The following is a 55,024-nucleotide window of genomic DNA, read 5'->3' as shown; positions in this document are numbered from 1 at the left end:
GGCTGAGCGGGTGCCCTGGGCGAACATGTACGAGTTCGCGATGACGGGAACCCTGCTAATCGTGTCGGTGTTCTTGATCGTGCTGACCCGAGCCGACCTGCGCTTCCTCGGCACCTTCGTCACCGGAATGGTGCTCGTGCTGCTCGGCATCGCGGCACTACGCTTCTACGTCGAGGTCGCGCCCCTGCCGCCGGCGCTGCAGTCGGCTTGGCTGGTCATCCACGTTTTCGTGGCCTCGCTGGGCACGGGCTTCTTCGCGCTCGGGTTCGCCCTCTCCACCGTGCAGCTCCTCCAGTTCCGGCGGGAGTCGCTCCTCGCGTCCGCGAAGAGCGGGCGGCTGCGGTTCCTGGCCACCCTGCCGTCGGCGGCCACGCTGGAGAACCTCGCCTACCGGGTCACTATCATCGGCTTCATCCTCTGGACCTTCACCCTCATGGCCGGTTCGATCTGGGCCGAGCAGGCCTGGGGCCGGTACTGGGGCTGGGACACGAAGGAGGTCTGGACGTTCATCATCTGGACCCTCTACGCGGGCTACATCCACGCCCGCGCGACCCGCGGCTGGCGCGGCTCACGGTCGGCCTGGCTGTCGATCATCGGCTTCGGCGCCGTCATGTTCAACTTCGGAATCGTCAATGTCTTCTTCAAGGGCTTGCACGCCTATTCCGGCCTCTAGCCGAACGCTCTGCCGCCTGACGAATTCGACGGAGATTTTCCCCAAACCGGGCCAAAAGGGGCCGAAGAGCTGCCGTGAGCCCACAATCTCCGTCGAATTCGTTCGGGGCGTGACGGCGGTCCCGGCCGTGGGGCGGCCGTGGCACGGGTGAGGCAGTAGCCGGTGGACGGCGCTAGTCGGTCAGCAGCGCGTAGCAGCGGGTCAGTCGGGCCAGCCACCAGTCACGTCGGTCGTCTGCTGCCGCGTAGCGGTCGAGCAGCTCGGGGTCAGGGGTGACCCGGCGAACCGGGATGCCGCCGTCGATCGGCAGCAGCGGGTCGGCGGTGATGTCGGCGCCGAGGAGCGAGGCCGTGCCGAGCCCGCAGTCGAAGTTCAGTTCCGGGATCGCGCCGGCCAGGTGGGCACCCATCGAGATGCCGACCGAGGTGTCGAGGGCGCTGGATACCACGGCGGGCAGCCCGGTCTGGTTGATCAGCGCCAGTGCGGCGTGGATTCCGCCGAGCGGCGCCGCCTTGATCACGAGGATGTCCGCGGAGCCCGTGCGGGCGACCAGCAGCGGGTCCTCCGCGCGGCGCACGCTCTCGTCGGCGGCGACGCCGACGTCGAGGTAGCCGGTCCGGCGGCGGATCTCGGCGAGTTCCTCGATGGTGGCGCACGGCTGCTCCACGTACTCGAGATCGAACTCGTTGAGGGCGTGGATGGCGTGCTCCGCCTCATCGACGTTCCAGAGGCCGTTCGCATCCACACGGATGCGCCCCTCCGGCCCGAGGACGCGGCGCACCATACGGACGCGGGCCACGTCGTCCGCCAGCGTCTGGCCGGGGTCGGCGACCTTCACCTTGGCGGTTCGGCAGCCGGGGAACCGGGCGAGCACGCCGGGTACCTCCTCGGCGGTGACCGCCGGCACCGTGGCGTTGACGGGGATGCGCTCCCGTAGCAGAGGGGGCGTGACCTGCCAGCCGAAATCCAGGGCGGCCCGCAGCCAGGTGACCGCCTCCGCGTCGTCGTATTCGGCGAACGGTGAGAACTCCGCCCAGCCTTCCGGTCCCTTCAGAAGCAGCGCCTCGCGGGTGTCCAGTCCGCGGAACCGCGTGACCAACGGCAAGGCGACGACGCGGGCAGATCCGAGCAACTCAGACAGTGTTGGCAGCATACGTCCAGTGTGCCAGCCGAGGGCCTTCCCGGGGAACGCCCGCAGGTCTGGGGCGTCCGACCGCGGTGATCTCCGACGGATCAGAGCACGTCATGGTTGAACGCCCCGTCCACCTCGAGATCGATGTCCGTGCCGTTGTTCGGCTTGAAGTTGAGAATCGCGAAGGGGACACCCGGCACGATCAGCAGGTAGGCGTCTTCAAAGCGCCCACCGCCGCTGTTCACCCGCAGCCAGTAGGGCTTCCCCGACCCGAGCGCGGCCTCGACCTCGTTTTGGATGGACTCGACCGACCGGCCGCCGAGCGAGTACTGCGCCCCGCCGTAGACAATGTCGACTCGGTTCACGATTCGTCCTTCACCAGTACTGTCGCAGGTCGGTGTGGCTCCGGCACGAGCTGCAGGCCGCCGGAGGAATTGGCGGAGAGCATGAGGGCTTCGATCCATTCGCGGTTGAGGCTGGGGGAGCGCCCGCCGAAATACTTGTAGGCCAGGGGGATCGCGGGATGCAGCCAGATCGTGCTGCGACCGTCGCCGCCCTGGGGGTCGTCTCGCCAGGTAAAATAGAAGCACTCACCGCGGCGTAACTTCGCCCCGATGACGACCTGGATGTGGGCGAGGACCCGGTCGTCGAAATCTGCTGTCAAGGACGAGTTGTACGTGAGCTTGCCCATATCTCCCCCGATGACAAAGTTAGAGCTGACCATAGCGCGAACGGGCGCGCGTCACCAAGCTCATTTCGGGGGATATTGCCCGGATCAGTCCCGCAGGTACCGCTCGAGTCGGGGCACGTGCAGCAGGGCGAGTGCGCGCTTCTCGATCTGGCGCACCCGTTCCCGGGTCACGCCCTGTACGACCGCGATCTGGTCCAGCGTGCACGGCGCGCTGCCGTCCAGGCCGAACCGGGCTGTCAGAATGGACCGTTCCCGTGGCGGAAGCGCATCGAGATAGAAGCTGATATCGGCTGCGCGCAGAGTCACCGTCGCATACTCGTCGGGCTGGGGCAGGTCGTCGTCGATGATCAGCTCGGAGATGTCGCCGATGCCGTCGCCGACCGGGGAGTGCAGGGAAATGGGCTCGTTGTCGTACTGCAGCAGCCGGGACACGTCCCGGGCCGGGATTTGGGAGGCGTCGGCGAGTTCTCGCAGCGTGGGTTCGCGGTCGAGGGTGCTGGTGAGGTCGCGGCGGATGCGCTTGATCTTGTTGAGTTTCTCCGCGGTGTGTACGGGGATGCGGATCATGCGGGATTTGTCGGCCATGCCGCGGTGGATGGCTTGGCGGATCCACCAGGTGGCGTAGGTGGAGAATTTGTAGCCGGTCATGAAGTCGTATTTCTCGACGGCGCGGACGAGGCCGATGTTGCCGTCTTGGACGAGGTCCATGATGGGCATGCCTCGGCCGGAGTAGTGCTTGGCGATGCTGACCACCAGGCGCAGATTCGCTTCAATGAAGTGGTTCTTGGCCCGGCGGCCGTCGTGGGCCAGCCAGGCCAGCTCGCGGGCCAGTGACGGGTCGTCGACTCCGTGGGACAGCTTCTCCGCGGCGAAGAGCCCGACTTCGATGCGCTGGGCGAGGGTCACCTCGTCGACGGCGGAGAGCAGGGGGCCCTTGCCGATGTGGCGCAGGTAGTCGCCGAAGGCATCCGTCGACGCGCTGTAGGGTGCGGGAGCGGGCGAGGGCTGGGTCTGTTGCGTGACCGTGCTCATCGCACTGCCGCCCCGGTGGGTGCCGGACGGACGGCGAGACTGGCCGTTGCCCGGTCGAAGGAGGAGAAGTACGACCGCTCCCGAGGGCGGCCGAAGTCCGTCACCTCGAATGCGTCGTCCACGCGCTGGATGAATCCGACGAGAGCCGCCGGATCGCCGTCGGCGATCATCCGGTCACTGATGCGCCATTCCGTGGGGGAGAGTTCGCTGATTCCGATGTCTCTCGCGGGGGCGGTCGAATTCTGTGTGAGAGGAGTCCGAGTGCGCTGAGTCCGTGTGAACTGGGTCTGTCGCCCGTCTTCGCGGATCGTTTTTCGTGTGCCATTGCCGGCCATCACTACCTCCGAGTATTTCTCAATAGTTCAGTACACAGGGTGAACACGGAGGCCTCAAGGGGCTTGACTTTGCCACTCGAAGGGGGGTGTATACCTGCTCCGGAGCGGCTCGTGGCCGGCCGCAATCCGCCGCCGTGGGCCCGCGTAGGCTGGGGTGCATGATCGAACAGGTTTCCGAAATCTTCGACCCGAGCCAGTGGCAGGAGGTCGCGGGCTTCGACCGCCTCACCGACGTCACCTACCACCACGACGTGACCGGGCGGATCGCCCGGGTGGCGTTCAACCGGCCCGAGGTGCGGAACGCGTTCCGCCCGCACACCGTCGACGAGCTGCACGCCGCCCTGGAAGACGCACGCGTCAACCCGCGCATCGGGGTGGTGCTCCTGACCGGCAACGGACCGAGCCCGAAGGACGGCGGCTGGGCGTTCTGCTCCGGTGGGGACCAGCGCATCCGTGGCCGGGACGGTTACAAGTACGCCGAGGGCGAGACCGCATCGGGGATCGACAAGGCCAGGGGCGGCCGGTTGCACATCCTCGAGGTGCAGCGGCTGATCCGGTTCATGCCCAAGGTCGTCATCGCGGTCATCCCCGGCTGGGCGGCCGGCGGCGGCCACTCCCTGCACGTGGTCTGCGACCTCAGTATCGCCAGCGCCGAGCACGGCAAGTTCAAGCAGACGGATGCCGACGTCGGCTCCTTCGACGCCGGCTACGGCAGCGCCTACTTCGCTCGCCAGGTGGGGCAGAAGGCCGCCAGGGAGGTGTTCTTCCTGGCCCGCGAGTATTCCGCCCAGCGCGCCTTCGAGATGGGGGCCGTGAACGCCGTCGTGCCGCACTCCGAACTCGAGGTGGAGGCGCTGGACTGGGCCCGGACGATCCTGACCAAGTCGCCCACCGCCATCCGGATGCTGAAATTCGCCTTCAACGCCGTGGACGACGGCCTGGTCGGCCAGCAGGTGTTCGCCGGGGAGGCCACCCGCCTCGCCTACGGCACCGACGAGGCGGTCGAGGGGCGCGACGCGTTCCTGGAGAAGCGCGACCCCGACTGGGGTCCCTACGACTGGCAGTTCTAGGCGATCATGACCCGGCGGCTGAGGGTGGTGCCGGTCGGTCACCCGCTCGACCTGATGGGCCCGTTGCGCCTGGCGCTGGCCAACACCGGCGACGCCGTGCTGCCGGTGCCGCGGGGGCAGGAGGCCGCAGCTCGGCCCGGCCTGGGCCGGTTGCCCCGGCAGGTGGCCGTGGTGATCGAGACGTCCGGATCGACGGATGCGCCCAAGCGCGTGATGCTCAGCACCGACGCCCTGCTGAGCAGCGCCGCCGCGTCCAGCGTGCGCCTCGGTGGCACCGGTCAGTGGCTGCTGGCGCTGCCCGTGCACTACATCGCCGGGGTGCAGGTTCTCGTGCGTTCGATCGCGGCCGACACCGTCCCCGTCGTGCTGCCGCCCGGCCACTTCGACCCGGGCGTGTTCGCCGCCTCGGCCGAGCTCCTCACCGAGCCGCTGCGATTCACCGCCCTAGTGCCGGTGCAGCTGGCCCGGCTGGTCGCTGCGGCCGCGGACGACCGTCACCTGCTGGCCGTGCTGCGCCGCTTCGACGGCATCCTGGTCGGCGGCCAGGCACTGCCCCCGCAGCTCGCCGAACGGGCCTTCGACCTCGGCCTGCACGTGTTCGCCACCTACGGCTCGTCGGAAACCTCCGGCGGCTGTGTCTACAACGGCACGCCCATCGGCAGCACCGCGGTGCGCGTCGTCGACGGGCAGCTGGAGCTCAGGGGCTCCCTGCTCGCCGAGGGGTATCTGGATGACCCCGGTCGCACGAGCGACCGCTTCATCGAGGTGCACGGGCAACGCTGGTACCGCACCGGCGACCTGGGCGAGGTGGATGCCGCGACCGGGATCGTGCGCGTGCTCGGCCGCGTCGACAACGTGATCATCTCCGGCGGCGAGAAGGTATCGCTCGACGCGGTCGAGCGGGTCGTTCGGTCGCTGCCGGGCCTCGGCGAGGCCGTGGCGGTGGGGCGGCCCGACGCCACGTGGGGCCAGGTTCCGGTGCTGGTTGTGCCGGATGGCGCCGGGGAGGCACCCGGAGAGGCCGTCCTCCCCGAAGACTCCCTGGAGCGGATCGGGGAAGCCGTGGCATCCGTGCTGGGCAAGGCGGCGAGGCCCGCGCGCCTTGTGCGGGTCGCGTCGATTCCGCAGCTTCCCACCGGCAAACCCGACCGCCGGCAGCTGAGCCGGATGCTCGCCGATCTTTGAGCCGCCGAGAGACCGTGCCACCGAGAGACCGGGAGACCGAGAGACCGAGCCACAGGGACGCCGGGACACCGAGCCACCGGGACACCGAGCCACCGGCACGTACTATGAAGTCGTGGCACACGGAGCGCGGCCGGTCAGGCCCTCACAACAGCGATTGAACCCCACGGCAGCGACGAAGTCGGCGGCCCGGAACGGAAAGTCGGGCAACCCGGCGCGGCGCAACGGCCCCGCCGGACGCGGCCCGTCTCAGGCTGCCCCCGCCACCGCGGGCGACTGGATCTCCGGAGCGCGCCTGCGGACCCTCCCGCTAGCGATCGCCCCGGTGGCCCTCGGCACCGGAGCGGCGATCGTCGCGAGCGGCCCCGGCATCTTTCACCCGGTGCGCGCGGTACTCGCCCTGATCGTGGCCCTGTGCCTGCAGATCGGCGTGAACTACGCCAACGACTACTCCGACGGTATCCGCGGCACCGACGCCAACCGGATCGGCCCAGCCCGGCTGACCGGCAGCGGGGCCGCCCGGCCCCGAGCCGTGCTCACGGTCGCCGCCGCGTTCTTCGCGCTCGCCGCGCTGGCCGGCCTGACCCTGGTCGTGCTGACCGGCCAGTGGTGGCTGTTGCTGGTGGGAGCCGCCGCCATCGTCGCGGCCTGGTTCTACACCGGCGGCCGCAAGCCGTACGGCTACTTCGGGCTCGGCGAGGTCTTCGTCTTCGTGTTCTTCGGCCTCGTGGCCACCACCGGCACGACCTACGTGCAGGTCGGCACCGTGAACACCGAAAGCTGGCTGAGCGGCGTCGGCATCGGCCTGATCGCCATGGCCGTGCTCATGGTCAACAACCTGCGAGACCTGGAGCCGGACCGCGCCTCCGGCAAGCGCACCCTCGCGGTGCTGATCGGGAACACGGCGTCGCGGGTCGTCTTCTGCCTGTTCCTGCTGCTGGCGTTCGTGATCGTCGCCTTCTTCGCGATCTACTACCCGCTGGCCTGGCTGACGTTCTTCGTGCTGCTGCTCGCGGTGCCGGCCGGGTTGATCACGGTGACGGCGAAGACCGCCGCGGAACTGGTGCTGGCCCTCAAGCTGACCAGCTTCGCGGGTCTGGCCTACGGGCTGCTACTCGCCTTTGCCTTCGCGCTGTAGGTCGGTTTCGACCGCCCGCGCGGCGGCGCGGTCAAGGGCCGCGTCCTCGGATTCGGCGTCCGGGTGCACCGGTTCCTTGTCGGGGTGCCGTGCCTGGTACAGACCCAGAGCGACCTTCTCGCGAGGCTTCCGCAGGAAGATGAAGGAGAGCGAGGCGCCGATCAACGCGCTGGCGATCGCGGCGATCCACCACTCGATCCGGAGAGCGAGCATCACGGCGAGCGGAACGGCGAACAGGAGCACGCGGAAGACCGAATAGGACACCCAGGCGGGAACAGCTTTCATGGGCCCAGTTTAGATTGCCGGGCTGTGCGATCACTCACCGATCTCACGGGTGGGAGCCATACACTATGGGGATGGTCCGCCTGTGGTTCGCTCTTGGAGTCGTCGTCGTCGTCCTCACCGTCTATACGCTGGTGGATTGCGCGCTTCTGCAACGACCCCGGGTGCGCGGGCTTCCGCGGTGGGTGTGGATGTTCGTGATCGTGCTCATCCCCGTGATCGGGCCGGTGCTGTGGCTGGTGATCGGTCGCGGCCGCGCCAGCACGGGAAAGATCGTGCGTTCATTGGCCCCCGACGACGACATCGACTTCCTCAAGGGTCTGGACCGGGCCAAGTCCGACCAGGAACGGCTTCGTGCCCTCGAGCAGGAGCTTGCCGACCTCGACGCTCCGGATCCCCGGGACCTCGGTACCACAGGCGCCTCCGGCACGACCGGTACGACCGGCCTGACCGGCCAGGGCAACCAGTCCGGCCAGGACGACCCGGCCGGGGTCGAGCCGAAGAAAGCCGAGCCGGGCGAAGGCGATCTGCCTGGCCGGCGGGATGCCTGACATCACGCCCAGCGGTAGCCCGGCCACAGACTTCAGCGTCTCTCTCCTGGGTGAATTCGTGCGTCTCGGCGTGCGCGACGTGGTGCTCAGCCCGGGCGCGCGGTCGCAGGCCCTCGCCCTGGCCTCGGCCGAACTGGAGCGGATCGGTCTGATCCGGCTGCACGTGCGCCTGGATGAGCGCGGTGCGGGGTTCCTCGCTCTGGGCCTCGCGGTCGAGTCCGGCCGGCCGGCGCTGGTCGTCTGCACCTCGGGCACGGCCGTGGCCAACCTCCACCCCGCGGTGCTCGAAGCGCATCACTCCGGGGTGCCCATGATCCTGCTTACGGCCGACCGGCCGAGCGAGCTCCGTGGCATCCGTTCGAACCAGACCACCCTGCAACCCGGCCTGTTCGGCGTGGCGACGCGGCTGTGCGTCGATGTGCCCGCACCGGAGGGCGCGGCCGCCGAGCACGCCGACGCCATCACTCTGGCCCGCCGGGCGACGGATGCCGCCACCGGCGCCACCTCGCTCGATCCGGGCCCGGTGCAGCTCAACCTGGCGTTCCGGGAGCCGTTGTCGGCGCCGGTGGCGCTCACCGCCGACGCCATCTCGGGCCCGGCCGTCGTTGCAGAGTCGGCCGCGCTGCTCGACGCGTCCGTCGTGTCCGCCGCCACCGAACCGGTCTTCCTGGTCACGGGCGGCCCGCGCACCGTGGTCATCGCCGGTGCGGGCGCCGGCGCCGAGGCCGAGGAGTTCGCGCGCGCCGGCGGCTGGCCGCTGCTGGCGGAGGTGTGCAGCGGTGCACGGTTCGGCCCGAACCTCGTGTCCGCCTACCGCGAGCTGCTGCTGGCCTCCGACCTGGGCGGCCGGGTCGAGCGCGTGGTCGTGTTCGGTCATCCGACGCTCAGCCGCGAGGTGCCGGCCATGATCCTGCGCGAGGGCGTGGAGACCATCGTGGTGGCTCCCTCCGGCATCGAATGGTTCAACCCCGGACACCGGGTGCGCGTCTTCGCCCGTGCCGCCGCCCCGGATGCGGCGGCAATCGAAGCGGCCGGCACCTCCGAGGGGCGGGAATGGCTGGGACGCTGGGTGATGTCCAGCCGCCACCTGCTGGCCGCGGGGGCCGCCCGGGAGTCGATCCCGATGAGCGACCGCGGGATCACCCGCGAAGAACTGGCCGCGATGCGCGCGCCGGTCACCCGACCCATGCTCGTGGACGCCGTCTGGCGCGCCTCCTGGCCGCACGACCGCCTGGTTTTCGGTGCCTCCCGGCTGGTGCGGGTGGCCGACCGCCGCGTTCCCGGCAAGAAGATCTCCGTGCACTCCAACCGGGGCCTGGCCGGTATCGACGGCACGATCGCCACGAGCGTCGGCATCGCGCTGGCCAGCCAGACCGGGCCGACCCCGCAGTCCACCGGGCTCACCCGGCTGGTGGTCGGCGACCTCACCCTGCTGCACGATGTCGGATCGCTCCTGCTCACCCCGGGGGAGGCGCTCCCGCGGCTGCAGATCATCGTCGGCAACGACGGCGGCGGCACCATTTTCGATGGCCTCGAGGTGGCGGCATCCGCCCGCGCCGACGCCGTCAACCGGGTTCTTTTCACCCCGCAGCAGGCCGACCTGGCCCATCTCGCCGCGGCCTACGGCTGGTCCTACGGTCTCGCGGCCACGCGGAGCGACCTCGAGCGGAGCCTGACAGCACCGCACGCGGGGCCGAGCATCCTCGAGGTTCCGCTGGTTCGCTAGGTTTGCCGGGACACCCGCGGGACACTGGTCTGCAACGAAAGGCGCACCATGACTGAACACAGTGAGCAGGAATTCTGGGCCGGCGAACCGAGGGCGTTGCTGCGGGTGACGCCGGGGTTCCGGCTCGCGGACGTGGATCCCGGCTCCACGCCCGGCTTCGACGGGGTGGAGAAGGACAACGCGGACGAGGCGCTCGCCGCCGGTGTCGGCGTGCTGTCGGAGCTGCAGGAGATGCTCTTCGCGAACAGCCGGTCCGGCGACCCGCGCCGGGTGCTCCTCGTGCTGCAGGCCATGGACACGGCCGGCAAAGGCGGTATCGTGCGCCACGTCGTCGGCGCTGTCGACCCGCAGGGCATCCGTTTGCACGCGTTCAAGGCGCCCACCGACGAGGAACGGGCCCACGACTTCCTCTGGCGGGTGCGCACGCGGCTGCCCGACGCCGGCCTGATCGGGGTCTTCGACCGGTCGCACTACGAGGACGTGCTGGTCGGCCGGGTGCGCGCGCTGGCCCCGGCTGCAGAGATCGAGGAGCGCTACGGGGTGATCCGCGACTTCGAGCAGGGGCTCGTCGACCAGGGCACCACCATCGTCAAGGTCATGCTGCACATCGGCTCCGACGACCAGAAGGAACGCCTGGCCGAGCGGCTGGAGCGCCCGGACAAGCACTGGAAGTACCACCCGGGGGACATCGACGAACGGATGCTGTGGCCCGCCTACCAGGAGGCGTACCAGATCGCCCTCGAACGCACCTCGACCGACGACGCGCCGTGGTTCGTGGTGCCGGCCGAGAAGAAGTGGTACGCCCGCCTGGCCGTCCAGCACCTGCTGATCGACGCCTTGCAGCGCCTGGACCTGACTTGGCCGTCGGCGGCCTTCGACGTCGAGGTCGAGAAGGCCCGCCTCGCCGCGACTTGAGAGTGCCCGTTCCGGTCGGGAGTGACCCGCGGAACGGACACTCTCGACCGGAACGGGCACCCGTGCGACGGCCGTTCAGTCGATAGGCAAAGCGGGACGGAGGTCAGCCGAAGGCTTCGACGACGGGGCGGAACTTCATGCGGGTCTCGGCGAGCTCGCGCTCGGGCTCGGAGTCCAGCACGATGCCGCAGCCGGCATAGGCCGTGACGCCGCCGGCCGGGCTGACTTGGGCGCAACGCAGGGCGATCGCCCACTCGCCGTCGCCGTCGGCGCCGACCCAGCCCACCGGGCCCGCGTAACGGCCCCGGTCGAACGGCTCCAGTTCGCGGATCAGGGCGAGAGCCGTCTCGGTGGGAGTGCCGGCGACCGCGGCCGTCGGGTGCAGCGCGGCGATCAGGTCGAGGGAGTTCGATCCGTCGCTCAGGGTGCCCTCGACATCCGTCGCCAGGTGCCAGAGATTCGGCAGTTTCACGGTGAACGGGATCTCGCTGGTCGTGAGGTGCGAGGTGTGCGGGCGGAGCGAGGCGAGGACGCTCTGCACGGCGAACTCGTGCTCGTCGCCGTCCTTGGTGGACGTGGCCAGCTGGAGGGCGGCCTCCAGGTCGGAGGCGGCGTCCGCGCCCCGCGACATGGTGCCGGCCAGCACGCGGGCGTTGACCTCGCCGCGGTCGGCGCGGATAAGGGTCTCCGGGCTGGAGCCGACGAGGCCATCGACAGCGTAGGTCCAGCAGTCGGGGTAGCCCAGCGCCAGCTCGCTGACGGCGCGACGCAGGTCGGATTCGGCCGGCAGCCGGCCGACCAGGTCACGGGCCAGGACGACCTTGTTGAGATCGCCGGAGGCGATGCGGGACACGGCCTCGCCGACCGCATCGCGGTAGCCGGCCGGAGGCAGCGCGCCCGGCAGCAGGGAGATGCGGTACTCCGTGCCGAGGGGGCGCAGAGCCAGGGGGATCTCCGGCGGTGTGGTGCCGGTCGGCCAGATGCGGGTCACCCAGCACCGGCCGTTGTCGCGCCCGATGATGACCTGCGGCACGATCAGCACGCTGGTCTGGGCCGAGGAGGCGTCGAACGCGAAGGCTCCGAAGGCGAGCAGGCCGGTGCCGGTGCGGGCGATCGGGTCGGACACGGTGGCGGCGGCCGCGATCTCCCGCCAGGCGGTGGCGGCATCCGTGAACCGGGTCGCGCCGGAGAATTCGAGCCTCAGCGCCGTGCCGATGCCGGCCAGACCCTGGTTGCGGCGCATCCACAGCAGTGGTTCGCGGGTGTCGAGCAGAAGAATCAGTTGGCGGATGTCGGCGATGGGGGTGGTTTCAACCGTTAGAGCCTGAGCATTCACCTGCACAGCCTATGCCAGCGGCTGTGGAGAGCCCCGCGTGTCCGTGGGCAATCTAGACTGAGTAAGTGAGTAGAGCAGACCTCAATAAGCAGCCCGAGCAGGTCGCAGCCATGTTCGATCAGGTCTCCACCCATTACGACCGCACGAACGCCGTGCTCTCGGTTGGAAACGCAGCCCTGTGGCGGATGGCCGCGACCCGCGCCGTGAACCCCCGGCGCGGAGAACGCATCCTCGACATCGCCGCCGGAACGGGCACCTCCAGTGTCGCGCTGACGAAGACGGGCGCGCACGTCGTGGCCGCCGACTTCTCCGAGGGCATGATCAACGTGGGCCGTGCACGCCACGCGGACAACCCGCAGGTCGAGTTCGTGCAGGCCGACGCCACCGCACTGCCCTTCGCCGACAACGAGTTCGACGCCGTGACCATCTCGTTCGGCCTGCGCAACGTGGTCCAGCCCAAGAAGGCCCTGGCCGAGTTCTACCGGGTGACCAAGCCGGGCGGGCGCGTCGTGATCTGCGAGTTCTCCACGCCCCCGTTCGCCCCGATCCGGTTGGGCTACTTCGCCTACCTCACTCGGGTGATGCCGATGATCGTGAAGCTGGCGTCGTCGAACGCGGAGGCGTACGACTACCTGGGCGAGTCGATCGTGGCCTGGCCGAACCAGCAGACCCTCAGCGCCTGGCTGCGGAATGCCGGCTACGACGCCGTCGCCTACCGCAACCTGACTCTGGGCATCGTGGCCCTGCATCGCGGCGTCAAGCCGGCGGATGCGTCCGACGCGCCGTCCTGAATCCTCCCAGATCCGATCGTTAGGCTGACAGAGTGAAACCGAGCATGCCCCTGTTCCGTCGCGGTGCTTCCGTGACGAGCCAGCTCGGCCTCAGCGATCGCATTTTCTCCACAGCCCAGGACCGCGGCCTCGCCGCGGGGATCGACGCGGGAATCGTTCAGGTCGAGGCCAGCCTGCTGGCCGAGGTCACTTTCGCCGATGAGATTGCGAACGTCACCAGCAGGTACCTGCTCAACGCCGGCGGCAAGCGCGTGCGCCCCATGCTGGCGCTGCTGACCGCCCACCTCGGCCGCGGTAACCTGTCCGACGTGATCACCGCGGCCACGGCGATCGAGATCACCCACCTGGCCTCGCTCTACCACGACGATGTGATGGATGACTCGGACAAGCGTCGCGGGGTGCCGAGCGCCCAGACCGTGTGGGGAAACTCGGTGGCGATTCTGACCGGGGATCTGCTCTTCGCCCGCGCCAACCAGCTGATGGCACGGCTGGGTGAGCGGGCCATCCGTTTGCAGGCCGATACCTTCGAGCGCCTCGTGCTCGGACAGCTGCACGAGACGGTCGGCGCTCAGCCCGGCCAGGACCCGGTGGAGCACTACATCCAGGTGCTCGCTGACAAGACCGGGTCGCTGATCGCCGCGGCCGCCCAGGCCGGCATCATCTTCTCCGACGCCCCCTCCGAGTTCGAGAAGCCCGTGATCGCGTTCGGTGAGAAGATTGGCGTCGCCTTCCAGCTCATCGACGATGTGCTCGACCTCTCCCCGCAACCGGAGGAGACCGGCAAGGTGCCCGGCACCGACCTGCGCGCCGGGGTGGCCACCCTGCCGCTGCTGCGTCTGCGCGAGCGTGCCCCGCACGACCCTACCGCTTCCGCCCTGCTCGAACGCCTCGAACGCGACGTGATGGCCAGCAACGGCGTCGCGACCGCGGAAGCCGACTCGGCGATCACCGAGCTGCGCGAGCACGACGTGACCGGGCAGACCCTCGCCGAGGCGCACGGCTGGGCGCACGACGCGGTCGAGGCTCTCGCCCCGCTGCCGGACGGCTCGGTCAAGAAGGCCCTCACCCGCTTCGCCGACACGATCGTTGAACGATCAAGCTAGAAAGGCTTCCATGACCAAGTTGCGATTGGCCATTGTCGGCGCGGGACCTGCGGGAATCTATGCCGCCGACATCCTGCTCAAGGCGGAACGGAATTTCGAGGTTTCGATCGACCTGTTCGACCACCTGCCGGCACCATACGGTCTCGTGCGCTACGGCGTCGCGCCAGACCACCCACGGATCAAGGGCATCATCACGGCCCTGCGTGATGTGCTCGACCGCGGCGACATCCGCGTCTTCGGCAATGTGCGGTTCGGCATCGACATCACCCTCGACGACCTCAAGAAGCACTACAACGCCGTCATCTTCGCGACTGGAGCAGTGCACGACGCCGACCTAGACATCCCGGGCATCGATCTGGACGGCTCCTACGGGGCGGCCCGCTTCGTGAGCTGGTTCGACGGCCACCCAGACGTGCCGCGCACCTGGCCGCTGGACGCGCGGGAGGTGGCCGTCATCGGAAACGGCAACGTGGCGTTGGATGTCGCCCGGATGCTGGCCAAGCACGCCGATGACCTGCTGAGCACGGAGATCCCAGTGAACGTCTACGAGGGGCTCAAGGCGTCGCCGGTGACGGATGTGCACGTGTTCGGCCGCCGCGGGCCGACCTCCGTGAAGTTCACCCCGCTCGAGCTGCGGGAACTCGGCGACCTGCCCGACGTGGACATCGTCCTCTACGACGAGGACTTCGAGTACGACGCCGCCGCGCGGGACGCGGTGTCCAGCAACAAGCAGGTCTTCGTGATCGACAAGGTTCTGAACAAGTGGCGGGAGCGCCCGGCCGGGACGGCCAGTCGCCGCCTGCACCTGCACTTCTTCGCCAAGCCCCTCGAAATCGTCGACGACGGCACCGGCCGGGTCGGCGGCATCCGTTACGAACGCACCACCCCGGACGGGCAGGGCGGCGTCGTCGGCACCGGTGAGATCCGCGAGCTGCCGATTCAGGCCGTCTACCGCGCGGTCGGCTATTTCGGCTCACCGCTGCCGGGCGTTCCGTTCGACAAAAAGCGTGGCGTGATCCCCAACCGGGAGGGACAGGTGCTCTGGAAGGGTGACCCCTCGTTCGGGTCGAAGGGCGCCAACACGCAGATGTACGGCGTCTACGCGACAGGGTGGATCAAGCGTGGGCCGGTCGGGCTGATCGGGCACACGAAGTCGGACGCCATGGAGACCGTGCGGCACCTGATCAACGACCTCGGCAACTGGTGGCGCCCGGAGTCCCCGTCGGAGCAGAGCATCCTGGACCTGCTCGACGCACGCGGGGTGCACTACACGAACCTGGACGGCTGGCACCGGCTCGACCAGCACGAACTGGCGCTCGGCTCCGACGTGGGCCGCATTCGGGTCAAGGTCGTGCCTCGCGACGAGATGGTCGAGATCTCCCGGGCCGAGCGCTGACCTGCTCCTGACGAATTCGACGGAGATTTTGCCGGACAACCCGCTTTTCGGCCGGAATGCCGGCCGAATCGGCAAAATCTCCGTCGCATTGGTGAGGACTTGGGGCGTGCCAGCCCGGCCGTCGGCGCGACGCATCGGCCGCCGGGGCGGGACTAACGGAAGTTGACGAACTGCAGGGCGACGTCGAGGTCCTTGCCCTTGAGCAGGGACATGGTGGCCTGCAGGTCGTCGCGGCTCTTCGAGCTGACCCGCAGCTCGTCGCCCTGGATCTGGCTCTTGACGCCCTTGGGCCCCTCGTCCCGAATGATCTTGTTGATCTTCTTCGCGTTTTCCTGGTCGATTCCGGCCTTCATCGAGGCCTCGATCCGGAATTCCTTGCCCGAGGCGAAGGGATCGCCCGCATCCAGGCTGCGCAGGGAGATGCCGCGCTTGATCAGCTTCGATTCGAAGACTTCGAGGATCGCCTTGACGCGCTCCTCGGAGTTCGCCTTCATGAGCACCTTTTCGCCGCTCATCTCGATCGAGGCGCCGACATTCTTGAAGTCGTAGCGCTGGGCGACCTCTTTGTGGGCCTGGTTGAGGGCGTTGTCGACCTCCATCGGGTCAACCTTGCTGACGATGTCGAACGTTGAGTCTGCCATGCCTGCAATAGTACCCAGTGGGTGGCTATTCGCCGGGCCGGGCGGTGCTGGAGCGCACGAGGAGCTCGAAGGGCATCGGGGTGTTCAGAGAGGAGAGCTGGTTCTGGCCGGGGCGCAGCCGGTCCAGCAGGATCTCGACGGCTTTCTCGCCCTGCCCCTGCGGGAACTGGGCGATCGTGGTGAGGCCGAAGAAATCCGCGAGTTCGTGGTCATCGATTCCGATCACGGATACGTCCCGTGGCACGACGAGGCCGAGGTCCCGTGCCGCAAGGATGACTCCGATCGCCATCTCGTCTGAGCCGGCGAATACGGCGCTCGGCCGACCGCGCGGGTTGCCAAGAAGTTGTATGGCCGCTTGGTAGCCGCTCTTCATCGTGAAGTCCGCAGGCCTGAACAATTCGGCAGCCGGAGTGATTCCAGCTGCCGTCAGGGCTAACTCATAGCCGACCCGACGGTTGGTAGGAAGATGGAAGTCCCGGTCGACGTCCTCATTTCCACCGATGTGTGCGATCCGTGTGTGGCCCAGGGAGAGGAGATGTTCCGTGGCGAGCCTGGCCACGGCAACATCATCGATCGTGAGAGTGCGAACACCCTCGATCGGGCCGCCGACGCCGACCAGCGGCTTGTCGAGTGCGTGCAGGGTGGCAACTTCGGTCGTGGTCAGTTCGAGCGAAATCGCGATGACAGCATCCACTCTCTGACGCAACAGGAAATGGTTGAACACGATTCGGCGCTCGCCGCCGCCGCCGGTCAGGCTGAACAGGGTGAGGTCATAGCCGTTTTTCAAAAGGGATTTCTGAGCACCCTCGACAACGCTGGAGAAGAACCAGCGGTCAAGGAAGGGAACGACGACACCGATGTTCTTCATCCGTCCGGAGGCGAGACTCGATGCCGTGGAGGAGACGACGTAGCCGAGTTCCCCGGCGGATGCTTCGACCTTTAACCTGGTGGCAGGGGATACATGGCCGTTGCCGCTGAGTGCGCGCGAAACAGTGGCGGTAGAGACGCCCGCGTGGCGGGCGACGTCATCGATGCCTACCATGAGGTTCCTATCGGGAATGAAGTTGAGTCATCTCCGATCATATCCACCGTCCGATAGGTACCGGACGTGCCGATTTCTCCCTGGGCACCAAAACCTTGTATTCTGTCTGAGCGCCTCCGGTCACGTGTTTTGCATATGGTCGGGTGCGTATTGGCAAGTTACCCAAGTGGCCAAAGGGATCTGACTGTAAATCAGCCGTCTTAGACTTCGGGGGTTCGAATCCCTCACTTGCCACTCACACTTCTGCATCACCTAGCGTTGAGGCATGACAACTCCTGCCTCAGCCGGTTTGCTTCGCCTCGCCCAGGACACCGCGCTCGCCGCGGGGGAACTGGCCGCCAGGCGACGCGCCGGAGGGGTGCAGGTCGCCGCGTCGAAGTCCTCCCCGGAAGACATCGTGACCCTGGCCGACCAGGAGACCGAATCGCTGATTCGGGCTCTGCTGGCCGAGGCCCGGCCCGATGACGGTTTCTTCGGTGAAGAATCGGCGGCCACGCGCGGCACGTCCGGTCTGACCTGGGTCGTCGACCCGATCGACGGCACCGTCAATTACCTCTACGGGTTCCCGGCCTGGGCGGTCAGCATCGCCGTCGTCGAGGGAGACCCGGACCCGGACCCGGCCACCTGGACCACCCTGGCCGGCGCGGTCTACAACCCGACCGGCGACGAACTGTTCACCGCGGCCGCCGGTGAGGGGGCGTGGCTGGGCGGCCGCCGGCTACACGTGCCCACGGCCGTGCCGCTGTCGCTGTCGTTACTGGGCACCGGTTTCTCCTATCGCGCGGCCGAGCGGGAGCGCCAGGCGGACGTGGTGCGGGGCCTGATCGGCCAGGTTCGGGACATCCGTCGCATCGGGTCGGCCGCACTCGACCTGTGTTCAGTCGCCGCCGGGCGGTTGAACCTCTACTACGAGCGCGGGCTGAACCCCTGGGACCACGCGGCGGGGGCCCTGGTGGCGCGCGAAGCCGGCGCCCGCGTCGGCGGCTTCGGGGCCGAACGGGAGGGCGGCGACCTGCTCATTGCCGGAGCTCCCGGACTCTACCGGGTCTTCGAGCCTCTCTTGGCCGATCTATTCGAAGAATTCATGACCGACGGGAAAGCCTAGGCGCCTGAACCGCATCGACCGAGACGGATACCGCGGAAACACGGGCAACCGAGGTGTTTCGGGAGGCCCACCGGCCGTGTCGGAAGCGGAGGCAGGTGCCCCGCTTTCGGGTGTCATTCTGTGTCCGGCTGTGCAATTCCGGGGCCGCAGACGGTAGTCTGTAGTGATTCGTTACTTTGGCTTAGGTCGAAGAGACTACCCTTTTCACTTCCGACGCGCCGAAAGTACCTCTCCTTTGCTCCCTCCCTCGTCCAGCCCGGCTGCCTCGCTGCCGGGTGTGAGTGACCCCGCCGGGAGGCCCCTCACACGCCGTGAGCTGCGCGAGCGCGAGCGGATGTCCGTGTCGGCGCTGGATGTCTCGCCGCTGGACCTCGCCGCCTCTGCGCTGGCAGCCACGGCCGAGCAGACGGCTCCCGTGTACCCTTACGCAGACGCAGACGCAGACGCAGACGCAGACGCAGACGCAGACGCAGACGCAGACGCAGACGCAGACGCAGACGCAGACGCAGACGCAGACGCAGACGCAGACGCAGACGCAGACGCAGACGCAGACGCAGACGCAGACGCAGACGCAGACGCAGACGCAGACGCAGACGCAGACGCAGACGCAGACGCAGACGCAGACGCAGACGCAGACGCAGACGCAGACGCAGACGCAGACGCAGACGCAGACGCAGACGCAGACGCAGACGCAGACGCAGACGCAGACGCAGACGCAGACGCAGACGCAGACGCAGACGCAGACGCAGACGCAGACGCAGACGCAGACGCAGACGCAGACGCAGACGCAGACGCAGACGCAGACGCAGACGCAGACGCAGACGCAGACGCAGACGCAGACGCAGACGCAGACGCAGACGCAGACGCAGACGCAGACGCAGACGCAGACGCAGACGCAGACGCAGACGCAGACGCAGACGCAGACGCAGACGCAGACGCAGACGCAGACGCAGACGCAGACGCAGACGCAGACGCAGACGCAGACGCAGACGCAGACGCAGACGCAGACGCAGACGCAGACGCAGACGCAGACGCAGACGCAGACGCAGACGCAGACGCAGACGCAGACGCAGACGCAGACGCAGACGCAGACGCAGACGCAGACGCAGACGCAGACGCAGACGCAGACGCAGACGCAGACGCAGACGCAGACGCAGACGCAGACGCAGACGCAGACGCAGACGCAGACGCCGCGACGCTGACGCCGGACGCCACGCTCTTGGTCGTCTCAAGCCTCGATGCGCCCGAAATCGAGACCGTGACGATCGCGGACTCGGACCGCCTCATCGCCGCACCGGCCGCCGTTGACGCGCCGGTTTCCGATGTAGATCGGCTGCAGACCTCCATCTCGGCCGTCACGACGTCCACGGAGATCCCGTTCCCCACCCGGGCCCAGCGCCGTGCGGAACAGCCCCCCGCCCGCTCCTCCCGCCCGCGCCGCGCCTCGGCCCGGGAGCGCCTGGCGCCCGCCGTTCGGCCGACAGCCGCCACGGCGCCATCGTCCCGGCCCGGCACGTCTGCCCCCGCGAACCGTGTGCGCAAGTTCGCCACGACGGGCGTCACGATGGTCGCCATGGCCTTTGTCGCCCTGATGGCCGTGGCCACCTCCCTACCGGCCGAGGCACTGCTGTCCTCCGCCGACGTGCAGGCCGCCGCGTACAACGCACAGCTGGATGCGATGGGCGAACCTGCCCAGACGCTGTCCATGACCGGCGGAGCGGACACCATCTCGGTCGAGCGTGACGGTTACGAGTCGAAGACCATCGCCGAGGTCGCAGCGGCCAGCGGCATCCGGATGGAAGCGACCTTCACGAACAACCCGAACGGCACCGTGCAGTGGCCCTTCTCGGTGGGCGTGCACATCGGTGACGAGTTCGGCTTCCGCGACTGTGCGGGCTGCTCCTCCAACCACGGCGGCCAGGACTTCAACCCGGGCCTCGGTGCACCGATCCAGTCGATCGCCGACGGCGTCGTGCGCTACGCCGAAGACGGCGAAGGCAGCCTCGGCGTGCACATGATCATCGACCACATGATCGACGGCGAACTCGTCTCCAGCGTCTATGCGCACATGATCCACGACTCGATGCTCTTCGAGGCCGGCGACGTCATCACGGTCGGCCAGGTCATCGGCAAGGTCGGCAACACCGGAATGTCCACCGGCCCACACCTGCACTTCGAGATCCGTGTCGGCGGCAAGGAAGGCACGAAGGTCAACCCGCTCGTCTGGCTGTACGCCAACACGAACTAGGTCAATCGGAACCGGGCCGATCGGAACTAGCCGGCGGCCTCGTCCTCGTCGTCTTGCTCGGCCTCCGGCCTGTCCGCGCCGGAGGGCGCGGCGGCCCGGGTGCGGCTGATTGCAGCGAGGAGCCCCTCGGGCAACGCGAGCTGCGACAGCCCCGCGATCTCGAGCAGGTCGGTCTCGCTGCGGCCATCGGGATCCATGGCTAGGACCTGATCGTGCAAACCCTCCATTTTCAGGTCGAGGCGGTTGGCGACATCCGCCGCCTGTTTGAGGTCGGCTACCAGATCGATCGGAACCGCCCCGCGGTACTTGTAATAGATCTTGTGCTCGAGGCTTGCCCAGAAGTCCATCGCGACGGTGCGGATTTGGATCTCGACCGTGACCTCGTCGACCCGGTCGGACATGAAGACGGGGATGTCGACGATCAGGTGCAGGCTCTTGTAGCCGTTCGGCTTGGGGGCGGCTATGTAGTCCTTGACCTCGAGCACCGTGACGTCGAGCTGGCTGGTGAGCATGTCGAGGATGCGGTAGGTGTCGGAGATGAAGCTGCAGGTGATCCGGATGCCGGCGATGTCCTGGATCTGGGCGCGGATGTCGTCGAGGACCAGGGGGCAACCCTTGCGGACGGCCTTCTTCAGGATGCCCTCGGGCGACTTCAACCGCGAGGCGACGTGCTCGATCGGACTGTAGTCGTGGATGGAGGCGAACTCCTCCTTCAAGATGTTGATCTTCGTCATCATCTCGTCGGTCGCGAACTTGTACGCCAGCATGAACCGGGTCAGCTCTGTCTTGAGCTCGCGCAGTTCGGCGAGGTCCCGGTGCGAAGGTGTTGTCTGAGCGGCTGCGGCTGCGGCTGCTGTGGCGGATCCGGTTCCGGTGCCGGTGCCGGTGCCGGTGCCGGATCCGTGTTCGGTGCCGTGGTCCATCCCCGTGCCGGTCACTGCTGCTCCTTCTGTGCGCTGCGCGCACAGATCGGGCGACGCCCTTCGATTGTCCCATGGCGGGGCTGCCGGGCCGCTGATGGCGGTGCCGGGGTGCGCGGCGTCGGTCGCCCACGAGTATCACTCTGCCCTGTGTCCCGAACGAATTCGACGGAGATTTTGCTCTGGAAACGGGTTTTGGGCTTCAAACCGGCCGTTTCGGGCAATATCTCCGTCGAATTGGTTCAGGCGGAGGCTGGCTAGGCGCGCAGCCAGACGGTGGTGTCGCCGGGCAGGGTGTTTCCGGGCAGCGGGCCGCTGGCGAGCAGGAGCTCGCCGGCAGGCAAAGGCACGGATGCCGCACCCGTGTTCGCGACGACCGTCACCGCGCCGTTCGTGAACGCCACGATCTCGTCAGCGTGGGCGTCCAGCCACTCCACCGAACCCAGTCCGAGGGTGTGCTCCCGGCGCAGGCGCAGGGCCAGCGTGTACAGCTCGAGGGTGGAGCCGGTGACGCCGGCCTGCGCGTCGCGGGCGAGTCCCGCCCACTCGGCCGGCTGCGGCAGCCAGCTCGCCGAGGTCGGGCCAAAGCCGTAGGAGGGTGCGGCGGCTTCCCAGGGAAGCGGCACGCGGCATCCGTCACGGCCGTATCGTTCCCCGTTGGTACGAAACCAGGTGGGGTCCTCGCGGGCGGAGTCGGGCAGGTCGATGACCTCGGGCAGGCCCAGTTCCTCGCCCTGGTAGAGGTAGCTGGATCCCGGCAGTGCGAGCATGAGCGCCGAGGCGGCCCGGGCGCGGTGCAGGCCGATCACGGTGTCGGGGAGGTCGGGCGTCTTCGGCCCGATGCCGTGGCCCTGCAGGTTTTCGTGGTTGAGCGCGAGGCGGGAGGCGTGGCGCACGACGTCGTGGTTCGAGAGTACCCAGGTGCTCGGGGCGCCCACCGCGCCGAATGCGGCCAGGGAGTCGTCAATGACGCGGCGGAGGGCCGGCCCGGCCCAGGCGGTCTCGAGGTAGGCGAAATTGAAGGCCTGATGCATCTCGTCGGGGCGCACCCAGTCGGCGACGTGGCTGAGCGGGTCGACCCAGGCCTCGGCGGCGAGGATGCGGTCGCCCGGGTACTCGTCGAGGATCAGCCGCCAGTCGCGGTAGATTTCGTGCACACCGTCCTGGGCCCAATAGGGCGCGGTTTCGGGCCACTCGGTGATGATGCCTGGCCCCTCCGTCGAGGCGCCGCCCATGCTGCCGCCCGCGACCGGAGGCGTGTAGTCGGGAAGACCGGCCGCTTTGATCATGCCGTGCGCGACGTCCACCCGAAAACCGTCTGCCCCGCGGTCGAGCCAGAACCGGAGCACATCACGGAATTGCGTCTTCACCCATTCGTTGTCCCAGTCGAAGTCGGGTTGGGTGGTGTCGAAGAGGTGCAGGTACCACTGGCCGGGAGTGCCGTCCGGGTTCGTGACGCGGGTCCAGGCATTGCCGCCGAAGACGGAATCCCAGTTGTTCGGGGGAAGGTCGCCGTTTTCGCCCTGGCCGTCACGGAAGATGTAATGCGCGCGCTCCTCACTGCCCTTGGCGGCGGCGAGGGCAGCTTCGAACCACGGATGGTCACTTGAGGAGTGGTTCGGCACGAGATCCACGATCACGCGGATGCCCAGCTCGTGTGCCGTGTGCTGCAGGGTGTCGAAGTCAGCGAGCGTGCCGAAGAGCGGGTCGACATCGCAATAATCGGCCACGTCGTAACCAGCGTCGTTCTGCGGTGACGTGTAGAACGGCGAGAGCCAGATGGCGTCGATCCCGAGAGCCCGGAGAGCAGGGAGACGATTGGTGATGCCGGTCAGATCGCCCATCCCGTCACCGTTGGCGTCCGCAAAGGACCGAGGATAGATCTGATAGATAACTGCGGTTCGCCACCACTCTGAGCCTGTCATGAAAAGAAACCCTACGGCATTTTCATGATGATGGAAGCGCTTGCAGGCCTGTGGGCTGCGCGTATCACCTGCCCGAGATATAGATCCGACTATTTCAGTTGTCAATGGTTCCGAAAGTTGCTATACATGTAAACGCTTGCATAAAATTCAATGTCCTGAGAAAGGCACACCAATGATGGTGAACATGAAAGGTCTCGTCGCTGCCGGCGCCGTAGTGGTCGCAGCGTCCCTCGCATTGTCCGGATGCTCCGGCGGGGCCTCCCCGCAGGATGGCGACGGCGATAAAGCCGCCGCCAACACTTTAACGGTTTGGGTCGATGCCGACCGCGGCACGGTCCTCAAAGACGCGGCGGCGGCATTCACGAAAGAATCCGGCGTCAAGGTAAAGCTCATCCAGAAGGACTTCCCCAAGATCCAGGAAGAGTTCATTGCACAGGTTCCGACCGGCAAGGGCCCCGACATCACGATCGGCGCCCACGACTGGATCGGGAACCTCGTCTCGAACGGCGTGCTCAAGCCCGTCGAACTCGGTGATACGACCGCTGACTTCCAGCCGGTCGCCGTCACCGCGATGACCTTCGAGGGCAAGACCTACGGTGTCCCCTACTCGATCGAGAACATCGCCCTCCTCCGCAACACGGCCCTGGCGCCGACCGCGCCGGCGACGTACGCGGACATGGTCGCCGCCGGCACCGCCGCCGGCACTGAGTTCCCGTTCCTCGTACCCGTTGGACCGGAATCGGACCCCTATCACCTGTACCCGTTCCAGACCTCGTTCGGTGCCCCCGTGTTCGGCACCAACTCCGACGGCAGCTATAACGCCGAAGACCTCTCGATCGGCAACGCCGGTGGAGAGGCCTACGCGGCGTGGCTCGCATCCGAAGGCGCCGCAGGGCACCTCAGCGTGAACATCACCAACGACATCGCCAAAGAGAAGTTCAACGCCGGCGCATCGCCGTTCTTCCTCTCCGGTCCGTGGAATGTCCCGGATGCCCAGAAGGCCGGCATCGACGTTGCGATCGACCCGATCCCGACTGCCAGCGCCAACCCTGCCCAGCCGTTTGTTGGCGTGCAGGGCTTCTTCGTGAGTGCGAAGACCAAGAACGCTCTCGCTGCCAATGAGTTCCTGGTGAACTACATCGGCTCCGAAGAGGTGCAGACGGCACTCTACGAGGTCGGCGGGCGCCCGCCGGCGCTGACCAGCGCCTTCGAGGCAGCTGCCGCCGACCCGATCACCGCCGGTTTCGGTACGGTCGGCGCAACCGCCGTTCCGATGCCCAACATCCCGCAAATGGGCAAGGTCTGGCAGTTCTGGGGTGTCACCGAGGCCGCGATCATCGCGGGCGAGGGCGACCCGGCTGCGCTGTGGCAGAAGATGACTGGCGAAATCCAGGGCGCCATCGCGAAGTAACACCGTGTGCCCGGCTCCATCAGGGAGCCGGGCACCGCGTGCTCCACCACCACACATCAGGCAAGGTTGCCGGCAGGCGCCAGAGATCGGACGAAGATGCCCACCCCACGAACAGGTCGCGATCGCACCGCGCGCGACAACTCGCTGGTCACCCAGTTGAGGCAATCCAAGCGGGCGGGACGAATTGCCGAGGCGGCGTCCGTCGGGATCAAGACTCTCCTGGTGAAAATTCTGCTCCTCGGTATTGTTGACGCGATCAGCGTCTACGCCCTCTTCGTGCTCTTCCTGAAGCAGGACTGGGTCGTTTTCGGACTCGTTCTGGCAGTTACTCTGATCGTCAACTGGATCTACTTCAGCAAAAACGCCCTGCCGGCCAAGTACCTCACCCCCGGCCTGATCTTCCTTGTGATCTTTCAAATCTTTGTTGTGGGCTATTCCGGCTACATCGCTTTCACGAACTACGGCACCGGGCACAACAGCACCAGGGAGGACGCGGTTTCATCACTCATCGCCTCCGCGCAGCAGCGAGTGCCGGACTCGGTCGCGTATGACATCACCGTGATCGAGCAACTGGGTGCCTATAGTCTCCTCGTCACCGACCCTGACGGTCGGATCAGCGTCGGCAGTGCCGACGCGCCCCTGCGTGAAGTCACCGATGCCGAGACGGATGCCGACGGCGTCGCCACCGCACTTCCCGGCTACACCTCGCTCAAGTTCAGCGACATCGCTGCCAATCAAGAGGTCATCGCGGCCCTCTCGGTGCCCCTCACCGACGACCCGAACGAGGGGGTGCTCCGCACCCCGGACGGCTCAAAGGCCTATCTCTACCTATCCGATCTGGTCTACGACGAGGCCGCGAGAACGATGACGAACACCACGACGAACGTCGTCTACGCCGAGGACCGTACAGTCGGGGCGTTCGCCGCGGAGGACGGTACCGAACTGCGCCCCGGCTGGAAGGTTGAGGTCGGATTCGATAACTTTGCCCGTGCGTTCGGCACGGATTCCATTCGGGGGCCGCTGATCAACGTGACCCTGTGGACCTTCGCCTTCGCTTTCCTTTCTGTCGCCACCACGTTCGCGCTCGGGCTCTTCCTGGCGCTGGTCTTCAATGACCTGCGGATGCGCGGACGCAACGTCTACCGCGTCGTCTTGATTCTTCCCTACGCGTTCCCGGCATTCCTGTCCGCGCTGGTCTGGGCGGGGCTGCTCAACCCGCAGTTCGGCTTCGTCAACCAGGTGCTGTTCGGCGGGGCGGAAATACCCTGGCTCACAAACGAATGGCTGGCAAAATTCAGCATCATCTTCGTGAACCTGTGGCTCGGCTTCCCCTACATGTTCCTGGTCTGCACGGGTGCTCTTCAGTCGATTCCCGGCGAGTTGCAGGAGGCGGCAACGGTCGACGGGGCGCGGCCCTGGCAGGTGTTCCGGCTGATCAAGCTACCGCTGCTGCTCGTGTCGGTGGCCCCGCTGCTCATCTCGTCGTTCGCGTTCAACTTCAACAATTTCAACCTCATCTACATGCTCACCAATGGCGGGCCGAGAGACGTTACCGCGGGAGTGAATGTGGGTGCGACCGACATCCTCATCTCGATGGTTTACAAGGTCGCCTTCGTCGGTGCGAACCGCGACTACGGATTGGCGAGTGCGTTCTCCATCATCATTTTCCTGCTGGTCGCGATCGTTTCGATCATCAGCTTTAGGCAGACCAAGGCACTAGAGGAGCTGAACTGACATGCAGGTCAACAATCGGGAGACAAGCGACCGCATCGTCGCGCGAAAGTCGTCATTCCAGTTCAAGCGCTGGTTCAAAGCAACGGGATGGCGCCACCTGATCGGCGTGTTCATGGCCGTGTTCTCGGCGTTCCCCCTTGTCTACGTGCTCTCGGCAGCGCTGCAACCCGGCGGCACTCTGATCACGGCAAATGGGCTCTTCAGCGAGGTGAGCCTCGGCAGCTTTGTGACGCTCTTCAACCTGCCCCAACAGCCATACGCCGCCTGGTACGGGAATACCCTGATCATCGGAGTGATCACTTCGATCGGCACGGTATTTTTGGGCGCCCTTGCGGCGTATTCCTTCTCCCGGATGCGTTTTTTCGGTCGCCGGGGGGGACTGCTCACGCTCGTACTGTTGCAGATGTTTCCCCAACTGTTGGCTGTCGTTGCGATATTCCTCCTGCTCAACGGCATCTCCGATATCTTCCCCGCGATCGGGCTGGACTCGCAGGTCGGCCTGATCATGGTCTACCTCGGCGGGGCTCTTGGGGTGAACACCTACTTGATGTACGGATTTTTCAACACGATTCCCGCATCGATCGATGAGGCCGCCAAGTTGGACGGTGCCGGGCACGCGCGCATCTTCTTCACGATCATCCTGCGACTGGTCGCACCCATTTTGGCGGTCGTCGGCCTTCTCTCCTTCATCGGCACGACGAACGAGTTCGTCATCGCGAGCATCGTGCTGATCAGCCCGGAGAATCAGACCCTCGCGGTGGGCCTCTACCAGTTCGTATCTCAGAAATTCTCTACTAACTACTCGGTCTTCGCGGCCGGCGCCGTGCTCGCCGCACTGCCCGTGATGGCCCTGTTCCTCTGGCTGCAGAAGTACATCGTCGGCGGCCTGACCGCCGGATCGGTGAAGTAAGGGGCGCATGCTTCCGCACCACGACGGGTCGGACCTGTATGTCTCCGAACAGGCTCCCCGTCCGGGTGACACGGTCGGCGTGCGGGTGCGGGTGCCCGAGGCGTGGGGCGCCGTCGCATCCGTGCACGTGCGCTCGACGCCCGACCGGGAACCGCGCTTCCACGAGGCCCGGCTGCTCGGCGCGGCCGATGGCTGGCGGTGGTGGCAGGCCGAGGTCGAAATTCTGAACCCGGTCAACGGCTACCGGTTCCTGATCAACCGGGCGGACGGCGGCCACTGGTGGCTGAACGCCGCCGGGGCGCAGCCCTTCGAGACTGTCGACGCCGAGGACTTCAAGCTCCTCGGCCATCCTGCCCCACCGGCGTGGGCCGCATCGACCGTGATGTACCAGATTTTCACGGACCGGTTCGGGCGCTCCCCGGCCGCCGCGCTGCGCGAGAAGCCGGCCTGGGGCGTGCCCGCGGAGTGGGACGATCCAGTGGCGAAGGGCCAGCCGGCCCGCTCGCACCAGTTCTACGGCGGGGACCTCGACGGCATCGCGGCGCACCTGGACCACCTCGACCGGCTCGGCGTCACGCTGCTCTACCTGACCCCCATGTTCCCGGCCGGCTCGAGCCACCGCTACGACGCGCAGAGCTTCGACCTGGTCGACCCGTCCCTCGGCGGCGACGCCGCCCTCGTGCGGCTGGTCGAGGCCGCCCACGAGCGTGGCTTCAAGGTGATCGGCGACCTCACCTCGAACCACTCCGGCAATCGGCACGAGTGGTTCCGGGCCGCGCAGCAGAGCCCGGACGCCCCCGAGAGCGACTTCTACTACTGGCTCGACGAGCGGCACGAGCAGTATGCGTCCTGGCTGGGCGTGCCCGAACTGCCGAAGTTCAACTGGTCCTCGACCGAGCTGCGGCGCCGGTTCATCGAGGGACCGGACTCGGTGGTCGCGAAGTGGCTGCGGGCCCCGTTCCACCTCGACGGCTGGCGCATCGATGTCGCGAACATGACCGGCCGTCTGCAGGGGGAGGACCTGAACGCCCTGGTGCGGCAGACCATTCGGCGCACCATGATCGCGGAGAACCCGGACACGATCCTGCTCGGCGAGTCGACCAATGACGCCGCGGGCGACTTCCAGGGCGACGGCTGGCACGGCGCGATGACGTACACGACCTTCACCCGCCCGGTCTGGAGCTGGCTCTCGAAGCCGGAGAGCCCGTCGTCGTTCTTCGGGCTGCCCTACGGCACCATCCCGCTGACCGATGGCCGTGCCTTCGTGGACGCCCACCTCCGGTTCACGGCCGGCTACCCCTGGCGCACCCGGCTGGCCACCATGAACGCGCTCGACACGCACGACACGCCGAGGTTCCGCACCCACGCGATCGACGGTGGAGTGGCCGTGGCCTTCGGGCTGAGCGTCACCATGCCGGGCATCCCGGTGGTCTTCGCCGGCGACGAGTTCGGCCTGGTCGGAGACGACGGCGAGGCCTCGCGCACGCCCATGCCCTGGGATACGGCGGACGACCCGGAGGTGGCAGCCACGATCGACCTGTATGCGGCGCTGATCCACCTGCGTACCGCCCACCCGGCCCTGAACGGCGGTGGAATGCGCTGGGTGCACGTGGGCGCGGATGTGGTCGCCTACGTGCGTGAGTGTGCGGAGGAGACGGTGCTGCTGGTTGCCGCCCGCGCAGCGTGCACGGTGACCCTGCCGCCCGCGGCGGTGGCGGGAGCACCGACCCGGCTCTTGGGCGACGCCGCCGTCGGCATGGTGGGCGGGCGCATCCGTCTGCAAACGAACGGGCCGAGCTTCACCGCGTGGTCGCTGCCGGGGGTGGCGGTGCCCGATCGGGGCCCGCGGTCATCGGGCAGGCCAAGTTGGTGATAATATTTACCGGTTGCCGAAATGCGGCTTAGTTTTCGTTCACACGAATGCTTCGCCCCCTTAGCTCATTGGTAGAGCACTTCCTTGGTAAGGAAGAGGTAGTGGGTCCGATTCCCACAGGGGGCTCTGGCTTGGAAGCTCTTGCAGCCGACAGGTCGTGGCGGGGTAGCTCAGTTGGTTAGAGCACACGGCTCATAATCGTGGTGTCGCGGGTTCAATTCCCGCTCCCGCTACACATAAAGGCCCTTTGACCAGCAATTCTAACGGTCTCAGGGCCTTTCCTTTTGCCCGGATGCTGTCCGACTCCGCTCTAGATTTTTGTTTCGGGGAAAACTCCGTTGAGTATACGTGCGGACGCGTCTCGTACGCATCGGTGAAAGACGGCCAGAGTCTCAACGAGTGCCGTCCGACGCGTGTGAGCGGTAGCTCCTTACGAACTGGCCAAATGCGACTCAGGCGGCTTTCCCGCTCGGGCGGGGCGCAGTCCACCCTGGACGGGGAGTGCCACAGGCCGCTGGCTCAGGGTCGGCTGGTGAACTCGGCGCTCACAGGAGAGCAACCTGACAGCATGGTTGCGATCATTCGTCTGGTCACAGTCGAGTGCCGTCGTTCTTGTTCCAATCTGGAGGCCACTCTTCGCGCGCAGCGTTCACCCACTCCGGCGACTTGCCTGGCCACCCTGCCGGAACTGTGTCCCCTTGAACGCAGTACTGGCTTCGGTGCTCCCCGCCGCCCGTCCCCGGCACAGCTCCCCCAGGAGTGCGGCGCCAGGCGCCCCATACTTGTCCTCGCTCGGCGGTCTCGACCACGAACCCGTGATCGGCGGGCAAGCCGTGACGATCAGCGTCGACGATGAGATCGGTGAGGTGATCCCAGTAGCGGTCCTGTCGACGCTCATACTGTCCGTTCTGGCACGTCCATATCCAGTCAAGTCTTTTCTTGGTGACATCGAATTCGCCCCGGTCAATATGGAGGCCGTCTTCATCCGTTCCGGGTTGACCACGATTGCGCTGAATCGAGGCGAGTCGCTCTGTTTCCTCGCCAGTGCGTCGCTTAATGTCTAGGCGGAAAACACGCATCCGTCGCAAGCCCTCTCGGAACCCGTTGCCGTCGGCGACCCCGTTGTACCTGCCATTGAACTGTGAGAGGAGGCTAAGTCTGAGTCGCGTGCCGATCATGAACGCGAGCACACGTCGGAAAGTGAGTGGCTTCCGGATCGCTTGGAATCGTGAAAGAACCTTTTCGGCGACTGCATAGAAAGCGAAAGTGTGGAAAGGAGTCTGTGCGCCAGTTCCCCGCCCGATTTGAACGAGAACGATCGGACAACCATCGGCAACACAACGGCGCCTGTGAGAATGATCGCGTCCTTGAGAAGGTTCCATTCCCAGAGGCCAACGCGCCAGGCACCCGCGGTTGAGGCCGCCGATGCGGCAACCACAAGCAGATAGACGCTAACCAATTTCGGCGCGAACGCAGCTCGAAGCGCGCCGATGATCGACGGAGCAAAGTGCTGTCGGAACTTAGGGACAACAACGAGCGTGAGCGCCACTGCGCCCATGAGTAAGAGCGACGCAATCTCGCGTGTTGTGAGCATCGCCCCGTCCGTTCAGCCATTGGCAGTGCCGTGCTCGCCATATAGTGCGCAGTCTGCACGGATCGACAGAGGGAGTGCGGTGCACGCACATAACGGGTCCGGGGTCGTTGTGACTGTGACTCGAGCACGCTGACCCGCAAGGTGTTGGTCAGGCAAAACCCGTTCGTCGTCCTAGTGAGATCCCTGATGGCATGCCACGAACACAGATGGCACGCGGTAATACATGTGCGGCCCGACCGTCGTCCGTGTCGGGGCCGGCTGGCAAGATCGGCCCATGCCCGTCCTCATCCACATGCCCTGTCGGCCGAACCGAGGTGCGCCTGCTTGTCGGCGGCAACGTTGCGAAGCACGGCGAAGTGCCATGTGCGTTCACGAAAATGCCGAGCGCCGGGCCTCCGGCCAGGACAGACTCTCGGCCCAAGGCCGCGCCGATGTGGCGAGCCATAGATCCGAGATTGGACGGCGCAATAGTCAGTGGACGGGGAATTTGAGCTACAACTCACTGGTTGGTCCGGTGGGGTTTTAGCTCGTCCAACCTGTCCGTCTGTCTGAGCCGTTGCTAATTCTTTTCGAGTCGAAGAGTATGCTTTCACTATTGAAACGATTCAATAAAATCTAGAGGGTGGTTACGACCATGAGTAATCGAATGATCTGGAATCAGACGGCGCACTTCGGAGCGGGTGCCATAGCGGAGATACCCGGTGAACTCGCTTCCCGGGGATTCGCCAAGGCGTTTGTGGTGTCGGACAAGGTTCTGGTCGACACTGGCGTGACCGGACGGGTGACGCGGCTGCTTGACGACATGGGCTTCCCCTTCGAGGTGTATTCCGATGTCACTCCGAACCCGCCGATCGAGGCGGTTCTGCGCGGACTGGCCGCGTTCGAGGCATCCGGTGCCGACGTGCTCATCGGGATCGGCGGCGGCTCGCCGCAAGATACCTGCAAGGCGATCGGAATCATCTCGACCAACCCCGAGTTCGCCGATGTGCGCAGCCTTGAGGGCGTTGCCGCGACGAAGAATCCGTCCGTACCGATCATCGCGGTGCCGACGACCGCCGGCACCGCCTCAGAGACAACGATCAACTACGTGATCACCGACGTCGAGCGCCAGCGCAAGTTCGTCTGCGTCGACCCGCACGCGATTCCCGTTGTTGCTGTCGTCGACTCCGAGATGATGTCCTCTGCTCCCCGATCGCTCAAGGTTGCCACCGGGCTCGACGCCCTCACGCATGCGATCGAGGGTTACACCACGAAGGGTGCTTGGGAGCTCTCCGACCTGTTCCACCTCAAGGCAATTGCCACCATCGCCGAGTCCCTGCTTGGCGCGGCCAACGGCGACCCCGTGGCCACCGAGCGGATGGCCCTCGCCCAGTACATTGCGGGCATGGGCTACTCGAACGTGGGCCTCGGCCTCGTGCACGGGATGGCCCACCCGCTCGGCGCGTTCTACAACGCCCCGCACGGGGTTGCCAACGGCATCCTGCTGGCGCCGGTGATGGCGTTCAACGCGGATGCTACCGGCGAGCGTTTCCGGGACATCGCGGTGGCCTTGCGGGTGGAGGGTGCCGCCGACTTGTCGATCGCCGACGCCCGCATGGCTGCCGTCGCGGCGGTGTCCGCGTTTACCCGTGACCTCGGCAACCCCACCACGCTGCGCGAGATCGGGGCGAAGGAGGAGGACCTTCCGGCCCTCGCCCAGGCAGCCTTTGACGACGTATGCACGGGCGGCAACCCGCGCGACGTCACGGTGGAGCAGATCCTCGCGCTGTACTGGTCGGTCTACTAGACACTCGGGCATCGAAGAAGCGTCCGGCGCGAGTTCGCCGGACGCTTCTTCGTCGTTGCCGTGTGGATGGCGGTCGGCACTACCGGCTGACCAGCGTGCAGGCCGGAAGGTATCGCTCCGGGCTGAAGCTGCGGGCGACGAGGCCGCGCAGCTCCTCGAGGGACCCGGTGACGAGCCCCTGCGCGCGGGCCTGGATCAGCACGTTGCCGATTGCAGTGGCCTCCACGGGCCCGGCGAGCACGGGCAGCCCGGTACGGTTGGCCGTAAGCTGGCAGAGCAGACGGTTCTGCGATCCGCCGCCGACCATGTGCACGATCCCGACCGTGCGGCCGGAGAGCAGGCTTGCTTGTTCGACGCCGCGGGCGAAGGCATCCGCGAGGCTCTCCAGGATGCTGCGCACGAGCTCGGCGTTCGACCGCGGCGCCGGGAGGTCATTCTCTACGCAGTGCGCACGGATGCGGGTCGGCATGTCTCCGGGGGCCAGGAACTGCTGGTCGTCGGCGTCGAACACGGCCACGGGCGTAGTCACCGCCTCGGCCCGGCGGAGCAGGTCCGAGAGCACGATCGTTTGCCCCTCGTGTTCCCAGGTGCGGATGGACTCGCTGAGCAGCCAGAGCCCCATCACGTTGTGCAGATAGCGCACACGGCCGTCGACGCCGCCCTCGTTGGTAAAGTTCTGCGCGCGGCCGGCTGTGCTGAGCACGGGGGAGTCGAGCTCGACGCCGACGAGCCCCCACGTGCCGCACGAGATATAGGCGAAGTCCTCCCTGGCAGCAGGCACGGCGACGACGGCGGATGCGGTGTCGTGCGAGCCAACAGCCGTAACCGCGATCGGGCTGTGGGATTTGATCTCGGCGGAGACGTCGGGCAGCAACGACCCAATCCAGGTGCCCGCGTCGACGAGAGGCGGGAACATGCGGCGGTCGAAGCCGAGCCGTTCGATCAGCGGGGTGTCCCAGTCGCCGGTGTGCACATTCAGCAGGCCCGTTGTCGACGCGTTCGTGCGTTCGGCGGCCGCGGTGCCGGTCAGCCAGTAGTTGAAGAGGTCGGGTACCAGCAGGAACTGGTCGGCCAGGTCGAGGGCACCGGTGGTGAGATCGGCGGTGAGCTGATAAAGGGAATTGAACGGCAGGAATTGTAGCCCGTTCGCGGCATAGAGTTCCGACGGCCCGGCGACCGCGTGGGCGATCTCGACGGCCGGCAGGTTGCGGTCGTCCCGGTAGTGGTAGGGGAGCTGCTGCATCCGTCCCTGCCGCAGTAGGGCGTAGTCGACGGCCCATGAATCCACGCCGATGCTGGTGAGGCCGGGCTCTTCGGCGGCCGCGGTCGTGAGTCCGGCCAGCACGCAGCGGTAAAGTTCGACGATATTCCAGTGCAGCGCGCGCCGGCCGCCCTCATTCAGGCGGATGGGCCCATTGGGGAACCGCGCCACCGGTCGCAGGCGCAGCTCGTTCTGCCCGATATAGCCCAGCATCACCCGACCGCTGGTCGCGCCTAGGTCGACGGCCGCGACCACGGCGGCATCCGTCAGTTTCGTCATTTTCGTACTTTCTCAATCGTGGGTGGGCCGCCCAACGCAGCTTCGGCGCCACGACCGCATGGCCTGGCGCCGAAACCGCTCAACTGGCGGGTGCTGTCAAAGGGAGTGTTGTGCTTTTCCCTTTCCGTTGAGAGTGCCCGGCAAAGCGGGCAATCTCAACGGCGCGGGAGCAAGCGCGGGGGCTAAGTGGAGCTAGGCGCCCCAGCCAGCCTGGGTGCCCCCGACCCGGTCGGCCGAGATCTTCTCCTGGTAACCGGATGCCGCGTAGGCCTTCATCGGGTCTCCGGCGAGCCCACGGGACTCGCGCCACGCGGCCAAGTCGGGGCGAACATCGGCGTAGAAGGCGTCCATCATGATTGCGTTGGCGCCGAGGACGTCGCTGTTCATCTGGGCGGTGGCGAGGGCTTCATTGTCGACGAGCAGGGCGCGCGCCGTCATCTCCTGCACATTGAGCACGGAACGGATCTGGCCGGGTATCTTCTCTTCAACGTTGTGGCACTGGTCGAGCATGAACGCCACCGTGGAGTCGGGGCCGTAGCCGCCACCGCGGATCACTTCGTAGAGGATGCGGAACAGCTGGAAAGGGTCGGCCGCCCCGACGATGAGGTCATCGTCGGCGTAGAAGCGTGAGTTGAAATCGAAGGAGCCGAGCTTTCCGAGGCGCAGCAGCTGAGCGACGATGAACTCGATATTGGTGCCGGGGGCGTGGTGGCCGGTATCGAGGCAGACCATCGCCCGGTCGCCGAGGGCGGAGACCTGGGAGTAGGAGGTTCCCCAGTCGGGAACATCAGTGTGGTAGAAGGCCGGCTCAAAGAACTTGTACTCGAGGACGAGACGCTGGTTTGCGCCCACGCGGTCGTAGATTTTCGCGAGGGAGTCCGCGAGGCGGTCCTGCCGGCCGCGGATGTCGCCCTGGCCGGGATAATTCGTGCCGTCTGCCAACCACACTTTCAGGTCACGGGAACCGGTCTGGTCCATTACGTCAATGCACTCGAAGTGATGATCGATCGCCCGCTGGCGCACCTTCGGGTCGATGTGGGTGAGGCTGCCGAACTTGTACACGTCGTCCTGGAACGTATTGGAGTTGACTGTGCCCAGTTTCACGCCATGGTCTTCGGCGAACGCGCCGAGTGCGTCGTAGTCCTCGACCTTGTCCCACGGGATGTGCAAGGCGACGCTGGGGGACAGGGCGGTGTATTGGTTCACCTGAGCGGCATCCGCGATCTTTTCCTGCGGCGTGCGCGGGGTGCCAGGGGTGCCAAACACCTTGAACCGGGTGCCCGAATTGCCGAAAGCCCAGGAGGGGAGCTCGATGGCCTGGCTTTCCAGGAGGAGGAGAGTTTCTGCGTTTACCGTCATGGGGTCACTTCTCTGTGGATACTGCTGGGATACTGCTGGGTTGCTGATGGGTCGTGCGGGGTTTGCGGAGGCCCCGACGCGGGACCGCCCGGCGACTGACTACGGAAGGCGAGCGCCTTCGGGGATGACGATGTTCTCGAGCTGCAGGATGTTCGGGGTTCCGAGGGAAAGTGCGCCATAGAGGACCTGGGCGTTCGCCTCGACCGCGACGGCCACCTTGAAGGCGCCGGCAGCATCATCGCCGACGGAGATCATGCCGTGGTTGCCCCAGACGACCGCGTTCGTGTCGTCGCCCATCAGAGCTGCGCTCAGTTCGCCGAAGTCCGTGTTGGTGGAGAACTCGAATGGCATGATCCGCACGGCACCCTTGGCATAGAGCACCATGTTCAGAAGCACAGGGTCGATGGTCTTGCCGACGGCGCCGAACATGTTTGCGTACGGCGATTCGGTGTGCACGATCGCGTTGATATCGGGGCGGCGACGGTAGTGCGCAAGGTGTACATCCGTTTCGGTGGAAGGGAAGAGGTCGCCCTCGATGACGACCCCGTCATAGCCGACGACGACCATCTGGTCGATGGTCAGCACGTCATAGCGGATGCCGGACGGCGTGATCACAATTGCCTCATGTTCCGGCAACCGAATGGAGATATTGCCCTGGGTGTTGAAGTTCAGCCCGGTGCGGACCGACTCGCGGCACCAGTAGAGAATTTCTTCGCGAAGCTCGTTGCTTGCCCTGCTCATGGAGTCCTTGTCCTCTCGGACCGGAGAAGGGGGGGTAACCCATCGCTTCCGCGGCCTCAACTTGATTATTGAATCGTTTCAACACTCCTGAGTGTATTGCCCGATTCCGACACTCGTCAACTCGAGTCGGAAGCTCGCGCATATGTCGACTTGAGGATCGTGGTTAGCGAGGCTTACGATCGTGCCGTAGTCTGCTAGTGCATCCATTGAATCGATTCAATTTATGGTCCGGATGCGGCGCTACCGGCGCCATCGCATCGCGTCCTCGTTGGTGAGGCACGAGCCTCTGCATCAATGACGACAGCAAAGGAGGACCCCTGTGGTCCGAATGGGAAACAAGAGCACAACTGGAATGAAAGCCACAATCTCCGTGGCCATGTCCAATTACATCGAGGCGGGTTCGATCATCGCGATCGCCACGAGTCTGTCCTTGTGGCAGAAGGAATTCGGGATTGACGACTTCGCGGTTGGGCTTCTCGCGGCGCTTAGCGCCAACGCCTTCGGGGCCGCCGCGGGAGCGTTAATTGGTGGCCCACTCTGTGACAAGTACGGTCGCAAGTTCATCTACACGTATGACTTGATCCTGTACATGATCGGCGTGGCGATAGCGGTGTTCGCAGGAAGCTATTGGATGCTACTGATTGCCTTCATCATCACCGGCATCGCCGTCGGAGCCGGCGTTCCGGCGTCGTGGACCTATCTCTCCGAACAGGCTCCGGCCGGAGAGCGGGCCAAACACGTAGGCGCGGCCCAATTGGCCTGGTCGTGTGGGCCGTTGATCGGCTTTCTCCTTGCTGTGCTCGTCGAACCTCTCGGGCTGTTCGGCAGCCGACTCATCTTCGCGCAACTGTTCATTGTCGCCTTCGTCACTTGGTATATGCGGCAGGGACTTCCAGAAACGGCCATTTGGAAGGAGTCGAATGCCAACGCCACCTCGACCAACGTGTTCCACGGGGTCAAAGAGCTGTTCAGTAAGAAGGCGAACATCACCGCAATCTTTTTCCTCATCGGCGTCTATTCGTTCTGGAACATCGTGGCAGGTCAGGCCGGCATCTTCATGCCCCGCGTCTACGCGGCGGCGGGGGTGGAGAGCGCCACAGAGCAATATCTTTTGCAGGCGCTCGTCTGGGGCCTCACCGTGGCGACAACCTACTTCGGTTTCATGCGTCTAGCCGACAAGTACAATCGTCGGAACCTCTACATTCTCGGTTCCGTTCTCGGGATCGCGGCGTGGGCCGTGTTGGTCTTCGCTGAACCGACGATGCCTGCGCTGCTCTCCTTCGCAGTGCTCTGGGGTGTTGCCGCCGGGATTGGCGCCCAGGCCTTCTACGGCCTGTGGGCCAGCGAACTGTTCGCTACGCCGTACCGCGCGAGTGCCCAGGGCATCTTGTTTTTTGTCGCCCGGATCATGGTCGGCCTGCTCAGCATGGTGTTCCCAATCCTGCTTACCTCGATTGGGCTGTCGTGGCTTGGGCTCATTCTGATCGGATTCTTAATGGTATCTCTGGTGGTTGGTGCCGCGTGGGCGCCGCGCACGCAGGGCAAGACGCTCCAGCAGATCGAAGCCGAGCGTTACCCGGAAGACGCCGAAATTGCGGTCGAACCGATCGCAATGAACATGCATTTCTAGCCGACAATAGGTGAGCGAGCCCGTCGGGTACCGAAAGGTTTTCGACGGGCTCGTCGCATTCTGCCGAAGGGTGACTGGGGTGCACTAACGATGGCGCGGGCAGCTGGTTCAGGGGTCAGCCCCCGGTGGACTCCCGCACCACGAGCTCGGGCTGGAACTCGATCTGTTCGTGATCGAAGGCCTCCCCGTCCGCCGCTTCGCGCAAAAGCAGGTCAACCGCCGTGTACCCCATCAGTGCGCTCGGCTGGCGGATCGACGACAGCGGCACCACGGCCGCAGAGGCGAACGCGATGTCGTCGTAGCCGATCAAGGCCACGTCTCTGGGAACCTGTACATCGCCGAGCATGCTGAAGGCCTGCGGCACTCCAATGGCGAGCAAATCGTTCGCAGCGAACACGGCGTCCGGCCGATCAGCAGGATTCCTTGCACGCAATTGTTCGCCGACAGCTCGCCCCTGCAGGACTGACAGGGAATCCGTGTCTATGGACTCAAGAGTCGCTCCAGTATGTTCCGCAATCGCTTTGCGCGCGCCTGCGAGCCGGTCGGCGACCTGGCGGAGGGCGTGCGGGCCGCCTACGAATGCGATGCGGGTGCGCCCAGTCGACGTCAGGTGACTCACGGCAAGGTATCCACCAGCAACATCGTCGACGGCCACGGACGAAAAGTTTTGATCGTCTGTTTGACGGTCGACAAGAACGGTGGGAGTTCTTCTGGCTCGCAGGCCGGCCAGCCGCCCCCTACGTCTCCGAGCGGAGAAATGAGCACGCCGAGCACACGTTGTTCCTCAAATAGGTCCAAGTAGGCACTTTCGCGGTCAATATTCTCGTCGCTGTTGCCAAGGAGTACGGCTAGGCCCTGTTCGGCGGCCCGTTCCTCGGCGCCGCGCGCGGCGTCCGAAAAAAACGGATTGGCCACGTCGAGCACGACGAGGCCTATGCTGCGGCCTGCCCGCAGTTGCCGAGCGGCGTCATTTCGCACGAAGCCAAGTTTCGTGATGGCAGCCTGCACGCGTTTGACGGTTCCGGCCGACACTTTGCCTGGGCTGTTCAGGACATTTGAGACCGTACCCACTGAGACGCCCGCGCTGGCGGCCACGTCGCGAACACCGATCACTGCCACTGTCACACTCTTTCGCGGGGATTTATAGCGCTACTGCACCATCAAGAGCTTAAAACATTCACTGGAGTGCACCGGAAACTGGCGCAGCCGGGAGTTTTGGGACCGGACACCAGCACGGCCGGGAATTTTCCGACCATTGTCCAACCATTCAACCCCCGTCGCCGATTTGTCTTCGACAACCTGCGGCTTGCAGCGTAAGGGCGCCAAGTGGATAATTGAATCGATTCATATTTTGAACATAAAAGCAAACATAAAAGCAAGGACCCTCAATGTCGAGCACGAGCGCTCACGCCCAGCACCGCGTGTGTTTCCAACTCCAGGTGAAGCCAGAATTGATCCCCGAGTATCGCCGCCGCCACGCTGCGGTCTGGCCCGACATGCTTCGTGCACTGAAGTCCACTGGATGGAACAGATACTCGATCTTTCTGCGCCCGGATGGGCTACTGATTGGCTACTTCGAAACCGAGAGCTTGGCGGCTTCTCAGTCCGGAATGGCGGCGATCGAGGTCAACGCCCGCTGGCAGGCTGAAATGGGCGCCTTCTTCGTCGCACTCGACGGCGCGCCAGACACCGGTTTCGTGCAGCTGGAGGAAGTTTTTAATCTGGCTGCCCAACTTGATTGCCTCGCAGCAAGTTCCGTAGCCTGAAAAACGGGAATCACAGTGTGATCGATCAGCGGCGGAATCGCGGACCTCGCCGACTTAGCCCGGCGTGACCGGCTGCAACAGCGTGTGCTCGAGGTCGGCAGCCTCGCCGTATCGAACCTTGGCATGCTCGGAGTCGACGAGTTCTCCGCCAGCCTGAATCCGCCTCAGTTCGGAACTCAGGAATTATCCGCGGGGTTTCCGATTTCGTGGGGATCTCTTGCCGTGAACACTCGAGGAGCACTCTGGCAATGGGCTTGATCTCGCGGAAACACTGAGCCCTTCGCATTCGGACTCGACGCGTGCCTGTCTATTCACCGATTATTGCGTCGAGACGGGCCTGAGCGGGCAGAGGTACCAGGAAAGAATCAGGCCACTTATTACACGGAGCTCCAAGTCACGCCGAAGTTTGACGTAGTTTTGCGCTGTTGGTCCAACAGGTCGAATCGGGTCGAACATAACGTGGTGTCGCGGTTTCGATTCCCGCTCCCGCTACACGTAAAGGCCCTTTGATCAAGAGTTATGCCGGTCACGGGGCCTTTTTTCTGCCTGCCACCACCCGGCTCTGATTTAAACGCCGGGCTCCGCGGAGGAACGTCCGTGCACCGGGAGCAGGGGCGGTCCAGTACGAACCTGGTGAAGTGCGTTCCTTCTGGATTCCTGAAATGACCCCGACGCAGATGCGTTCTTTCACCCACGCTCCCGCACGCCCCGACAACTGGACGCGCTTGGGTACGTCGTCTTTGCCCACGTGTTGGACGAATCCATTGCGACGTCCAAGACTGAGGCATCGAATGAAGAAACCGATGGACAGTGCGGTGGGTGGCTGGCAGCGCAGGTAGGCCAACGCGGTGACTGCGGCATGGCCGCCCATCGGAGCAGCCACGGCGCAGCCCATACGAAGATGCTTCCCCGCGTCGCCGTGCACGCTAACGGAGTCGCCGGCTCCGATGATGTTGGGATACGCCTGGTGCTGAAGGGTTTCCGTGACCAGCAGCCTCCCCGCGGCATCCACCGCCAAAGCGCTCGCTCGTGCAAGCGCCGGCACAGTGAAGGACCCGGTCCAGATCGTCAGGTCGCTTCGAATCCTCCGCCCGCCTTCAAGCTCCACGAAGTTCATGTCCACGTGGACAACGCGCTCGTTCTCGACGACCTGGACGTTGAGGAACGCCAAGGTGCTCTTGACGTACTTCCGGCCTCGCTGCGGCAGCGAACTCAGCAACAGTCCCGCTGACACAAGCACGATGTCCATCTGAGGGTTCTCTTCCGCAAGTTCCGATGCCATTTCCACTCCAGTGGCCCCACCGCCGACGACAACGATCCGATTGCCCGGTACAAGTCTCCGCACCGCTGCGCCCGCCATGAGGGCTTCGTCGTGGGTTCCCACCGAATGGGAGGAGGCGCCTCCCGGAATCGACGGCGGAGCGCCGCTGCCGACGGCGTAAATCAGTACGTCGTACGGCAGTTCGATTGGCCCCTTCGCTGCGTCGATCACAATGCCGTTCCGTTCCGGCAGGATTCGGGTGACTTCACCCACGATGACGGTGACGTCAGGGTGGAGGACGTGGTCCAGAGGGATGGTGGCGGCATCCGTCGTTCCCGCCGCCAGTTGGTGAAGTCGGATCCGGTCGATGAAAACCGCCCGCGGATTGACCATCACGATGCTCATACTGAGGCGTTCAGTTTCTGTGAGCGATGCTTGCAGGCGGTTGGCGGCCAACACGCCGGCATACCCGGCTCCGACAATGGCAACGGTTCTGGTGGTATTCATGTCGACCTGGCTTGTCCCGGCCCTCACCGCGCGGCTGTGGAGACCGGAGCGGTGGGAGGGGCGAGGATGCTCGCCGGCCGGAAGCCCTTGGCGATGAGCCACGCGGCGAGAGACAACTCCCACGCGAATACCGGGAGCGCTACGAGGAGGCCGAGGGTGGAGAACTGGCCATAGAGTCCGAGCATCACGGCGATCGCGGAGAAGCTGACCAGCGGCCCACCGACCAACCCGAGCACGGCAATGCCACGGGGCACCAGGCGGGACGCGTACATGAGCGAAGCGAGGAGCAGTGAAGCGGCACCGAGGGCGAAGTTCGGTCCGACCAGGTACGTCCAGTCGCGCAGGGCCACAAGCGTGGAACCGATTGTGGCCAGTGTGGCCGGGTCGGCGTCTCCGGTTCCAACGAACTGCTGGCGAAGCGAGACGATCGTCAGCAGGCTCAGGGTTCCGACGAGGATGACCGCTGCCTCCAGCACGCGAGCGGCGACGAACGCCAGCGCCAACCCCTCGTGTTGCCTCTTCAGGATCGGGTACAGCGTGACGGCGGTCCCGACGGCAGCAATCACCAAAAGCAGTTCCAAAAGCAGGCCGAGGAGGACAGGGCCATCCGGGCCGCCGCCGGTGATGTAGTCGCCGACGTTTCGGATCGGACTGTAGAGCATGGCCCCTGCAATGGCCCCTACTTCGGTGAGGAGGAAGAACACGCCGGCGACGACGGCGGTCGGTCTGTATAACTTCATGATTTTCCCTTCGATTCGGGGTGTGCCGCACACAGTCGGAATGAGGTGTACGACGTATGCCTTTTGTTGGAAGTGTAAAGTGTACTTCGTACACTTATCAATGAGTGATCTTGGGCGGCATGGAAGAGTATCAATGGGCCAGAAAACGGAAGTACCGAGGCGTGCGCGGTTGAACCGCGAGCGAGTTCTCGAGGCGGCAGTCACCCTTGCGGATGAGATCGGCATCGACGCGTTGAGCATGCGCCGACTCGCACAGGAGGTGGGCGTCGTGCCCATGGCGCTGTACAAACACGTCGCCGACAAGGAGGACCTGCTCGACGGAATGGTCGAGGTCATCATCCGAGAGATCGACCCTCCCGTTCTCGACTCCTGCTGGCGAGACGCCATCCGGCACCGTGTCTTGTCCGCGAGAAGCGCGCTCCACCATCACCGCTGGGCACGTCAGGCAATCGAGTCGCGGAGTAAACCGACCCCCTCCGTGTTGGAATACCAGGACTCGTTCGCGGGAATCTTCCTGGCGGGCGGGTTCACACCCGACCTGGCCCACCACGTGATGCACGCCCTCGGTGGTCGAATGTGGGGATTCACACAGGAGCTGTTCGGAGGTTCAGGCAATCCGAAGGGCAATGCCCAACCGCCGGCGAGCCCCGACGCCCAGGCTGAGATGTTCGCACACATGGCAAGGCTCTACCCGAACATCGTGACGATCGCCACAGCGACACCGCATGACGACGACTCCGTTGTCGGACGCGGCTGCGATGACCAATACGAGTTCGAGTTCGCGCTCGATCTGCTCCTGGACGGATTCGAGCGGCTTCATCGGCGGAGATGGACGTCCGAGCGATAGCTCGTCGATGTGAGTCACGCTGCCCCGGGCCCAGCCCCGGTTGCGGTTCACCCGCCCGGCTCAGTTCTGGACTCCGGAATCGGCAGGCTAGCGCAGAGGCCTCGTCACCGGGTGCCCGTGGATGGACAACGGGCCCCGGGACGAAACGAGCTGGGCGAGCCCGCCTGCTGACTTTGGTAGTGCCAGACAGAACGCGACCCGCCACGGATCACACGGACTCTCATACCTCAGACGGAACGGGACGATCTTTTGTCACGCCGCTAGGCAAAGAATCGCCGAACAACCCAGCCTCCGGCGGGGCCTCGGTCGATTCCCCTCCCCGTTCACTTCGGTCGACCGATGCCCGCGTCAGTCCCGGCTGCGGGTCGGACTGGAGGTCGGCGATCAGCAGTTCCTGGATCGTCTCCCGCAACCGCAGGTCGAGCCGGCCGGCCCAGCCGAAGTCGACCAGGGCGGCCAAGCCGTCCGCCCGGTGCACCTGGCCGATCCTCACGAAGGCGCCGAAGACCTCTTCCAGCGCCGCCCGCCGGCCGAAGTGGGGGACGATTCGGGTTCCAGCATGCCCAGTCAGGATGGAAGTCGGGTGCGAACCGGGTTGCCCGGCAGATTTCGGCCGGGTTCGGCGACGCGGCACGGGATCGCGGGTAGGCACTTTCTCTGCTGTTTCCAAGGTCGCCGACGTTGCGGATGCGCGCTCCCGGAGCCTCAATGATCGGTAGTCATTTCCTTCTACCGCGCGGCGCTGAGGGGGTCGATACCGTGGTCAAAATTCCCCTGGCGATGCTCGTCGCCGTGTTCGGACTGATGCAGACCCCCGCCGGCCTGTGGCCGTGCCTGCTGGTCCCCATCTGGTTGGTGTGGGAGATTCCCGCCATGGTCAGGCGGCTGCAGTTCACCCGCGATGTGCAGCGCGACTGGGAGCAGCTGGTCGAGCAGTGAGGCTGCGGCTCCAGCGCCCGTTGGGGGTCCGCTGGAAGACCTCTGCGACGCCGACCAGGGCGGTGGATCGGATTCGTGCGCCGGAGTGGTCATTCCGTGCGGGAGCCGGCCACCGCACCCAGTTGGCCCAGCACCCGGCGCACCGAGGCCCGCAGCAGCGTCTCGGGGCGGCTGAGAACGTCGATCTGGCGGCCGACCCGCAGGTCGTCGATCGGCAACAACACCAGGCCGGCCCCCGGCGCCGGCGCCATCGTGTACCGCGGCAGCAGCGCGATCGCGGACCCCGAAGCGACCACGGAGGCGGCCACGAAGAACTCATTGATGCGGTGCTCGATCCGTAGCGGGTGCCCGGCGCTCGCCGCGACGACATTCACCGCCTCCGCGAGCGGGAAGCCCGGGTGCCCGGCGATCCAGGGCTCGTTGGCGATGTCGGCGACCGAAACCGAGGACCGCCCGGCCAACGGATGTCCGACATGCAGCGCCACATCCAGCGGTTCGTAGAGCAGTGGGGTGACGGTGACCCGTTCCGGCCAGAGGGGATCGTGCGGCAGGCGGTGGGCGATGACGAGGTCGTAGTCGGCAACCAGTGCCGGGAAATCCTGCCGGGCGACATCTTCGTCGCCGCAGCGGAGCGGCGGTCCGGCGGGACCGGACAGTCGAGAGATCAGGGGCCCGAACCAGGCCAGCCCGGCACTGTGGAACGCCGACAGGCTTACCGGCGCGGCCGGCTCCTCGTGGAAATGTGCCACCGACTGCTCGGCGGCGGCCATCGCCGTGGACACGCCGGCGGCGGCGGTGGCGAGAGCCGTGCCGGCGGGTGTCAGCACAAGGCTGCGCCCACGTCGTTCGGTCAGCGCCACGCCCGTGCTGCGCTGCAGCGCGGACAGCTGCTGCGACACCGCCGAGGACGAAACGAACAGCGCGCGGGCTACGGCGGCGACGCTGCCGCGCTCGCCGAGTTCCCGCAGGATAAAGAGCTGATGCAGATCCATAAGTAAACACTAAAGTGTTGGTTCAGAATTGGCCATCTAGACTTAACGGATGCCGCCCGGCAGCATTGGCCCATGACCTTCCTCCTGCGGCTCGGACGCTACCGCATCGACGCCGTGCTGCTGCTCGTCGCGCTGGTCTGGGGTGGCAGCTACCTCGCCGCCAAGATACTCACCGAGCAGGCGAGTGTGGGTGCCGTGCTGTCGCTGCGCTTCCTGGTGGCCGCGCTGGCCCTGCTGCTGATCTGGGCGCTGAGTCGGCCGCGGCGGCCGACCCGCACCGAGCTGGCCGTGGGCGGGTTGCTCGGGCTCACGCAGGCGGCGATCCTCTGGCTGGAGACGGCCGGTGTGGCCGTGACCTCGGCCACGAACGCGGGCCTGATCATCAGCCTGACGATCATCCTCACCCCGATCCTCGAGTCGGTCGCGGCGCGCAACTGGCTGCCACGCTCGTTCTTCGTGGCCGCGGTTCTCGCGGTCGTCGGGGTGGCGCTGCTCGTGTCCGGCAACGGTTTCCGCACCCCGAACCCGGGCGATCTACTCATGCTCGCGGCGGCCCTCGTTCGCGCCCTGCACGTCACCATGGTCGGCCGACTCACCCGCGCCGACTCCGCCGGCCGTCGGCCCGGCACGCTTACGATCACGCTGGTGCAGGCCGCCGTGGGGGCCCTGGTGTTCACCGCGGCGGATGCGCCGGGCACGCTGCAGGCGATCGGCGCCTTCGGCCCAGCCGCCTGGCTCGGAGTGCTCTACCTCGGGCTGGCCTGCAGCGTTTTCGCGTTCCTGGCCCAGACCTGGGCCATCCGGCACACCTCCGCCGCGCGCGCCAGCCTGCTGATGGGCACCGAGCCGGTCTGGGCGGTGCTCGTCGGGGTGAGCCTTGGCAGTGAGAGCCTCGGCCTGGTGGCGGTGCTCGGGGCCGGGCTGATCATCGTCGGCACCTCCTGGGGGCAACGGGTGGAGCAGGGGCACCGGCTGCGCGCGGTGCCGGGGGTGCCCGCGGTGCCGGCCGTGCCTGCGGTACCGTCGCCGCCGCATCCGTCGCCCGCCCGCGTGGGCTGAAGCCGGTCCGCCCGCGGTTCGGCGAGCCCGGGTCCGCCGGGTCCTGAACGAATTCGACGGAGATTTTGCCCGAAACGGTGCCAAACGCTCTGAAAAACCGTTCTCAGCAGAAAATCTCCGTCGAGTTGGTTCGACACTATCCGCGGCCCTCCTGACGGAAGACGGCGGCGGCGACCACCAGGTCCTGCCAGGACATGCCCGAGCTCGTGAACACGCGGGGACGGGTGTGGTCGACGGCGACCGTGCCGGTCAGGATGTCCCGCATCGGCACCAGGGAGCCGGCCTCGATCACGCCCTCCCGGAGCGGGATCAGCACGTCGCCGCCCTCCCGCAGCGCGACCTGCCGGTCTTCGACGACGACCTGCCCACGCCCGATCAGCGTGCTGGAAATTTCGCGGGCGTCGGGCTCGTGCGACCCGACCGCCACCGTGCAGGAGTCCCGCGGGACCAGGGATCCGTCGAACAGCGGAGTGCGAGCGGTGGTGGCGCAGACGATGAGCTGCGCGTCGCGCACGGCGTCGGGGGTACCGATCTGCGCGGGCTGCCCGGCGGCCCGCACCCGCTCAGCAAGCGCCTCGGCGCGGCCCGGGTGCCGGCCGACCACTGTGACCCGTCCTACGTCACGGATGGCCCGCATCGCCTCGACATGGCCCTCCGCCTGGGGTCCCGCGCCGAACACAACGAGGTGCTCCACCTCGGCGGGCGCAATCAGGTCGGCGACGGCGGCCGACACCGCCGGGGTGCGCAGGGTCGTCAGCGCGATGCCGTCGAGCAGGGCGACGGGGCTGAGCGTGGCGGCATCCATCAGCAGGTAGACGCCCTGGATGCGTGGACGGCCGAGCTGCAGGTTGCCCGGTGCGACGGTGGCGACTTTGACGCCCACGTACTCCGCTGACCGGGACGGCATGAGCAGCAGCTGGCCGCGGTCGAGGGGCAGGATGCTGCGGGAGAAATCGTGCGCCGGGTCGAGCCCGGCGCGCACGGCGGCCTGCAGGGCACGCGCCGCAGCACCGAACCCGACGCGGGCGAAGATCTCGTCGGCGGAGATCCACGGGGGCTGCGCTCCCGGAGGGGGCGGCGCGATCAACGGGGTCGGTGCGTCGAAGGCCATGCTCCGACTGTACCTGACGTGCTGTAAAAGCTGATCCGGTGCTATTTGTGGTGTGGGGGCAGGTCACCCCGATGATGTCCTGCCCCCGACTAGGGTGCTTCGCTCCGGTCTCATTCGGACCCTGCAATCAGGGACTAAGGACCGGTGTTCGGGGAGCAACCCTGCCTATGGATGATCCTACGGCCGGGCCTCACCCGGCGGAAGGGGCTGGACAAACGCGGCCGAGTCTGGTTAGGCCGGCCGGTGCGGCCGGCGTGGGGTGCCCGCCCCGAACGAATTCGACGGAGATTCTGGCAAAATCGCCTCTCACGCGGCCGAAAAGGCGGTTCTGCACGAGAATCTCCGTCGAATTCGTTCGAGATTGACGGGGACTCACGCACCTAGGCTTGGTGCCACACGGTTGGTGGCAGGTATAAGGGAGAGACCGCATGACGGAGCAGAACCTGACGGAGCAGAGCCGCGTGGTCGTGGTCGGCGACGCCCTCATCGACGAGATGCTGAGTCCCGGTTCACGCCTGGAGTTCCCCGGCGGCGCCGCCCTCAACGTGGCCGTCGGCCTGGCCGTGCTCGGTGTGCCGACCACCCTGATCGCCATGGTCGGGGACGACGCCGACGGCGCCCGGCTGCGCGAGTTCCTCGCCGCCCACGACGTGACCCTGGTCGCCACTCCCGGCCCGTTCGGCAGCTCCCGCGCCACCTCCGACCGCACCGACGGCGAGCCCAGCTATGCCTTCAACGAGGCCGCGAAGAAGCGCCGCATCGAGTTCGGTCCGGCCGAGCGCGCGGCCCTCGACGACGCCCGCCTCGTGGTCGTGAGCTGCTTCCCCTTCGACGACACTGCCCAGACGGATGCCTTCATCGCCGCGGTCGCGGAGCCGGAACGCCGCCTCGTGATCGACCCGAACCCCCGAGCGGGCATGCTCGCCGACGGCGACCTGTTCGCGGCGAACTTCAAACGAATCGCGGCCCGGAGCCTCCTCACGAAGGTCGGGGACGAGGATGCCGAGCTGCTCTACAGCAGCACCCTCGAGGAACTGCGGGAGCGGCTGCTGGCCGGCGGCACGCGGACGGTGCTGGCCACGGCCGGGCGCGCGGGGGCATCCGTCGCCAGTGCCGATCTGCTGGTCAGCGAGCCGATCGCCGTGCTCCCCGGGGCCGTCGTCGACACCATGGGAGCCGGCGACGCCACCCTCGCCTCGTCCGTGCAGACCATGCTGACGCGTGGCGTGCCCACGGATGCCGCGGGCTGGCAGGCCCTGCTGGTCGCCGCCATGCGGATCGCGGCGGCCACCTGCCGGCAGGAGGGTGCCCTGCTGCGTGTGCCGGCCGCCGGTCAGTGAGAGACGGCGCTGGCAGGCCCGGACGGACGGCACCGGCCCGCTAAACGACTCGCCGGCTAGACGGCGCCGGCCGGCTTGACCGCCCGCACGATGGCCCCGTGCATCCCGTCGGTCACCTCGTGGGTCAGGGTGACGCTCACCTGCTCGAAGCCCGCTGCGGCGAGCAGGGTCTCGTACTCCGCGATCGAGAGGGCGCCGGCGATGCAGCCCACGTGGGAGCCGCGCTCGGCCCGTTGGGCGGGCGCGAGGTGGTTCTCGGCCACGACGTCGGACACGCCGACGCGCCCGCCGGGCCGCAACACGCGGAACATCTCTCCAATCACGGCGGGTTTGTCGGTCGACAGGTTGATCACGCAGTTGGAAATGACGACGTCGATGCTGCCGGAGCCCAGCGGGATCTCCTCGATCGTGCCCTTCAAGAACTCGACGTTCTGTGCCTGGGCTGCGGCCGCATTATGCCGGGCGAGGTCGAGCATCTCGTCGGTCATGTCGAGGCCGTAGGCGAACCCAGTGGGACCGACCCGGCGGGCGGAGAGGAGGACGTCGATGCCACCGCCCGAGCCGAGGTCGAGCACGGTTTCGCCCGCCTGCAGGTCGGCGACCGCGGTGGGGTTGCCGCAGCCGAGGCTCGCCAGCAGTGCGGCGCCCGGCAGGTCAGCGGTCGTCGCGTCGTCGTAGAGCGCCGAGCCGAAGACGAGGCTCTCGTCGATGGCGACCGGCGCGCAGCAGGCGGCAGCATCCATGGACGAAGGGGTTTCGGCGGCGGTGTCGCCGGTACCGCAGCAGGAGGTTGCCCTGGCAGCCGTGCCCGGGGCAGCCGCTGCGTCGGCGCCGCAGCAGCTCGCGGCGGCAGGCACGGCGGCGAGCAGCGACCGGCGCCCCTCGTTCGTGACCGAGAGGGCCACGCTCGCATAGCGGGCGCGCACCTCGTCGCGCACCGGGTTGTTGTTCTCGCTCATGTCGTTCTCCCTCGACTGAAACCTGCACGGTCCTGCATATATTGATGACTATCGATGCAATCTACCGCCGAGCACCGATTCCCGTCAATCCATGTTGGGGCGCGGTCAGCCGACGTCGACGGGCTCCAGGGCGGGGCGCTTGGGCGGGCGGCCGTCGCCGGAGGAGCGTCCGGTCAGCCGGCGCCCGATCCATGGCAGCACGAACTCCCGGTAGTAGGCGGCCGTGCCCTGAACCTGCTCGTCGGCCGCGGCGGGCGCATCCAGCCACTCCACCGGAACCGGAACCCCCAGCTCGGCCAGCACATTGGTGGCCACCCGGGTGTGCCCGAGGGCGTTGAGGTGCAGCTTGTCGACCGACCAGAACCGCTTGTGCTCCAGTTCGGAGTCGGCCCAGTTGTCTACGAGGGTGACGCCCTGCCGGTCGAAGGCCGCGCGTGCAGCATCCGCCAGCTGGTCCCCGCGCCGCCGCATCAGGTTGCCGAGCGGCAGATGATGCGAGGGATTGCCCCCGCTGAGCACGAGCACGTGCACACCCTGCTCCTCGGCCCGGTCGACGACCTGCCGCATCAGGTCGACCACGTAGGGGATCTCGACCCGCGGGCGCATCACGTCGTTGCCGCCGCCGCAGATGCTGAGCAGGTCGGGGCCGAGCGCGAGCGCGGGCTCGAGTTGCTCGTCCACGATCGGTCCGAGCAGGCGGCCGCGCACGGCGAGGTTCGCGTAGGAGACCGGGTGAGCGGATGCCGCGGCGAGCCCGAGCGCGACCAGGTCGGCCCAGCCACGCACCTGGCCGCCCGGCAAGTTGTCTCCGACGCCTTCGGTGAAGCTGTCGCCCATGGCCACGAAGCGATGGAACATCCGGACCCCCCGTCTCGGTACTGTGTGTGCTCGGTGCTGTGTGTCCCGGTGCCGGGCTCGGCTACTCGCTCGGGTGGGTGTGCCGCGTTCCGTGGGTCTGTTCGATGCCCTGGCCCTGCTCGACCGTGAGGTTGCACCGCTCGTTGAGCACGTCGCGGGCCTGCTGGGCCGCGCGGCGCACCTCTTTGTCGGGGTCGCGCAGACGCTGCACGATGGTGGCGAGGTGGTCGGCGGTGCCCTGGGCGGCCAGCGCGTGCAGGGCCGCGGCGCGCACGCGCGGAACCTCGTCGGTGGTCAAACGCACCAGCTTGGGCGCAACCGCGAGGCCGCGCAGCAGCACGACCTTGGCGCACATCTCGCGCACCCGCCAAGCCTGGTTGTTCATGCCGACGACGACGTACGGCGCGGCCGTCTCGCCCCAAACATAGAGCAGCGCGCGGGCGCCCCACAGCTCGGGCCAGTAGAGGGCCGGGGCACCTTCGAGGATGCCCAGGGCGTGGCGTCCGCCGGCGTAGAGCAGGAAGTCCTTGCCGGCGTTCTTGGCGCGCAGCAGCGCGACGGAGTTGTCGATGACGACCTGTTCGCCATAATGCGCGACGGCCGCATGGATGCGCTCGGCCGTGGGCAGGTCGATGGGAAGGTCGGGGTGTGGCTCTAATTTGTTAGGCATGACAGGTCTACGGTAGCAAGCGGGCGTGTCGCTGGCCAATGCCGCAGATCAGGGGAGGCCCTCCGGCACGGCGAACGTGCGCTCGAACCCGGTCGCGTTCTCGTAGATCCCGTAATTGCCGATCTCCCGGTAGCCGAGGCGCCGGTACAGCGCGAGCGCCTCCGGCTGCGCGTGGCCCGTCTCCAGGCGCAGGCGCCAGTAGCCGAGTTGCTGCGCCACCTCCTCGAGGGCGGCGAGCAGAGCCACGGCGTGGCCCTGCCGGCGGTAGGCCGGGTTGGTCCACATCCGTTTCACCTCGCCGGTCGTCTCACTCAGGCGACGGATGCCGCCACCCGCCACCGTCACGCCCCCATCGAGCAGCACGAGGAACACGCCGCTCGGCGGGGCGAAGGCATCCGCCGAAACGTCGTGCACGGAGTCGCCGTCGCCGTACCGCTCGTCATACTCCCGCGCCAGGTCAGTCAGGAGCGGGACCACCTCAGGGTCACCCAGACGCACGCGCTTGATCTTCACATCAGCCAGTCTGCCCGATGGCGCCGTCCCCGGCCGAGGCCGGTAAACTCGCCCTGTGACTGTCAACCCCGAACTGCAAGGGCGGGTCTTCCCGCCCGTCGCCCCCTATCTCGTCGGCCGGGAGAAGGTGCGCGAGTTCTCCCGCGCGGTCTTCGCCACGAGCCCGATCAACCTCGACCCGGAGGCCGCGCGCGCCGCGGGCTACGCCGACGTCGTCGCCCCGCCCACGTTCGCCGTGGTCGTGCAGGAGGCCACCCTGGCGCAGCTTCTGGCCGAACCGGATGCCGGCATCGACTTCACCCGCGTCGTGCACGGCGACCAGCGGTTCACATTCAGCCGCCCGATCGTGGCCGGCGACGAGCTCACCGCCACGCTGTCCGTCGCGAGCGTGAAGAGCCTCGGCGGCCACTCCATGGTGACGGCCGTGTCGACCATCGTCGACGCCGCCGGCGCGCACGTCGTGACCGCGACCTCCACCCTCGTCGTCAGGGGAGACGAATGACCATCATCGCTACGCCCCGCCTCGCCGACCTGTCCGTCGGAGACGTCATCGCCGAAGGCACGTTCCCGCTCACGCGCGACTCCCTCGTGCACTACGCCGGCGCATCCGGAGACTTCAACCCCATCCACTACCGCGACGACGTGGCCGTGTCGGTGGGACTGCCCGGCGTGCTCGCGCACGGCATGCTGACCATGGGCTTCGCCGTGCAGCCGGTCGTCGACTGGGCCGGTGACCCCGGCCGCATCGTCGACTACCAGGTGCGGTTCACCCGCCCCGTGCTGGTGCCGGCCGCGGGTGTCGCAGTCGTGACCGTGGTCGCCAAGGTCGGCGCCATCGACACGGATGCCGGCGTCGCCCGCATCGACCTCACCGTCTCGTCGGGCGAGGTGACTGTGCTCGGCAAGGCGCAGGCACGCGTGCGGCTGGTCTGAACGGTTCTCCGATGACGAGCCCCGTTTCCTCTGTTTCTGCCGCTTCTGCTGCGCCGACGTTCGCCGAGTTGACCACGATGGGCGTGGGCGGCCCCGCCGCCCGGATGGTGTCCCCGGCCACCGAGCAGGACCTGGTGGACCAGACGCTGGAGGTATGGGCCTCGGGCGACGAGTGGCTGTTGCTCGGTGGGGGCTCCAACACGATCGTGGCCGACGCGGGCTTCGACGGCACGGTGATCCGGGTGCTGACCCGCGGGATGAGCATCGTCTCGCCGTCGTCCTCTGACCCGTCCGACTCGTCCTCGCTGGTGCTGCGGGTGCAGGCCGGCGAGCCCTGGGACGAGCTGGTGGCCTACACCGTGGCGAAGGGTTGGTCCGGCATCGAGGCACTGTCCGGCATCCCCGGGTCGACCGGGGCCACCCCGGTGCAGAACATCGGTGCCTACGGCCAGGAACTCGGCAACAGTCTTGCGGCCATCGACTTCCTCGATCACGAGCGCGGCGAACGGCGACGGATGGCGGCCGGCGAACTCGAACTGGGCTACCGCACCTCCGCTCTGAAACAGGGGCTCCGCGGGCTGGTGATCGCGGTCGAACTGAACCTGCACGACACGCGCGCCGAGGCATCCGTTCTCGGCGGCGCCCTCAGCCGGCCGGTGGCCTACCCGCAGCTCGCGACCGCCCTCGGCGTGCAACTCGGCGACCGGGTGCCGCTCGCGCAGCTGCGCGGCGCCGTGCTGGCCCTGCGCGCCGCGAAGGGCATGGTGCTCGACCCGGACGACACCGACACCCGCAGCGCCGGGTCCTTCTTCACCAATCCGATCGTGTCGCTGGCGTTCTCGCGCACCCTGCCGGACGCCGTGCCGCGATGGCCGCTCGGCGATCAAGAGCTGCCCGATCGGGTGATCCCGCTGGACGAATACGCCGGCGTCGGGCCGATCCCCGGGGAACGGCCCGTTCCGCTCGTGAAGCTGAGCGCCGCCTGGCTGATCGAGCACTCGGGGATACCCCGGGGCTTCCGGCTGCCGGGCTCCCGTGCGGCGATCTCCAGCAAACACACGCTCGCGCTGACCAACTCCGGCGGGGCCACCGCCGACGAGGTCGCGCAACTCGCCCGACTGGTGGAGGCTCGGGTGCAGTCCGAGTTCGGCGTGATCCTGCAACCCGAGCCCGTGCTGGTCGGCCTCGACGCCTAGCCCCGCCCATGGGCGCCCTCCGCCCGCCCCTGCTCGGTCCCGTTCCTCTCGCGCGTGCGGGAGAATGGCCGGTTCCGCGGTCTCCAGAGCGACGATTCACCCGCACGCGCGACTGTGGAACCCCGAAGCCGGGCTCAGCCGGCTCGGCGGAGCGTGGCGATGATGCCGATCACGATGAGCAGGAGTCCGACCACGATCACGCCGCCGAGCAGCCAGAGGGTGGGATCGGCGGGAGTCGGCACCAGCACTCCAAGCAACACGTAGCCGGCCAGGGTGAGGAGGATGACACCCCAGACGATCGTGCCGAACAGGGGACGGCGGCGGGGCCGCACGGATGCCTCGGGGTACGCCGGTCCGGCGCGGACCGCCGCCACGGGCGCGACCGGATACGGCGGTGCCGGGGCGAGGTAGGGCGGCTCGGGTGGCAGATCCGGCGGATCCGGTGGGCGCGGATGCGGCGGATTCACCGTGAGGGGAACCGTGAGTCCGGCGTCGTCGAGGCCGGCATCGTCCGGATGCCGACGGGTGGGTGCCGTGTCGACGGGGTCGGAGGCCGGTGCCGCCGCGGACCGCTCGACGGATGTCTCCATCGTGTAATCGGGGATGGGACCCGGAAAGGCGATCATGTGCGCCGCGGACGAGCGGGTGGTCTCAACCGCCACCTCGTGACCGTCCTCGCCGGGTCCGCCGGACTCGGCGGGTGCGGGGTCCGGTGCCGCGGTGACGGAGGTGACGGAAGTGACGGCATCCGTGGGCTGATCGTCGACCGGCGGGTTCTGATCGTCGGTCGGCGGGTTCTGATCGTCCGGCGGCTGGTCGTGCGGCTGGTTCGGGTCAGGGGTCACGGTCATGAGGGTTCCAGACGGGAGGGGCCGACGACGGTGACCTGGCCGAGCGCCGTCCAGACCCGGATGCGGGCCACGGCGGGGGTGTCGTCGTCGTTGAAGGTGCGCGAGTCGTAGAAGAAGACGCCGCCCTGCTGCACGGTGGCCGCGCCGCCGACGTAATCGATCCCGCCGGCCAGGGCATTCGTCTCCAGCTGCACCGGCCGGTCGCGCGGCAGGATCAGCTCGGTGACGCCCACCCCCATCCAGACGTCGATCGTGCGGTCCTCCGCGCCCGCCGCGTCGAGGGCGCTGAGATCGATGATCGCCCGGCCGGAGAGCACGGCGTAGCCCGGGGGCGCAGCATCGGCGTCGGCACCGACCGTCCAGACCGGGGCCCCGACCGGGAAGAACGCGGTGCCGCTCGGGAACACGCCCAGCAGCACCAGGGCCACCGCCGCGAGGAAGGCGAAACCGCCCAGGGCGCCGCCCTGCTTGCCGCGGATGCCCAACACGATGATGCCGAGGGCCAGCACACCCAGCGTGACGGCCAGGCCGACCAGCAGCGCGGCATCCGACCAGTTGCCGCCCGACCACACGCCGGCGGCCACGGCGCCGCAGAGCAGCGCCAGCCCGAGCACGATCGCGCTGAAGCCGGCCCCGGGGCGGCGGTCGCGCCAGGAGCCGCGCCCGGGCG

The 55,024-nt window shown here is 66.9% G+C and carries 55 protein-coding genes, 3 tRNA genes and 1 pseudogene (1 of these 59 cut by a window edge); 32 read left to right on the top strand and 27 right to left on the bottom strand.

Annotation, left to right across the window (positions count from 1 at the left end):
- Positions 1-673, top strand: the 3' portion of a protein-coding gene (gene ccsB / locus E3O67_RS03755; RefSeq protein ID WP_134430868.1) for a c-type cytochrome biogenesis protein CcsB. The gene continues 290 nt to the left of window position 1, outside the view; 673 of the gene's 963 nt are visible here — the last part of the coding sequence; its start codon lies off the left edge, out of view; the stop codon is at positions 671-673.
- A gap of 172 nt (positions 674-845) precedes the next feature.
- Here ccsB and E3O67_RS03750 read toward each other — a convergent pair whose 3' ends face one another.
- The 5 genes from E3O67_RS03750 to E3O67_RS16810 all read right to left on the bottom strand — a co-directional run bounded on the left by E3O67_RS03750 (position 846) and on the right by E3O67_RS16810 (position 3,698).
- Positions 846-1,826, bottom strand: a complete 981-nt coding sequence (locus E3O67_RS03750) for an o-succinylbenzoate synthase (RefSeq protein ID WP_134430783.1) — start codon at positions 1,824-1,826, stop codon at positions 846-848.
- 80 nt (positions 1,827-1,906) lie between these two features.
- Positions 1,907-2,170 (bottom strand): hypothetical protein, encoded by a 264-nt coding sequence (locus tag E3O67_RS03745; RefSeq protein ID WP_134430786.1) that lies wholly within the window; start codon positions 2,168-2,170, stop codon positions 1,907-1,909.
- Positions 2,167-2,496: an ATP-dependent DNA ligase gene (locus E3O67_RS03740; protein WP_134395424.1), complete on the bottom strand. Its 330-nt coding sequence runs from the start codon at positions 2,494-2,496 to the stop codon at positions 2,167-2,169. Before E3O67_RS03740 ends, E3O67_RS03745 begins: the two co-directional genes overlap by 4 nt.
- A gap of 84 nt (positions 2,497-2,580) precedes the next feature.
- Positions 2,581-3,528, bottom strand: a complete 948-nt coding sequence (locus E3O67_RS03735; protein ID WP_194092284.1) for an RNA polymerase sigma factor RpoD/SigA — start codon at positions 3,526-3,528, stop codon at positions 2,581-2,583.
- Entirely contained in the window at positions 3,525-3,698 is a 174-nt protein-coding gene (locus E3O67_RS16810) for a hypothetical protein (protein WP_167726464.1), read from the bottom strand. The genes E3O67_RS03735 and E3O67_RS16810 overlap by 4 nt, the downstream gene beginning before the upstream one ends.
- Before the next feature lie 323 nt (positions 3,699-4,021).
- On the opposite strand from E3O67_RS16810, the gene E3O67_RS03730 reads away from it, so the two are divergent.
- From E3O67_RS03730 to E3O67_RS03720, 3 genes are all read left to right on the top strand, one after another.
- On the top strand, positions 4,022-4,933 hold the full coding sequence (locus E3O67_RS03730) for a 1,4-dihydroxy-2-naphthoyl-CoA synthase (protein WP_134430792.1): 912 nt from the start codon (positions 4,022-4,024) through the stop codon (positions 4,931-4,933).
- A gap of 6 nt (positions 4,934-4,939) precedes the next feature.
- Positions 4,940-6,118 carry an AMP-binding protein gene (locus tag E3O67_RS03725; protein WP_206750556.1) on the top strand — a complete coding sequence of 393 codons (1,179 nt, stop codon included), beginning with the start codon at positions 4,940-4,942 and terminating at the stop codon, positions 6,116-6,118.
- Positions 6,119-6,272: 154 nt separating this feature from the next.
- The gene (locus E3O67_RS03720; protein ID WP_135101892.1) at positions 6,273-7,253 is read left to right on the top strand and encodes a 1,4-dihydroxy-2-naphthoate polyprenyltransferase; all 981 of its coding nucleotides are present in this window, start codon (positions 6,273-6,275) and stop codon (positions 7,251-7,253) included.
- On the opposite strand, the gene E3O67_RS03715 is transcribed toward E3O67_RS03720, so the two are convergent.
- Positions 7,227-7,538 carry a DUF4229 domain-containing protein gene (locus E3O67_RS03715; RefSeq protein WP_134430798.1) on the bottom strand — a complete coding sequence of 104 codons (312 nt, stop codon included), beginning with the start codon at positions 7,536-7,538 and terminating at the stop codon, positions 7,227-7,229. The genes E3O67_RS03720 and E3O67_RS03715 overlap by 27 nt on opposite strands.
- A 71-nt stretch (positions 7,539-7,609) precedes the next feature.
- On the opposite strand from E3O67_RS03715, the gene E3O67_RS03710 reads away from it, so the two are divergent.
- Genes E3O67_RS03710 through E3O67_RS03700 form a run of 3 tightly spaced genes read left to right on the top strand, consistent with a single transcriptional unit; the run spans position 7,610 to position 10,727 of the window.
- Positions 7,610-8,086, top strand: coding sequence for a PLD nuclease N-terminal domain-containing protein (locus tag E3O67_RS03710; protein ID WP_134430801.1), 477 nt, complete (start codon positions 7,610-7,612; stop codon positions 8,084-8,086).
- Positions 8,079-9,812 carry a 2-succinyl-5-enolpyruvyl-6-hydroxy-3-cyclohexene-1-carboxylic-acid synthase gene (gene menD / locus E3O67_RS03705; protein WP_134430803.1) on the top strand — a complete coding sequence of 578 codons (1,734 nt, stop codon included), beginning with the start codon at positions 8,079-8,081 and terminating at the stop codon, positions 9,810-9,812. Before E3O67_RS03710 ends, menD begins: the two co-directional genes overlap by 8 nt.
- A 48-nt stretch (positions 9,813-9,860) precedes the next feature.
- On the top strand, positions 9,861-10,727 hold the full coding sequence (locus E3O67_RS03700; protein ID WP_134430806.1) for a polyphosphate kinase 2 family protein: 867 nt from the start codon (positions 9,861-9,863) through the stop codon (positions 10,725-10,727).
- A 103-nt stretch (positions 10,728-10,830) separates the two neighbouring features.
- Here E3O67_RS03700 and E3O67_RS03695 read toward each other — a convergent pair whose 3' ends face one another.
- On the bottom strand, positions 10,831-12,063 hold the full coding sequence (locus tag E3O67_RS03695) for an isochorismate synthase MenF (RefSeq protein ID WP_241981971.1): 1,233 nt from the start codon (positions 12,061-12,063) through the stop codon (positions 10,831-10,833).
- 65 nt (positions 12,064-12,128) lie between these two features.
- Between E3O67_RS03695 and ubiE the strand changes: the two genes are divergently transcribed.
- The 3 genes from ubiE to E3O67_RS03680 are packed head-to-tail and all read left to right on the top strand — an operon-like array spanning position 12,129 to position 15,353.
- Positions 12,129-12,854, top strand: coding sequence for a bifunctional demethylmenaquinone methyltransferase/2-methoxy-6-polyprenyl-1,4-benzoquinol methylase UbiE (ubiE, locus tag E3O67_RS03690; protein ID WP_134430809.1), 726 nt, complete (start codon positions 12,129-12,131; stop codon positions 12,852-12,854).
- 32 nt (positions 12,855-12,886) lie between these two features.
- Positions 12,887-13,957, top strand: a complete 1,071-nt coding sequence (locus E3O67_RS03685; protein ID WP_370260024.1) for a polyprenyl synthetase family protein — start codon at positions 12,887-12,889, stop codon at positions 13,955-13,957.
- Between the two features lie 10 nt (positions 13,958-13,967).
- Positions 13,968-15,353, top strand: a complete 1,386-nt coding sequence (locus E3O67_RS03680; RefSeq protein ID WP_135101890.1) for an FAD-dependent oxidoreductase — start codon at positions 13,968-13,970, stop codon at positions 15,351-15,353.
- Positions 15,354-15,505: 152 nt separating this feature from the next.
- Here E3O67_RS03680 and E3O67_RS03675 read toward each other — a convergent pair whose 3' ends face one another.
- Together E3O67_RS03675 and E3O67_RS03670 are read right to left on the bottom strand one after the other, a co-directional pair.
- Positions 15,506-15,994 carry a YajQ family cyclic di-GMP-binding protein gene (locus E3O67_RS03675; protein ID WP_134363544.1) on the bottom strand — a complete coding sequence of 163 codons (489 nt, stop codon included), beginning with the start codon at positions 15,992-15,994 and terminating at the stop codon, positions 15,506-15,508.
- Between the two features lie 25 nt (positions 15,995-16,019).
- A complete protein-coding gene (locus E3O67_RS03670) occupies positions 16,020-17,036 on the bottom strand; it encodes a LacI family DNA-binding transcriptional regulator (protein ID WP_134396048.1) in 1,017 nt (338 codons plus the stop codon).
- A gap of 152 nt (positions 17,037-17,188) precedes the next feature.
- Here E3O67_RS03670 and E3O67_RS03665 point away from each other — a divergent pair.
- The 4 genes from E3O67_RS03665 (at position 17,189) to E3O67_RS03650 (ending at position 20,389) form a co-directional block, all read left to right on the top strand.
- Positions 17,189-17,270: transfer RNA gene (locus E3O67_RS03665), tRNA-Tyr, on the top strand.
- Between the two features lie 31 nt (positions 17,271-17,301).
- Complete coding sequence (locus E3O67_RS03660; protein WP_135101888.1) at positions 17,302-18,141, top strand: inositol monophosphatase family protein; 840 nt, start codon at positions 17,302-17,304, stop codon at positions 18,139-18,141.
- 353 nt (positions 18,142-18,494) lie between these two features.
- Complete coding sequence (locus tag E3O67_RS03655; RefSeq protein ID WP_167726462.1) at positions 18,495-19,343, top strand: hypothetical protein; 849 nt, start codon at positions 18,495-18,497, stop codon at positions 19,341-19,343.
- A gap of 17 nt (positions 19,344-19,360) precedes the next feature.
- Complete coding sequence (locus E3O67_RS03650) at positions 19,361-20,389, top strand: peptidoglycan DD-metalloendopeptidase family protein (protein WP_206750555.1); 1,029 nt, start codon at positions 19,361-19,363, stop codon at positions 20,387-20,389.
- Positions 20,390-20,415: 26 nt separating this feature from the next.
- On the opposite strand, the gene E3O67_RS03645 is transcribed toward E3O67_RS03650, so the two are convergent.
- Positions 20,416-21,327, bottom strand: coding sequence for a GTP pyrophosphokinase family protein (locus tag E3O67_RS03645; RefSeq protein ID WP_370260020.1), 912 nt, complete (start codon positions 21,325-21,327; stop codon positions 20,416-20,418).
- A gap of 239 nt (positions 21,328-21,566) precedes the next feature.
- A complete protein-coding gene (locus E3O67_RS03640; RefSeq protein WP_134430819.1) occupies positions 21,567-23,234 on the bottom strand; it encodes an alpha-amylase family glycosyl hydrolase in 1,668 nt (555 codons plus the stop codon).
- A 172-nt stretch (positions 23,235-23,406) separates the two neighbouring features.
- On the opposite strand from E3O67_RS03640, the gene E3O67_RS03635 reads away from it, so the two are divergent.
- From E3O67_RS03635 to E3O67_RS03605, 7 genes are all read left to right on the top strand, one after another.
- Positions 23,407-24,645 carry a maltose ABC transporter substrate-binding protein gene (locus E3O67_RS03635; RefSeq protein ID WP_134397669.1) on the top strand — a complete coding sequence of 413 codons (1,239 nt, stop codon included), beginning with the start codon at positions 23,407-23,409 and terminating at the stop codon, positions 24,643-24,645.
- 96 nt (positions 24,646-24,741) lie between these two features.
- The gene (locus E3O67_RS03630; RefSeq protein WP_134430821.1) at positions 24,742-26,379 is read left to right on the top strand and encodes an ABC transporter permease subunit; all 1,638 of its coding nucleotides are present in this window, start codon (positions 24,742-24,744) and stop codon (positions 26,377-26,379) included.
- A gap of 1 nt (position 26,380) precedes the next feature.
- Positions 26,381-27,289 carry a sugar ABC transporter permease gene (locus tag E3O67_RS03625; protein ID WP_134430824.1) on the top strand — a complete coding sequence of 303 codons (909 nt, stop codon included), beginning with the start codon at positions 26,381-26,383 and terminating at the stop codon, positions 27,287-27,289.
- Positions 27,290-27,296: 7 nt separating this feature from the next.
- The gene (locus E3O67_RS03620) at positions 27,297-29,162 is read left to right on the top strand and encodes a glycoside hydrolase family 13 protein (RefSeq protein ID WP_134430827.1); all 1,866 of its coding nucleotides are present in this window, start codon (positions 27,297-27,299) and stop codon (positions 29,160-29,162) included.
- 54 nt (positions 29,163-29,216) lie between these two features.
- Positions 29,217-29,288, top strand: a tRNA-Thr gene (locus tag E3O67_RS03615).
- A gap of 33 nt (positions 29,289-29,321) precedes the next feature.
- Positions 29,322-29,395: transfer RNA gene (locus tag E3O67_RS03610), tRNA-Met, on the top strand.
- A gap of 549 nt (positions 29,396-29,944) precedes the next feature.
- On the top strand, positions 29,945-30,226 hold the full coding sequence (locus E3O67_RS03605; protein ID WP_134429309.1) for a hypothetical protein: 282 nt from the start codon (positions 29,945-29,947) through the stop codon (positions 30,224-30,226).
- Positions 30,227-30,336: 110 nt separating this feature from the next.
- Here the strand turns inward: E3O67_RS03605 and E3O67_RS03600 are convergent, their stop codons facing one another.
- Positions 30,337-30,756, bottom strand: coding sequence for a hypothetical protein (locus E3O67_RS03600; RefSeq protein ID WP_134429311.1), 420 nt, complete (start codon positions 30,754-30,756; stop codon positions 30,337-30,339).
- A gap of 646 nt (positions 30,757-31,402) precedes the next feature.
- Between E3O67_RS03600 and fucO the strand changes: the two genes are divergently transcribed.
- Positions 31,403-32,542, top strand: a complete 1,140-nt coding sequence (fucO, locus tag E3O67_RS03595; protein WP_241981969.1) for a lactaldehyde reductase — start codon at positions 31,403-31,405, stop codon at positions 32,540-32,542.
- A 79-nt stretch (positions 32,543-32,621) separates the two neighbouring features.
- On the opposite strand, the gene E3O67_RS03590 is transcribed toward fucO, so the two are convergent.
- The 3 genes from E3O67_RS03590 to E3O67_RS03580 form a co-directional block, all read right to left on the bottom strand.
- A complete protein-coding gene (locus E3O67_RS03590; protein ID WP_134429315.1) occupies positions 32,622-34,082 on the bottom strand; it encodes a rhamnulokinase family protein in 1,461 nt (486 codons plus the stop codon).
- Positions 34,083-34,274: 192 nt separating this feature from the next.
- A complete protein-coding gene (gene rhaI, locus E3O67_RS03585; RefSeq protein WP_134429317.1) occupies positions 34,275-35,441 on the bottom strand; it encodes an L-rhamnose isomerase in 1,167 nt (388 codons plus the stop codon).
- 99 nt (positions 35,442-35,540) lie between these two features.
- Positions 35,541-36,182, bottom strand: a complete 642-nt coding sequence (locus E3O67_RS03580; RefSeq protein ID WP_134429319.1) for a class II aldolase/adducin family protein — start codon at positions 36,180-36,182, stop codon at positions 35,541-35,543.
- Between the two features lie 376 nt (positions 36,183-36,558).
- On the opposite strand from E3O67_RS03580, the gene E3O67_RS03575 reads away from it, so the two are divergent.
- Entirely contained in the window at positions 36,559-37,812 is a 1,254-nt protein-coding gene (locus E3O67_RS03575; protein WP_241979215.1) for an MFS transporter, read from the top strand.
- Between the two features lie 115 nt (positions 37,813-37,927).
- On the opposite strand, the pseudogene E3O67_RS03570 reads toward E3O67_RS03575, so the two are convergent.
- Positions 37,928-38,931 (bottom strand): annotated as a pseudogene (locus E3O67_RS03570) (LacI family DNA-binding transcriptional regulator).
- A gap of 269 nt (positions 38,932-39,200) precedes the next feature.
- Between E3O67_RS03570 and E3O67_RS03565 the strand changes: the two are divergent.
- Positions 39,201-39,578, top strand: a complete 378-nt coding sequence (locus E3O67_RS03565; RefSeq protein ID WP_134429323.1) for an L-rhamnose mutarotase — start codon at positions 39,201-39,203, stop codon at positions 39,576-39,578.
- A 24-nt stretch (positions 39,579-39,602) separates the two neighbouring features.
- Positions 39,603-39,836 carry a 2-oxo acid dehydrogenase subunit E2 gene (locus E3O67_RS17710; protein ID WP_135101917.1) on the top strand — a complete coding sequence of 78 codons (234 nt, stop codon included), beginning with the start codon at positions 39,603-39,605 and terminating at the stop codon, positions 39,834-39,836.
- Between the two features lie 268 nt (positions 39,837-40,104).
- Here the strand turns inward: E3O67_RS17710 and E3O67_RS03555 are convergent, their stop codons facing one another.
- Positions 40,105-41,346, bottom strand: coding sequence for an NAD(P)/FAD-dependent oxidoreductase (locus E3O67_RS03555; protein ID WP_135101884.1), 1,242 nt, complete (start codon positions 41,344-41,346; stop codon positions 40,105-40,107).
- 23 nt (positions 41,347-41,369) lie between these two features.
- On the bottom strand, positions 41,370-42,086 hold the full coding sequence (locus tag E3O67_RS03550) for a DUF4386 domain-containing protein (RefSeq protein ID WP_135101882.1): 717 nt from the start codon (positions 42,084-42,086) through the stop codon (positions 41,370-41,372).
- A 133-nt stretch (positions 42,087-42,219) separates the two neighbouring features.
- Between E3O67_RS03550 and E3O67_RS03545 the strand changes: the two genes are divergently transcribed.
- Positions 42,220-42,933, top strand: coding sequence for a TetR/AcrR family transcriptional regulator (locus E3O67_RS03545; RefSeq protein ID WP_135101915.1), 714 nt, complete (start codon positions 42,220-42,222; stop codon positions 42,931-42,933).
- Between the two features lie 220 nt (positions 42,934-43,153).
- Here E3O67_RS03545 and E3O67_RS17225 read toward each other — a convergent pair whose 3' ends face one another.
- A complete protein-coding gene (locus E3O67_RS17225; protein WP_135101880.1) occupies positions 43,154-43,585 on the bottom strand; it encodes a hypothetical protein in 432 nt (143 codons plus the stop codon).
- Between the two features lie 107 nt (positions 43,586-43,692).
- Between E3O67_RS17225 and E3O67_RS03535 the strand changes: the two genes are divergently transcribed.
- Positions 43,693-43,872, top strand: coding sequence for a hypothetical protein (locus E3O67_RS03535; RefSeq protein WP_134432085.1), 180 nt, complete (start codon positions 43,693-43,695; stop codon positions 43,870-43,872).
- 89 nt (positions 43,873-43,961) lie between these two features.
- Here E3O67_RS03535 and E3O67_RS03530 read toward each other — a convergent pair whose 3' ends face one another.
- Complete coding sequence (locus E3O67_RS03530; protein WP_134432082.1) at positions 43,962-44,864, bottom strand: LysR family transcriptional regulator; 903 nt, start codon at positions 44,862-44,864, stop codon at positions 43,962-43,964.
- A gap of 72 nt (positions 44,865-44,936) precedes the next feature.
- Between E3O67_RS03530 and E3O67_RS03525 the strand changes: the two genes are divergently transcribed.
- Positions 44,937-45,923, top strand: a complete 987-nt coding sequence (locus tag E3O67_RS03525; RefSeq protein WP_135101878.1) for a DMT family transporter — start codon at positions 44,937-44,939, stop codon at positions 45,921-45,923.
- 136 nt (positions 45,924-46,059) lie between these two features.
- Here the strand turns inward: E3O67_RS03525 and E3O67_RS03520 are convergent, their stop codons facing one another.
- Positions 46,060-47,034, bottom strand: a complete 975-nt coding sequence (locus E3O67_RS03520) for an ornithine cyclodeaminase family protein (protein WP_135101876.1) — start codon at positions 47,032-47,034, stop codon at positions 46,060-46,062.
- Positions 47,035-47,462: 428 nt separating this feature from the next.
- Between E3O67_RS03520 and E3O67_RS03515 the strand changes: the two genes are divergently transcribed.
- Positions 47,463-48,374 (top strand): carbohydrate kinase family protein, encoded by a 912-nt coding sequence (locus tag E3O67_RS03515; RefSeq protein ID WP_134432073.1) that lies wholly within the window; start codon positions 47,463-47,465, stop codon positions 48,372-48,374.
- Between the two features lie 56 nt (positions 48,375-48,430).
- On the opposite strand, the gene arsM is transcribed toward E3O67_RS03515, so the two are convergent.
- From arsM to E3O67_RS03495, 4 genes are all read right to left on the bottom strand, one after another.
- Complete coding sequence (arsM, locus tag E3O67_RS03510; protein WP_134432070.1) at positions 48,431-49,333, bottom strand: arsenite methyltransferase; 903 nt, start codon at positions 49,331-49,333, stop codon at positions 48,431-48,433.
- Between the two features lie 105 nt (positions 49,334-49,438).
- Positions 49,439-50,191: an SGNH/GDSL hydrolase family protein gene (locus E3O67_RS03505; protein ID WP_134432068.1), complete on the bottom strand. Its 753-nt coding sequence runs from the start codon at positions 50,189-50,191 to the stop codon at positions 49,439-49,441.
- Between the two features lie 61 nt (positions 50,192-50,252).
- Positions 50,253-50,861, bottom strand: coding sequence for a HEAT repeat domain-containing protein (locus tag E3O67_RS03500; protein WP_134432065.1), 609 nt, complete (start codon positions 50,859-50,861; stop codon positions 50,253-50,255).
- 48 nt (positions 50,862-50,909) lie between these two features.
- Entirely contained in the window at positions 50,910-51,374 is a 465-nt protein-coding gene (locus E3O67_RS03495; protein ID WP_167726456.1) for a GNAT family N-acetyltransferase, read from the bottom strand.
- Between the two features lie 55 nt (positions 51,375-51,429).
- Between E3O67_RS03495 and E3O67_RS03490 the strand changes: the two genes are divergently transcribed.
- From E3O67_RS03490 to E3O67_RS03480, 3 genes are read left to right on the top strand one after another with little or no spacing between them, the layout of a single operon-like run.
- Positions 51,430-51,876 carry a MaoC family dehydratase N-terminal domain-containing protein gene (locus tag E3O67_RS03490; protein ID WP_134432059.1) on the top strand — a complete coding sequence of 149 codons (447 nt, stop codon included), beginning with the start codon at positions 51,430-51,432 and terminating at the stop codon, positions 51,874-51,876.
- A complete protein-coding gene (locus tag E3O67_RS03485) occupies positions 51,873-52,307 on the top strand; it encodes a MaoC/PaaZ C-terminal domain-containing protein (RefSeq protein WP_135101872.1) in 435 nt (144 codons plus the stop codon). Before E3O67_RS03490 ends, E3O67_RS03485 begins: the two co-directional genes overlap by 4 nt.
- Positions 52,308-52,318: 11 nt before the next feature.
- Positions 52,319-53,503 carry a UDP-N-acetylmuramate dehydrogenase gene (locus E3O67_RS03480; RefSeq protein WP_135101870.1) on the top strand — a complete coding sequence of 395 codons (1,185 nt, stop codon included), beginning with the start codon at positions 52,319-52,321 and terminating at the stop codon, positions 53,501-53,503.
- A gap of 134 nt (positions 53,504-53,637) precedes the next feature.
- Here the strand turns inward: E3O67_RS03480 and E3O67_RS03475 are convergent, their stop codons facing one another.
- Together E3O67_RS03475 and E3O67_RS16800 are read right to left on the bottom strand one after the other, a co-directional pair.
- Positions 53,638-54,354, bottom strand: a complete 717-nt coding sequence (locus tag E3O67_RS03475) for a hypothetical protein (RefSeq protein WP_135101868.1) — start codon at positions 54,352-54,354, stop codon at positions 53,638-53,640.
- Positions 54,351-55,024: hypothetical protein (locus E3O67_RS16800; RefSeq protein WP_167726454.1), on the bottom strand; the 674-nt coding region annotated here is incomplete at its 5' end. The genes E3O67_RS16800 and E3O67_RS03475, both read right to left, overlap by 4 nt.

Source organism: Cryobacterium sp. TMT3-29-2, from assembly GCF_004564305.1.
GTDB classification, from domain to species: domain Bacteria; phylum Actinomycetota; class Actinomycetes; order Actinomycetales; family Microbacteriaceae; genus Cryobacterium; species Cryobacterium sinapicolor.
Note: the sequence above shows the minus strand (reverse complement) of the source record. Positions and strands in the feature narration are given on the sequence as shown.

Excerpts from the sequence above, each read along its gene's own strand:
- E3O67_RS03630 (WP_134430821.1), top strand. The coding sequence starts at position 24,742 with ATGCCCACCCCACGAACAGGTCGCGATCGCACCGCGCGCGACAACTCG.
- E3O67_RS03675 (WP_134363544.1), bottom strand. The coding sequence starts at position 15,994 with ATGGCAGACTCAACGTTCGACATCGTCAGCAAGGTTGACCCGATGGAG.
- arsM (WP_134432070.1), bottom strand. The coding sequence starts at position 49,333 with ATGAGCGAGAACAACAACCCGGTGCGCGACGAGGTGCGCGCCCGCTAT.
- E3O67_RS03590 (WP_134429315.1), bottom strand. The coding sequence starts at position 34,082 with ATGACGAAACTGACGGATGCCGCCGTGGTCGCGGCCGTCGACCTAGGC.
- E3O67_RS03620 (WP_134430827.1), top strand. The coding sequence starts at position 27,297 with ATGCTTCCGCACCACGACGGGTCGGACCTGTATGTCTCCGAACAGGCT.
- E3O67_RS16810 (WP_167726464.1), bottom strand. The coding sequence starts at position 3,698 with ATGATCGCCGACGGCGATCCGGCGGCTCTCGTCGGATTCATCCAGCGC.
- E3O67_RS03530 (WP_134432082.1), bottom strand. The coding sequence starts at position 44,864 with ATGGATCTGCATCAGCTCTTTATCCTGCGGGAACTCGGCGAGCGCGGC.
- menD (WP_134430803.1), top strand. The coding sequence starts at position 8,079 with ATGCCTGACATCACGCCCAGCGGTAGCCCGGCCACAGACTTCAGCGTC.
- E3O67_RS03655 (WP_167726462.1), top strand. The coding sequence starts at position 18,495 with ATGTCTCGCCGCTGGACCTCGCCGCCTCTGCGCTGGCAGCCACGGCCG.
- E3O67_RS03670 (WP_134396048.1), bottom strand. The coding sequence starts at position 17,036 with ATGGTAGGCATCGATGACGTCGCCCGCCACGCGGGCGTCTCTACCGCC.
- E3O67_RS03725 (WP_206750556.1), top strand. The coding sequence starts at position 4,940 with ATGACCCGGCGGCTGAGGGTGGTGCCGGTCGGTCACCCGCTCGACCTG.
- E3O67_RS03550 (WP_135101882.1), bottom strand. The coding sequence starts at position 42,086 with ATGAAGTTATACAGACCGACCGCCGTCGTCGCCGGCGTGTTCTTCCTC.
- E3O67_RS03505 (WP_134432068.1), bottom strand. The coding sequence starts at position 50,191 with ATGTTCCATCGCTTCGTGGCCATGGGCGACAGCTTCACCGAAGGCGTC.
- E3O67_RS03575 (WP_241979215.1), top strand. The coding sequence starts at position 36,559 with ATGTCCAATTACATCGAGGCGGGTTCGATCATCGCGATCGCCACGAGT.
- E3O67_RS03635 (WP_134397669.1), top strand. The coding sequence starts at position 23,407 with ATGATGGTGAACATGAAAGGTCTCGTCGCTGCCGGCGCCGTAGTGGTC.
- E3O67_RS03485 (WP_135101872.1), top strand. The coding sequence starts at position 51,873 with ATGACCATCATCGCTACGCCCCGCCTCGCCGACCTGTCCGTCGGAGAC.
- E3O67_RS03545 (WP_135101915.1), top strand. The coding sequence starts at position 42,220 with ATGGGCCAGAAAACGGAAGTACCGAGGCGTGCGCGGTTGAACCGCGAG.
- E3O67_RS03715 (WP_134430798.1), bottom strand. The coding sequence starts at position 7,538 with ATGAAAGCTGTTCCCGCCTGGGTGTCCTATTCGGTCTTCCGCGTGCTC.
- fucO (WP_241981969.1), top strand. The coding sequence starts at position 31,403 with ATGATCTGGAATCAGACGGCGCACTTCGGAGCGGGTGCCATAGCGGAG.
- E3O67_RS03640 (WP_134430819.1), bottom strand. The coding sequence starts at position 23,234 with ATGACAGGCTCAGAGTGGTGGCGAACCGCAGTTATCTATCAGATCTAT.
- E3O67_RS03600 (WP_134429311.1), bottom strand. The coding sequence starts at position 30,756 with ATGCTCACAACACGCGAGATTGCGTCGCTCTTACTCATGGGCGCAGTG.
- E3O67_RS03730 (WP_134430792.1), top strand. The coding sequence starts at position 4,022 with ATGATCGAACAGGTTTCCGAAATCTTCGACCCGAGCCAGTGGCAGGAG.
- rhaI (WP_134429317.1), bottom strand. The coding sequence starts at position 35,441 with ATGACGGTAAACGCAGAAACTCTCCTCCTCCTGGAAAGCCAGGCCATC.
- E3O67_RS03565 (WP_134429323.1), top strand. The coding sequence starts at position 39,201 with ATGTCGAGCACGAGCGCTCACGCCCAGCACCGCGTGTGTTTCCAACTC.
- E3O67_RS03750 (WP_134430783.1), bottom strand. The coding sequence starts at position 1,826 with ATGCTGCCAACACTGTCTGAGTTGCTCGGATCTGCCCGCGTCGTCGCC.
- E3O67_RS03525 (WP_135101878.1), top strand. The coding sequence starts at position 44,937 with ATGACCTTCCTCCTGCGGCTCGGACGCTACCGCATCGACGCCGTGCTG.
- E3O67_RS03555 (WP_135101884.1), bottom strand. The coding sequence starts at position 41,346 with ATGAATACCACCAGAACCGTTGCCATTGTCGGAGCCGGGTATGCCGGC.
- E3O67_RS03660 (WP_135101888.1), top strand. The coding sequence starts at position 17,302 with ATGACAACTCCTGCCTCAGCCGGTTTGCTTCGCCTCGCCCAGGACACC.
- E3O67_RS03740 (WP_134395424.1), bottom strand. The coding sequence starts at position 2,496 with ATGGGCAAGCTCACGTACAACTCGTCCTTGACAGCAGATTTCGACGAC.
- E3O67_RS03710 (WP_134430801.1), top strand. The coding sequence starts at position 7,610 with ATGGTCCGCCTGTGGTTCGCTCTTGGAGTCGTCGTCGTCGTCCTCACC.
- E3O67_RS03500 (WP_134432065.1), bottom strand. The coding sequence starts at position 50,861 with ATGCCTAACAAATTAGAGCCACACCCCGACCTTCCCATCGACCTGCCC.
- E3O67_RS03515 (WP_134432073.1), top strand. The coding sequence starts at position 47,463 with ATGACGGAGCAGAACCTGACGGAGCAGAGCCGCGTGGTCGTGGTCGGC.
- E3O67_RS03520 (WP_135101876.1), bottom strand. The coding sequence starts at position 47,034 with ATGGCCTTCGACGCACCGACCCCGTTGATCGCGCCGCCCCCTCCGGGA.
- E3O67_RS03680 (WP_135101890.1), top strand. The coding sequence starts at position 13,968 with ATGACCAAGTTGCGATTGGCCATTGTCGGCGCGGGACCTGCGGGAATC.
- E3O67_RS03480 (WP_135101870.1), top strand. The coding sequence starts at position 52,319 with ATGACGAGCCCCGTTTCCTCTGTTTCTGCCGCTTCTGCTGCGCCGACG.
- E3O67_RS03625 (WP_134430824.1), top strand. The coding sequence starts at position 26,381 with ATGCAGGTCAACAATCGGGAGACAAGCGACCGCATCGTCGCGCGAAAG.
- E3O67_RS03735 (WP_194092284.1), bottom strand. The coding sequence starts at position 3,528 with ATGAGCACGGTCACGCAACAGACCCAGCCCTCGCCCGCTCCCGCACCC.
- E3O67_RS03580 (WP_134429319.1), bottom strand. The coding sequence starts at position 36,182 with ATGAGCAGGGCAAGCAACGAGCTTCGCGAAGAAATTCTCTACTGGTGC.
- E3O67_RS03700 (WP_134430806.1), top strand. The coding sequence starts at position 9,861 with ATGACTGAACACAGTGAGCAGGAATTCTGGGCCGGCGAACCGAGGGCG.
- E3O67_RS03475 (WP_135101868.1), bottom strand. The coding sequence starts at position 54,354 with ATGACCGTGACCCCTGACCCGAACCAGCCGCACGACCAGCCGCCGGAC.